This window comes from Pasteurella bettyae CCUG 2042 (genome assembly GCF_000262245.1).
Lineage (GTDB): Bacteria > Pseudomonadota > Gammaproteobacteria > Enterobacterales > Pasteurellaceae > Basfia > Basfia bettyae.
The window spans coordinates 1-57671 of sequence record NZ_AJSX01000030.1 but is presented as its reverse complement, the minus strand read 5'-3'; the positions used below and the strand labels follow the sequence as shown (position 1 = coordinate 57671).

Genomic DNA, 57671 nt, shown 5'->3' with positions numbered 1-57671 from the left:
TAATTAAAGCTAAAGCAGGGCCAGAATATTCAGTTAATGGACCTTCTTGTAACTCTTGTTCTGCTTCTGCTAAATCGAAAGGAATTTTACCCATTTCAATAAATACGGCAAAACCACAGGCAATTAATGCCACAATAGTTGCAACAGGAGCGACCCAAGATTTTGTAGCAAGTGCGGTACTAATTAGACCAAAATTTGTTGATCCAGCAATTAATGCAATAATTAATAAAGAAAGCATTAAGGTAGGTTCAACAAGTACACCTAATGTCACTTCGCGGCTTGCACCTAAACTTGAGAAAGTACTATTACTATCCAATCCAGCAATAGAAAAGAAGAAACGGAATAATGCAAAAAGATAAATCGCTGTAATTAAATCCCCTGCTGTACCAAATGGTGAGGCTAAAGTAAACATTGGTAAGCTCATTGCAATTACTAACACTGTGCTAATTAATACGTAGGGCATGGTTTTTGATACTGCCCCAGAATTATCTGGCAAAATGTTTTGGCGTTTCATTAATTTAAAAATATCACGGTAATCTTGTAATATTCCAGGTCCACGGCGAGATTGAACTCTCGCACGAATCATACGAGAAATACCTGAGAATAATGGCGCTAACAATAAGAGAATCAGCGCTTGAACAAGACCTAAAGCAAACATACCGACTGATGTTGCAATTTCTGAAGGTAAATTAATCATCTCACACCTCCTACATCGTTGCTGCAACAGCAAGTAACATAACTAAAGCCACGACGAAATATATGCAATACACACGGAAATCGCCAACTTGTAACCAACGGATTTTATTTGAAATCCATGGAATAAAATGAGCAATTGGCATCGTGACTTTTTCTTCCCAGAATGGTTCTACTTTCGTTGAACCTTTAATCACTTGATCAATAGCTTTATAGGTCATTGGTGAAGGATCGAAAGTTTTACGAATAGTATAAAGCGGTTTAAACATCGTACGTAATGGACGAGTAAAACCACCTGCTGAAGATGCCATATCAGGTTCATAAGCATAACCACAAGCCCAAGGATTACCTTTTGCACTGTCTGATAAACGACTAGATTTAGTCATTGCATAGTAAGCAAATGGTATAAAGAAGAAGGCGACCAACATAATTGCAACCATCGGCGTAGAAAGTGCCGTATTAGGTTCTGAATGTGCTACGACTGTACCATTCTCAGCAATAGGGAAAGTATTTTGTAGTTGTGCTAAAGAGTTGGCAACACGGGTAATTACTGGTGATACCTCTGAAGCCCCTATTCCTAATAAAATACAAAGAATCGCCAATATTGCCATAGCAACAATCATTGGCATTGGAACTTCACGTGCATTAGCTGCTTTTTCACTACGAGGAGCACCACCAAAACTGATACCATATACTTTAACGAAACAAAGTGCAGCTAATGCCCCTGTTAACGCCAACATAATAATCGCAACTGGACCTGCAATTTTTAAAACGATGTCTGAATTTTGACTTAACGTAAAGAGAGATTGGTAAGTAAACCATTCACTGACAAAACCATTAAATGGAGGCAATGCAGAAATTGCCATTGTACCAATTAAGAAGGTTAATGCAGTATATGGCATTAATTTACTTAAACCACCCATTAAATCCATATCTTTGGTATCTAAGCGATACATAATGGAACCTGCACCAAGGAATAATAATCCTTTAAAGACGGCATGGTTAAGTAAGTGATATAACCCACCAAGTAAACCTACTGTAGCAAGAATCGGTTGCTTAATTGCAATACCAATCATACCAACACCAACGCCCATCATAATAATACCAATGTTTTCTACGGTATGGTAAGCCAATAAGCGTTTAATATCATGCTCTGCTAATGCATAAAGTACTCCGAGTACAGAAGATACTGCACCGAAACCTAATACAATCACACCGAACCAAATATTAGTAGCACCAAGTAAATCAATACCAACTTTAATAATTCCGAAGATACCAATTTTAACCATCACGCCAGACATTAACGCAGAAGCATGAGAAGGTGCAGCTGGGTGAGCTTTAGGTAACCAACCATGTAATGGAATCATCCCTGCTTTTGCACCAAAACCTAAAAAGGCAAGCATAAATACAGTAAACGCCAATGGTGTGGATAATTGTGTTTGACGGAATGCTTCAAATTCAAAACTACCTGCATGGCAGTAGAAAATATAGAAAGCAATCATAATTAAAACTGAACCAGCATGAGCGATAAAGAAATAAAGCAAGCCAGCTTTAGTCGCATTCTCATCTTGTTCGGTTAGTACGAGGAAATAAGATGATAAAGACATCATCTCAAAGAAAACAAGAAAATAAAATGCATTATCTGAAGTGACCAATGCAATCATAGAAGCGATAAAGAGATTCATAAAAAATCCCATTGTGCCTGCCCCTTTCCCTTTATACTCCTGGACATAAGAGAAAGAATAAATTGCAGTAATCACAACTAATAAAGAAATAACACACACCATGAAAGCCGCTAATCCATCAATTCTGATAGAGAATTGAGCAAACTCAAAAGGTGTTTGGAAAAGGTCATAGACCGTCTCATTGCTGATAAGAACGGGGGCGCAGGAAATGATTCCTAATATTCCGCCAAGTACACTGGTCACGCCAGATATATTGATTGAAAGCTGTTCATTTTTGCTAACGCAAAGAGAAATGAACGCACCGACGACATAAATCAACAAGGCAGTGATGAGTAAGGTGATTGAACTCATAATTTCACTCCATTGATTATTTAAAATCTACTTTAAGTTAGCCGAATACCACAGGTGAATTCATCATTGCTTTTTCACGTTTTTCTCGGTTAGCTTGTTCAATACTTTCGTCACTAATCAAAAATAAGGTTTTCGTTGGACAAGTTTGTACACAAGCTGGACCTTCTGGTCGGAAATAGCAAAGATCGCATTTAATCGCAATCGCTTTTACACCTGGTTGCCAAGCCAACATATTATGTACATTGGTATTATTTGGTGCAGTACGAATATCACGGGCAACTGCATCTTGGAAAGTGAAATGTTCATAGTAAGTTGGAGCATCAATTGCGGTGCTACCATGTTGAGTGATTGTCCCAAATGGACAAGCAATACCACAAAGTTTGCAACCAATACAAAGACTCTCATTGAGTTGAATTGTGTCAGCCTGATGTGTAATAGCATGCACTGGACATACAGTTGCACAAGGCGAATCATCACAGTGACGGCACAGAATCGGTACAGTTACATCATCATTACGCATCACTTGAAGACGTGGAAAAGGTTGTAATCCGAAGGCTTTGTGGGTTTCACTACATGCAGCCATGCACGTATTGCAACCAATACAGTCTTTGGGATCACCAATAACAAAACGGTTCATAGTTTTTCCCCCCGATTAATAAAAAAGTTATTTCTTCATAACCACTCTGATTGTAAGGATACTCTTCTCAAAAAAATGAAAAAATAGTTCACTGAAAAATTTATTGATTCAGATCATGAAATTTTTAAATTTTTTATAAGAAAAATATACTTATATATCAACAAGTTAACAATTTGTTATCAATGTTTAATTTATGTTTAAGATAAAAATAGTTCTCATTTTTGCATATATTTTATACAGCAAAAAAGATAGCTTTTTAGTGCTTAACTGCTAAGATAAATACACATTAGTGCTATTTTTTAGTTATGTTGAAGGGAAAATATGAACGGAGTTGAGTTACGTATAAAAGGTAAAGTACAAGGCGTTGGTTTTCGTCCTTTTGTATGGTTATTAGCAAATCAATACCAATTAAAAGGAGATGTTAACAACGATGGACAAGGCGTGTTAATTCGTTTTATAGAGCCTGAAAATACCGCACTTTCACATTTTCTAACCGACTTACAAACTAAATTACCACCTCTAGCACTGATTACAGAGATTCAACAAACAGAAAAATTTTGGGAAAATCTACCGCACTTTGATGAATTTATAATTCGTGAAAGTGAAAATAATGCAATGGATACCCAAATTGTTCCAGATGCAGCGACTTGTCCCGCTTGTATTGAAGATCTCTTTAATCCAAACAATCGACGCTTTCACTACCCTTTTACTAACTGCACACATTGTGGTCCAAGATTCACCATTATTAAAGCAATTCCTTATGATCGCAAAAATACCTCAATGGTAAGCTTTCCATTCTGTGCTGATTGCGAACAAGAATATAAGAATCCCGCAGATCGCCGTTTCCATGCCCAGCCTAATGCTTGTGCAGATTGTGGCCCTCATATTTGGTTACAAACCGCCTTTGAAACGTTATCGACTCATGAAAATGCCCTAAACCAAACTGTCGATTTACTTATACTGGGAAAAATCGTTGCTATAAAAGGTGTTGGAGGCTTCCATTTAGCTTGCGATGCAACAAATTCGGCATCAGTACAATTATTACGTGAACGCAAACATCGTCCAACTAAGCCATTAGCCATTATGGTCCCAAGCCTTGAGCATTTAATTGATCTTAGCCAAGAAGAAATCAAAATTTTGAAAAGTACTGCTGCACCTATTGTGTTACTGAAAAAATATAAGGTGCCAGCTGTCGTAGATCTTATTGCACCTCATTTAAATGAAATTGGCGTAATGTTACCAAGCAATCCCTTGCAACATTTATTATTACGAGCCATCAATAAACCACTTGTGATGACCTCTGCCAATCCAAGCGGTCAACCGCCCGTTTTAGATAATCAAAGTGCGGTACAATTTTTAGGAAATTTAGCTGATTACTATCTCTATCATAATCGAGATATTTTGCAACGTGCTGATGATAGCCTAGTACGAGTCGCATTTGATGGTTTAGAAACCTTACGCCGAGCTCGTGGCTATGTGCCTGATGAAACCTTATTAGCAACAAAAAATAAGAAAAATATCTTAGCTATAGGCTCAGATTTAAAAAATACCTTTTGTTTATTAAAAGGAAATAAAGCCGTAGTGAGCCAGCATATTGGCGATACCTCCAATGAAAAAGTGCGGTCTCAATTAGAAAATAATCTTGAACTATTCCAACATATTTACCAATTTAAACCTGAACTTATTGCGGTGGATGCCCATCAAGGTTATTTCAGTTCCGCAACGGGTAAAAACCTAGCAAAACGACTCAACTTGCCTATTATAGAGGTCCTCCACCATCATGCTCATATTGCCTCCGTTATGGCTGAGCATCATCTTGATGAAAATGTTATTGGACTTGCTTTAGATGGTATTGGAATGGGAGAAAATAATCAGCTATGGGGCGGTGAATGCTTATTAGCCAATCGTCAAACTTATCAATACCTAGGTGGACTGCCTTCAGTGGCACTTCCTGGAGGGGATTTAGCTGCGACTCAACCTTGGCGAAACTGGCTGGCGCATTTACAACAATTTGTGCCGAACTGGCAAATGATTGCCACACAAACCTGTGCTAATTACGATTGGCAACTATTGGCAAAAGCGATTGAACGAGGTATTAATTCACCGACGATTTCTTCTGCTGGGCGTTTATTTGATGCCATCGCTTATGGACTAAATATTAGCCCTGAAAAACTCAGTTGGGAAGGTGAAGCAGCTTGTCAACTTGAAGTACTAGCAATGCAATCCAATTTATCCCATCAAAGTGCGGTAGAAATTTCAAAAATTTTACCTGTGATAATGCCAATCAAAGAAAATAAACTTGACCTATCGACTTTTTGGCAAACGTGGTTGGATTACCCTGCTTCAAAAGCAGACAAAGCCTTTGCCTTTCACTTTGCCCTTGCCTCTGGTTTTGCGCAAATGGCAAGACAACAAGCCTTACAACATCAATGTAAAATTATTGTACTTTCTGGGGGAGTAATGCATAACCAATTATTGCGTAAACTCATCAAAGAAAATTTAGCTGAATTTAATGTACTGAGTGCACATCAATTTCCAATGGGTGATGGTGGTTTGAGTTTAGGACAGGCAATAATTGCAGCAGAAAGATAAATGAAAAGAAGGGCTAACTTAGCCCTCTTGACAAAATTTAAATGGTGATCAACAAATTCTTGGCAAGGGTTCGTTGGTTGGTAAATCCAGTAATCTTGATTGACCAAAGATGCCCACTAAACGAACTTTTTTATCTTCAGTGACCTCACCAATAATAGCCGCATTTTTACCTAACTCGTGAGTATGTAAGGTATCTATTACTTGTTGAGCTTTATCCTCTTTAACAATAATCACTAATTTACCTTCATTAGCAAAATTTAATGCCTCTAACCCCAGTAATTCACAAATACCACGGACTTCTGTGCGAAGCGGTAAATCATCTTCGTTGATTTTCATACCGAGTTGCTGTGCTTGAGCATACTCATGTAATACGGCATTGACGCCACCTCGAGTAGCATCACGTACTGCCTTAACCCCTTCTATTGGACGTAATAATTCAATTAATGGAGTTAATACAGCACAGTCACTATGCAGATCAGTTTTAATACCTAAGTTTTCACGAAGATTCAAAATAGTCGCACCATGATCACCTAAGGTTCCACTTACAATAATTTTATCACCAGCTTCAATTTTATGTGCTCCCCAATCTAAGTCCGATGGAATGACTCCGATACCACTAGTATTAATAAAGACTTTATCCACAGCACCTTTTTGTACCACTTTAGTATCCCCTGTCACCACCTGAATACCTGCTTTTTTACAAGTATCTGCCATCGCTTGAATAATTTCTTTAAGTTCAGAAAGCGAAAGACCTTCTTCTAAAATAAAACCACAAGACAGATATTTTGGTATTGCTCCGCTTACTGCCACATCATTAGCTGTACCACAAACGGCTAATTTACCAATATTGCCACCAGGGAAAAAGATAGGATCAATGACAAAACTATCTGTAGAAAATGCTAATTTTTGACCGCACTTTGAAAGCTCATCTAAAGGAATACGAGCCTGATCCTCACCTTGTGCAAGAATAGGATTATTAAAGGCTTCGAAGAAATAATCTTGAATCAATTTTTGCATGGCTGCACCACCATTGCCGTGTGCCATTGTAATAAAATCTGTCATATGATTCCTTTTATTTTAGTCTCTACGATATTGATAATAAGCGGCACAGGCCCCTTCAGAAGAAACCATTAATGCACCATAAGCATTATCTGGATTGCACTGTTTAGCAAATAATGGACAATCTGATGGTTTACATTTACCTGTTAACACATCTCCACAACGTGAATTAGGATCATCAGCAACTTTCTGTTGTGTACTATTGAAATAAGTTTCTGCATCAAATTGATGATATTCAGGCGTTAACTCCACACCAGATTCCTCAATTTCACCTAAACCACGCCATTCACTAGAAGCTTTCAACTGGAATACTTCAGTCATTGCTTTTTGAGCTAATTGATTGCCATGATCATGCACAATACGCTTATATTGATTTTCAATTTTATAACGTCCATCCACAAACTGCTCTACTAACATAACTATTGATTGCAAAATATCAAGAGGTTCAAAACCTGTAATCACAAAAGGTTTATGATATTTCTCACAGAGCCCTTCATAAGGCTCGGAACCAATTACCATACTCACATGACCTGGTGCAATAAAACCATCAATCTTCACTTGATCTTGTGATAACAGGCTACGCAAAGTTGGAATAATCGTAATATTTTGGCACACAATCCAAAAGTTTTTCACATTTTGGCGTTTAGCTTGTTGTAAAGTTACCGCTGCACTCGGCATAGTCGTTTCAAACCCGAGGGAGAAAAACACAACTTTTTTATCAGGATTATGCTGTGCAATACTCAGTGCATCAATAGGAGAATAAACTATACGTACATCACAACCTTTTGCTTTGGCTTCTAATAAAGAACCACGACGACCTTTTACTCGCATTGCATCGCCAAAAGTACAGAAAATCACATCTGGTTTTTCAGCTATTTCAATACAAACGTCAATACGTCCCATAGGTAAAACACAAACTGGGCAACCTGGTCCATGGATAAATTCAATACTCTTTGGTAATAGACGATCTAAACCAAATTTATAAATAGTATGGGTATGCCCGCCACAAACTTCCATTAAATATAATGGATTCTTCTCATTATATTGTGGCAATTTATCCATCAAATGATTTAAGCGTTCAATTAAACTTTTCGCTAATTTGGGATCTCGAAACTCATCAACAAATTGCATCCTGTTTCCCCTGTAAAATTGAGCTCTCGCTCAACCTGATAATCACTTCAAAGAAAAAGTGGGATAAATCATCCCACTACAAAAAATTAAAAAACTTATTTTTGTAACCAAGCTAACCAATCTTGCAAACCTTCGCCAGTAGTGGCAGAAAGTTTAATGACTTCAATCTCTGGGTTAACTCGTTTTGCATTTTCAATACATTTTTCTACATCAAATTTTAAGTAAGGAAGTAAATCGACTTTATTTAAAATCATCAATTTTGATGCTGCAAACATATGCGGATATTTAAGTGGTTTATCTTCACCTTCCGTCACTGATAAAATAACTACTTTTGCTTTCTCACCTAAATCAAATTCAGATGGACAAACAAGGTTCCCAACGTTTTCAATAAATAAGAAACTGTTTTCTTGAGGACGTAATTTCATCATCGCATCAGCAATCATTTGTGCATCTAGATGACAGCCTTTACCCGTATTAACTTGAATAGCAGGCACCCCTGTTTCACGAATACGATCAGCATCATTTTCAGTTTGTTGATCACCTTCAATGACATAACAGCGATGAGCGGTTTTTAATGCATTTAATGTTGTTGTCAATAAAGTCGTTTTACCTGAGCCAGGACTGGAAACGAGGTTTAATGCTGTTAAGTTTAAGTATTTGAATAAGTTACGATTAGAGTCAGCAATCTGATTATTTTTCCCTAGTACATCTTGCTCAATCTTTAATAAGCGTTTTTGCATATTTCCTTCGCTCTGTTGCATCTGAGCAGAATGATGAGAATGTGCATGGCTATGGGCTGCCGTATGGAAAGTTGAATGAGAAAAATTAGGTAATTTAACCGCACTTTTTGACTCTTTATGTTCATGAGTATGTTGTAACTCGCCAATTCTTACTTGATCTGGATGACCACAGCCACAAGTTGTACACATATTTAATCCCCTTCAAATAGAAATTTTTAACAAGAATATCACAAATTAAAAATACTTTATTGATAGAGATCATAAACCGATGAAACAAGGAATCAAGATACTTATGAAAATAAATTAAAAAGAGATAAAAAAACTGCAGTATGTTACCGCAGTTTTGGTTAATTTATTTAATTACGCTTTACCCCTAAAATGACATGAGAGGCTTTTATTAAAGCTGTCACTTCAGTTCCTTTTGATAAGCCTAAATTTTTAACACTGGCTTCTGTAATAATAGCGGTCAAATCCATCCCACCAACTGTTTTAACCAGAATTTCTGCATTTACAGCACCGTCTATCACTTTTTCTACAGTACCTTTAAATTGATTACGTGAAGAAAAAATTAAATCATTATCAGTAGATAAAATCACTGAAGGCGCTTTAAAAATTGCAACGACCTCTTTTCCCGCTACCAAACCTAAGTTTTTTGTACTTTCACAAGTAATGGTTGCTACCAAAGTTTCGCCACCTTTAAGGGTTAATTCAATCGCATCGTTAGTTGCACCTGTTTTAATTGATTTTACTGTTGCTGCCAACTGATTTCTTGCACTAATAGCCATAATAATATTCCTTTTTAAGTTATTTTATTTTCAAATATAACATTAAAATTTTTGTTGATCATTATATATATAAGTATATAATGAATTCACATTCTAATAATTATACTAATCACTCAAAACTCGTGTAGTAAATTTTTGGCTAGTAAATCCCCCTGATCCCCACGATCAACTTTGCTAGCCATTTTTTTATTCTTAATCCTGAATAAATCCTTTATCATATCAACATAATTCACTCACATTTTTTCTATTATGAATAATCTCAAACTAGAACAAATTATTAATCAAAAACTCAATACACAAGCTATTTCAGACTACGCCCCAAACGGCTTACAAGTAGAAGGTAAATCTGAAATAAAAAAAATAATTACAGGCGTAACAGCTACACAAGCATTGATTGACTATGCTGTAGAACAAAAAGCTGATGCAATCTTGGTACACCATGGATATTTTTGGAAAAATGAAAATCCCTGCATTCGAGGAATGAAAGGTAAACGCATCAAGACCTTACTTGTGAATGATATCAATTTATACGGTTATCATCTGCCTTTAGATGTACATGCTGAATTAGGCAATAATGCTCTTCTTGCCAAACGACTTGGCATTGAAGAACGACAACCATTAGAACAAGGCGCAGTAAGTATTCCAATATGGGGAATGTTAAAAGAACCAACCACATTAGCCGAGTTTACGCAACGCATTATCCATGTATTAGATAAAACGCCAATCGTATGTAATTCGGAAGAATTTTTGCAAAATGAACCGCACTTGATTCAAAAAGTGGGTATATGTACTGGTGGTGGTCAGAGTTACATTGATCTTGCAGCAGCTCAAGGCTGTGATGCTTTTATTTCAGGTGAAATTTCAGAACAAACAACTCATTCTGCTAGGGAACAAGGTATTCACTACTTTGGTTGTGGACATCATGCAACAGAACGCTATGGAATTAAAGCCTTAGGAGAATGGTTAGCAGAAGAATATGGCTTTGAGGTAATATTTAAGGATATTAATAATCCTGCTTAAGTGAATCTCACTGGTCCAACAAAGGGAAGCTAGCTAATTGTTTAATTGCTCAATTTCCCTGAAAAAGGTATAATCGCCCCAATTTTCGAACACAAACAATCTTTTGTTTATACTAATATAATAAGGAAACACTATGGGTATCTTAACTGGCAAACGTATTTTAGTCACTGGTCTTGCAAGTAACCGTTCGATTGCATACGGTATTGCAAAATCAATGAAAGAACAAGGTGCAGAATTAGCATTCACTTATTTAAATGATAAATTACAACCACGAGTTGAAGAATTTGCTAAAGAATTCGGTTCTGATATTGTTCTTCCGTTAGATGTTGCAACAGATGAAAGCATTTCTAGTTGCTTCACAGAATTAAGCAAACGTTGGGATAAATTTGATGGTTTTGTGCACGCAATCGCATTTGCACCAGGCGATCAATTAGATGGTGATTATGTCAATGCAGCGACTCGTGAAGGTTACCGTATTGCTCATGATATCAGTGCTTACAGTTTTGTAGCAATGGCTCAAGCGGCACGTCCATACTTAAACCCAAATTCAGCTTTATTAACCTTAACTTATTTAGGTGCTGAACGAGCTATTCCTAACTACAACGTTATGTGTTTAGCAAAAGCTTCATTAGAAGCGGCAACTCGTGTCATGGCAGCTGACTTAGGTAAAGATGGCATTCGTGTTAATGCTATATCTGCTGGTCCAATTCGTACATTAGCCGCATCAGGCATTAAAAACTTCAAAAAAATGCTTGGTGCATTTGAAAAAACTGCCGCATTACGTCGTACAGTAACGATCGAAGATGTTGGTAATTCAGCCGCATACTTATGCTCAAACTTAGCTTCAGGTGTTACTGGTGAAGTATTACACGTTGATGCTGGTTTTAGCGTAATGGCAATGGGTGAATTAGGCGAAGAATAATCGCAACTTATCTCGTAAGGTGGGCTAATCATCCCTCCATTTTTATTGATACGGTGGGCTTTCTGTCCACCTTTACTTTTTATAATAAATCAACATGTTTCAAGATAATCCACTACTCTCACAACTAAAACAGCAACTCCACGATAATAAACCTCATGTAGAGGGCGTGGTCAAAGGAACTGATAAAGCTTACGGTTTTTTAGAGACTGAAAAAGAAACCTACTTTATCGCTCCACCAGCGATGAAAAAAGTTATGCATGGAGATAAAATTAAAGCGACAATTGAAACTCTCGGTGATAAACAACAAGCCGAACCAGAAGCATTAATAGAGCCTATGCTTACTCGCTTTATTGCCAAAGTGCGTTTCAATAAAGATAAAAAACTCCAAGTTTTAGTGGATCATCCAAACATTAACCAACCTATTGGTGCAAACCAGGCTAAATCAGTCAAAGAAGAATTAAAAGAAGGTGACTGGGTCGTGGCAACCTTGAAAACGCACCCATTACGTGATGATCGTTTTTTCTTTGCTCAAATTATTGAATTTATCTGTTCATCTGAAGATGAATATGCGCCTTGGTGGGTAACGCTTGCTCGTCATCAACAATCTCGCTATCCAGTAAAAGGTCAAGATAGTTATCAAATGCTTGATACCGCCTCACGTGAAGATCTCACGGCATTACATTTTGTCACTATTGATAGCGAAACGACTAAAGACATGGATGATGCACTCTACATCGAACCTGTGGAAAATAATGGCGAACAAACGGGTTGGAAATTAGTCGTTGCGATTGCCGATCCAACTGCTTATATTGCTAAAGATTCACAAATCGAAAAAGATGCTCGCCAACGCTGTTTCACTAACTATTTACCTGGTTTCAATATTCCAATGTTACCACGTGAACTCTCTGATGAGCTTTGTTCTTTAGTAGAAAATGAAACCCGTGCAGCATTAGTTTGTTACCTTGAAACCAATTTACAGGGTGAAATTATTGGTAGCCCATATTTCGTTCAAGCAAAAGTTCAATCTAAAGCAAAATTAGCTTATAACCATGTTTCAGATTACTTAGAACAACGGGAAAATGCATGGCAACCGCAAGATGAAGCCACTAAACAACAAATTCATTGGTTACACCAATTTGCTCTAACGAGAATTAATTGGCGTCAATCTCATGGTTTATTATTTAAAGAGAAACCTGATTATCACTTTGTTGTGGATGACAAAGGACATATTCTTGAGATCAAAGCAGAATATCGCCGTATAGCCAATCAAATCGTTGAAGAATCAATGATTATCGCCAATATTTGTTGTGCCCATTATTTAGCAGAACATGCCCACACGGGTATTTTCAATACTCATAAAGGATTTGATGCTAAATTCTTACCAAATGTGCATAACTTCTTAATGGCTAACTTAAGCAATGATGAAAACAAAGCTGAATTAGAACAACGCTATTCTGTAGAAAATTTAGCGACATTAGAAGGCTACTGCCGTATGCGTCATGATATCGAACCTATTGAAGGTGATTATATGGAATTTCGCTTACGTCGTTTTCTTACTTTCGCTGAATTTAAATCTGAATTAGCACCGCACTTTGGCTTAGGTTTAACAGGTTACGCTACCTGGACATCACCTATCCGTAAATATTCTGATATGGTGAATCATCATTTAATTAAAGCTTGCATTGCTAACCAAACTTGTGACAAGCCAACTGATGATATACTTACGCGTTTACAAGAAGCACGTCGTCAAAATCGGTTAGTAGAACGTGATATCGCAGATTGGTTATACTGTCGTTATCTTGCCGATAAAGTTGCGGATAAACCTGAATTTGAAGCAGAAGTTCAAGATTGTATGCGTGGTGGTTTACGAGTTCAATTATTAGAAAATGGGGCAAGTATTTTCATTCCAGCAGCCACTTTACACGATAAAAAAGAAGAAATCGAAGTGAATTCTGATGAGCTCGCATTTTATATTAAAGGAGAGCGTAAATATAAAATCGGAGATATTATCAAAATTCAATTAACTGAAGTGAAACTTGAAACCCGTAGTCTCATTGGTAGCGTTATTTAAGTTATTTAAGCTATTTAAAGTGCGGTAAATTTTTCAGAAAAATACCGCACTTTTACCTCTTAATAATTAGATAGTATTTGTATCAAACATGATAAAAAGCCGTTATAATCATTTCATTTTACGAGAGTGATTATTTTATGTTAACAGGTCTGCTTCATACTCATATTACTTTTGCTTTTTTGAGCCTCACTTTATTAGTGATCCGAGGCCTCATGCAATGGCAAGGTAAAGATTGGCGTACAATTAAACTTCTTAAAATCTTACCGCACTTAGCTGACACTATTTTAGTATTAAGTGGAATTGGATTAGTTTTTGCTTTTGGTTATTCATTACAATTATGGATCATTGCTAAAGTGATATTATTAATTGTCTATGCCATTTTTGCAGCAAAATATTTCCATAAAAATGCCACAGCACCAAATAGTTTATTCTTAATACTTGCTATCTGTGCATTCTTAGGAGCAATATTCATAGGCTATTCTCACTAAAATTTTATAAAAAAATACCGCACTTTAATGCGGTATTTTTATCTCTAGCCACCAGCTAATTTCACAGTAAAGCCTTTCTGCTCTAACAGTGATTTGAGTAATTCTCGTTTATCACCTTGAATTTCAATAGTTCCATCTTTTACGGAACCACCACATCCACAACGTTTCTTAAGCTCTGCCGCTAGCTTTTTCAATTCATCATCACTCAAATCTAAACCAGTAATTACATTAACACCATTACCTTTACGACCGCTTACTTGGCGTTGAATTCTTACTACACCATCACCTTTAGGTCTCTCAGCTTTGATTTTTTCTGGCTTAATACGCCCCACTTCCGTGGAATAAACTAAATTACTTTCGCTCATTACTCACCTAAATTAGCAATAGAAGCATTAATTGAACGTAATACTTCAGCTGGATTATCCGCTTGAGTAATTGGACGACCAATCACTAAATAATCTGAACCTGATTTGATTGCATCTGTAGGCGTCATCACTCGTCGTTGATCGCCAAAATCACTGCCTGAAGGACGAATACCTGGGGTCACTAATTTAAAGTCTTTGCCCAAATGACTACGCAAGATTTCAACTTCTTGTGGTGAGCATACCACGCCATCTAAACCAGCTCGTTGAGTCAAATGAGCTAAACGAATAACTTGTTCCATCGGTGATGCATTGATACCAATTTGCAGCAAATCTAAATCTTCCATGCTAGTTAATACCGTTACGCCAATTAATAAAGGAGCATCTTGACCATAAGGTTCCAAAATTTTCTTTGCTTCTTCCATCATACGTAATCCACCAATTGCATGGAGATCAACCATCCACACACCTAAATCAGCAGCGGAACGAACTGCTCGTGCAACGGTATTAGGAATATCATGAAATTTCAAATCAAGAAATACATCAAAACCTCGAGTTTGTAATTGTTTTACAAAGGTAGTTCCTAAGGTAGTAAACATTTCTTTACCGACCTTAACACGGCACAAACTTGGATCGATTTGATCTACTAAATATAAAGCTTCATGTTCTGTTTCGTAATCCAACGCTACGATAATTTTATTATTCATGTTTAACTTCCTTCTCTTAGCCTAAATTCTATTTAAATTTGGCTTTCTATTCCTCGAATAGGTTTAATAGTTTCCCACTGGCGACAAGATGGACAACACCATATTAATTTATGAGACTGATAACCACATTTCGAACAACGATAATCAAAATTCCGCTTAATTCGTTCGCCGACAAGATTCCGTAATAAAATTAAACTTTCTTTACCTCTTCCATCTTCGGCTTCCTCGACTTGATATTCTACAAATCGATAAAATAAGAATAAACTTGGATTATGTGTCAATTGTTGATATATCTTATTTTGCGCCGCTGCACGACCATGTTTTTCTTCAATTAAATCTGCCAATGCTAAAGCAACTGTACTGTTATATTGACATTCCTGATTTGCTCTAATCAAAAATATTTCAAAATTATCTAATTGATCAAGATGATGATAACAATCTTTTAATCTTGTTACTACTTCACCAAGATATGTTGCATCTTGTGCTAAAACATTTTCTAATACAACAATAGCCTCTTGATAATGTTGCTCTTTAATCAAAATATCACCTAAAAGAATTGAGGCTCTCACACATCTAGGTAAAACATGTAATGCTTGTTTTAAAAGTGCCTTTGGCTGTTGTTCTTTAGTATCTTTATTTTCTTTGTGTAAAGCTTTTGCATATTCACAATAATATTGTGCTAATTCAATATTATCTTCACGAGGAGCTATTTTTGCTAATTTCTCTGCAACATTAATTGCCTTCTTCCAATCTTTTGTTTTTTGATAAATAACCGCTAATTGCTGTAGAGCACTTTCTGCAAAATCAGGTTCATCCACTAACATAATATAAATTGATTCAGCCCGATCAAAAAAACCCATAACCATAAAATCTTTAGCTAATTGTTGCTTTGCTAAGAGCTTTTGCTCAAAACTATAATGTTGGCTACGATCAAGATTTTGGTGGATTCTCAAAGCACGATCTACTTCTCCACGAGAACGAAAAAGGTTACCGAGAGTTAATTCTGCTTCAAATTGGGAGTTACTTTCGATTTCATTCTCAGCTTCCTGCTTTTGTAGCATATCTAAAAATAAATCGACAGCTTTATCAGTTTGGTTGGATAAAAGAAAATTTACCCCCGTCACATAGTCACGGGATAATTTATTACTAACATCTTCTTGATCTTTCTTAGCGCTCCGATGCCCCATATACCACCCATAGGCAGCGGCAATAGGAAGGAGTAGAAAGAGTAATTCAAGCATTATTGGACAGCCTTATCTCGACTGGTGGTTAGTTCACTAATTTGTTGAGTTTGACGCTTAACTTGACGAAGCAATGCCATATTTTTTAATTTTAGTTTTAGATAAAAAATACCTGTAATTAACCAACCTAAAATTAAACCTAAACCAAATAAAATTGCAACTAAAGTTGAAAGCTGTAATTCACTTTGAGCAACAATATAATTAAATGTAATAACTTGGTCGTTATTTGCACCCACGGTAATTGCCACTAAGAGAATAGCAATAATAATAATGAAACCAAAAATATATTTAATCATAGGATTTTCCTTAATATAATTTTTTCCATTATGCCAAAAAACAATACAAAAAACGACACTTAACGTGTCGTTATTTTTAAATATTATTAATAAATTTATGCGCTAATATCAACACGCTCTCTTAATTCTTTTCCTGCTTTAAAATGAGGAACGCATTTAGATTCTAATTTAACTTGTTCACCCGTTTTAGGATTACGACCAATACGTGGTTGACGAAAATGTAAGGAGAAACTACCAAAACCACGAATCTCAATACGATTTCCCTCTTCTAACGACTTAGACATATGTTCAAGAATTTCTTTCACTGCATTTTCTACAGTTTTCACAGAAATAGAATGGTTTTTCTCCATTAAACTTTCGATAAGTTCTGATTTAGTCATAATGTTATCCTTTCGTTTTAGTAAAACAACATAATCATTCAATATGATAAATGATTATGTTGTTTTACTCAGTATAATGCTTGAGGAAGAAAACTGGTGTGCGGTTTGCACACCAGCTTAATACTTACTAATAAGTCAAAACTTATTATTCACCTTTAGCGGCTTTAAATGCTTCAGCAAATGCATTTGGCATAGCAACATCTTCTTGTTTGTTGTTCACGCTTGCAACCGCTGCTGCTTCTTCAGCTTGGTCTTTAGCACGTACTGATAAATGAATAATACGAGCTTTACGATCAACGCCTGTGAATTTAGCTTCAACAACATCACCCGCTTTAACTTCATCAACTAAGTCTGCCGCACGGATATAACCTTCAACACCGTTTACATCAACTTTAGCACCTTTAGCATCAGATTCAACGACAGTTGCTGAAACTACAGCACCTTTTTTGTTTACTGCTGAGAAGTTGTTGAATGGATCTTCTTCAAGTTGTTTAATACCTAAAGAAATGCGTTCTTTAACTGCATCTACTTGCAATACTACTGCAGCAACATCGTCACCTTTTTTGTAGTTACGAACAGCTTCTTCGCCAGCAACATTCCAAGAAATATCAGATAAATGAACTAAACCATCGATACCACCTTCAAGGCCAATGAAGATACCGAAATCAGTGATTGATTTGATTTTACCTTCAACTTTGTCGCCTTTATTGTGAGTTTCAGCGAATTGATTCCATGGGTTAGCTTTACATTGTTTTAAGCCTAAAGAAATACGACGACGTTCTTCATCAATTTCTAATACCATTACTTCAACAACATCACCTAAACTAACCACTTTAGATGGGTGGATGTTTTTGTTTGTCCAATCCATTTCAGATACGTGAACTAATCCTTCTACGCCATCTAAAATTTCAACGAAACAACCATAATCAGTTAAATTTGTTACTTTACCAGTTAATTTGCTACCAACTGGATGATTTTGAGCAATTGCAACCCATGGATCTTGACCTAATTGTTTTAAGCCTAAAGAAACACGTGTGCGATCTTTATCAAATTTTAATACTTTAACTGTAATTTCATCGCCAACATTGACAATTTCACTTGGGTGTTTAACACGTTTCCAAGCCATATCTGTGATATGTAATAAACCATCAACACCGCCTAAGTCCACAAATGCACCATAGTCAGTTAAATTCTTAACTGTACCTTTAACTTCTGTGCCTTCTGCTAAATTCGCTAATACTTCATCACGATCTTGGTTGCTTTCTGACTCAATAACCGCACGGCGAGAAACCACAACATTATTACGTTTTTGATCTAATTTGATAACTTTAAATTCTAATTCTTTACCTTCAAGGTGAAGTGTATCACGTACTGGACGAGTATCCACTAATGAACCAGGTAAGAATGCACGAACACCGTTTAACTCAACTGTGAAACCACCTTTAACTTTACCGTTGATTAAACCAATAACAGTAGCTTGTTCTTCGTATGCTTTTTCTAATTCAATCCAAGATTCGTGACGAACTGCTTTTTCACGTGAAAGTTTAGTTTCACCGTAACCATCTTCAACAGCGTCTAATGCAACGTTTACAACGTCGCCAACTTTAACGTCAACTTCACCTTGTGCATTAGTGAATTCTTCAGCAGGAATACGAGCTTCAGATTTTAAGCCAGCATCGACATATACAAAGCCTTTTTCAATAGCGACTACAGTACCGTTGATGATTGAACCTAAACGTTGAGTTTCAAGGTTTTTTAATGATTCTTCAAATAGTTGAGCAAAAGATTCTGACATAAATTAATCTTCTAAAATAGTTAATAACGTCCACTTAATAATCCATATAAAGTGGGGCTGATAATAAAAGTCCATTCATCCATGAATAAACAAACGAGATTCACCTAGATTTTTACCTTCTGCTCAATATAAGTAAGGGCTTGTTTAATCACCTCATCAATACTGAGTGATGTACTATCTAACAACAAAGCATCATCCGCAGGTTTTAAAGGAGCAACAGGACGATTTCGGTCTCTGAAGTCACGCTCTTTAATCTCGGCTAAAATCTGGTCAAAGTTACCATTAATTCCCTTATTTTGCAACTGTTTCAAACGTCTTTTTGCTCTTTCTTCCGCACTAGCATCTAAAAAAAGCTTAACTTGTGCATCAGGAAATACGACAGTTCCCATATCACGACCATCTGCAATTAAATTTTGATCAATGGCAAAGTCTCGTTGTCTTTGCAAAAGTGCGGTACGAACTTGCGAAAATATTGCAACTTTTGAAGCTGCTTCAGCCACTTCTTGGGTACGAACCAATTGGCTCACGTCCACATGATTAAGCATGACTTTCACTTCACCACAAGTAGGTAAAAACTGGATATCTAAATGACGTGCTAATTCAGCTAATTCCATTTCATTGGTTAAATCCACTTTATGTTGCAATGCTGCCAATGCTGTAACGCGGTAAATAGCACCACTATCCAATAAGTTAAAACCCAATTTTTCTGCTAATGCATAGCATAAAGTGCCTTTACCTGCCCCACTCGGTCCATCCACGGTAATAATAATATTTTCCATATTATTCTCTTTTTATCCACTACTAATAATTGTTGAATTATAAAAGCAATTGCTTCATATGTATAACAAAATATCCTAGATTTTCCTTTTTAATTATTTGTTTTGTGCCCATCTTAACATTTACATAAAAAATAAACTTAGCTATCATATAATGATAATAATTATCATAATAAATAACACCAATTTTACTTTATTTTGTAAGGAAACCTATGACTTCATTTAACTGTAAAAAATCCCTTCTTGGGGTACTTATTTGCGCTTCAATTCATGCACAAGCTGAATCACAACAGCCATCTAATAGTAATATGTTGCCTGAAATTGTAGTATATGGAAATAGCAATAAATCGCTTACATCAAGTCAAGATATTACACAACAGGATATGCATAAAACACCTGTATCAAATGGTAATATCACAGATTATCTCCGTTCAAATCCGCATGTACGCTATGAACATAGCGATCAAAATGGTTTACAACGAGGTGAAATCAAACCTGAAAATATTTCAATTAATGGGGCTGACAGTAATCAGACTGCTTATTTTGTTGATAACGTCAATGTAAATAATGATCTGAGTATTGATAGTGAAATTCTTGATGGTGCAATGCAAGTAGTTCCGGGTATTAGTAGTACTCAAGGCTATTTTTTTGATGCTAACATGCTTTCAAAAGTTGAAGTCCAAGATCATAATATTTCTGCCAGTTTAGGCGGTTTTATGGGGGGCGCTGTTGTAGCAAAAACCAAACAATATTCAGGTCAAGACCATGTTCATCTAAAATACCGTACAACAAATTCATCTTGGGCAAAAATGAATGAAGATGGAAATTCCAGTCAAATTCTAAATAAGGTTATGCCTGGTTTAGACGGTTCCGCAGATTTACAACCTAAATATAATAAACATAATTTTAGTATTATGGCAGAAAAAGGTTTGAGCGATAACCTCGGTATGGTAGTTGGTTTTAGTCGCCGTTATTCAACCATTGAGCAATACCGATTAATTGGTTTTTCAGATAAAGCTCAACTTGCAAAACAAAATCACAAACGTTTATCTGAAAATGCTTTATTAAATTTTAACTGGGCAATGAATGATAATAATCGTATTGAGTTAAGTACACGTTATTCTAATTATAAAGAACAAAAATATTTCCCAACTAATTACGATAATAATGTTAAAGATTACCATACTGCCTATGGTGCAACTATTGCTTGGATTCATGATTTTGATTCAAGTACATGGACAAATACGCTAGCTTATGATCATTTTGAAGATAAGCGAAAATCTGGCAGTGCTAACGTGAAAATCGTTAATGTGGTTGATGAAAATTATGATCCTCTTTATGACTATGAAGAAGGTGGATATGGAAATAGTAAAATGTCACAAGAGAATATTCATTATTCTACTGAATTGGCCATTAAACCATTTGATTTAGGCGTCACTAATCATTCTGTTTCCATTGGTGCAATTTATCAAGCCACCTATTATAAATTTGATCGTGAGCAAGATGTCCATTCAAGTCTTTGGTTTGGAGAAAAAGATAATCTTATGCCTTTAAATTCATCTTCAACGCCAAAAGGAAAGGTCAAAACAGATTATCAAAATATAGTTATTTATGGTGAAGATTTAATTAAATGGAATCATCTCGAATTCCGCCCAGGTATCAGAATCGAACGAGATGATTATCTTAAAAATAATAATATCGCACCTCGATTTGTGACAAAATACCAACCTTGGGATGAAACAGCCTTTTCGGTTGGGCTTAATCGTTATTATGGTCGCTCTTTTGCTTCATTAAAATTAACAAATGAAATTTTGAAATTAAATAGAGATACTACTAATATTCGTGATTTTCAAGATGCAAATAGATTAAAAACGCCACATGCTGATGAACTTAGCATAACCTTAGAACAAGGTTATAAAAATATGCAATTTAAAGTTGGCTATATTCATCGCGATAACCGAGATCGTATCATTTTAAAACGTAAGCAGATTGGATTACGTCCAAGTGGCGATCCTGAATATGCTAAATATTATGCCAATGGTAATGATTTTGGCGTTGATATTTACACCTTTGAAGTAAATAACAAACAGCCTTGGCAAATTGGGAAGACTTATTGGAATACCTCACTTGGCTTTGACTGGTTAAACACCCAACGTGCTGATCTAAATAACCAATTTGATCCTAATGAAAATGTTTATTTAGATGGTAAAAAAATGACACGAAAAGCCATGCAACAAAAAGTAAACAGCAGTAACGAAGATTGGATTGCTCGTTTAGGGATTGATATGGCAATCCCTGACTATAATATTACTTGGTCAAATAAAGTGTATATGAAAGCCCCAATTAAAGGCTATGAAGAAATTGATGGAAATAGCCTTGATGAAATTGCACGTTTCCGTAGTTATGATTATGGTTCACATACACAATGGGATACCAGTTTACGTTGGCAACCAACCATCTCTGGTGAACATTCTATCTATTTTCAGGTAGATGTTTTAAATGTATTAAATAAAACAAGAAAAATCAATAAATTAAAATCACTGTCAACAAATAGTGAATATAGCATCTACACACCAGGACGAGAATTCTGGCTTGAAGTAGGCTATCAATTCTAATTAATCTTGTATTTTAACCAATTAATCCATACTGTTTCTGCAGTATGGATTTTGTACTTTCGGAATCAATATGTTTACTCTACGCTTTAGAATTTTCTTAAATAGAACCGCACTTTTAATCTTACTTCCCTTCCTCATAAGTTGTCATACAACAAAACAGGAAAATAATCTATTGCCTTTTGATCCCATGATTCAACATGGGCAACTACATAATGGATTAAACTATTTTATTGTACCTAATAATGAACCTGCAAAACGAGCTTATATTCGCCTAGTGGTCAATGCTGGCTCAATGAATGAAGATGATGATCAAAAAGGGATTGCTCATTTAGTGGAACATATGGCATTCAATGGTTCCAAGAAATTTCCTGAAAATCAAATTATTAATGCACTTGAACAGTTAGGCATGAAATTTGCTCGAGATATTAATGCATTTACCGATTTTGAAAATACAGTCTATACACTCAATTTGGATAAAACAGATAATCAAAGTCTCAGTTTAGCTTTTGATGTGGTAAATGAATGGATGAATAATCTCACCATCTTACCCCAAGATGTAGATAATGAACGAGGTATTGTTGAAGAAGAATGGCGACGTCGTTTAAGCCCAATGCTACGTCTTGGTGATAAAAAAAGTGCAATAGAAATGGTTGGCTCTCGTTATGTATTACGAGATCCTATCGGCGATATGAATATTATTCGCAATATTTCTTCTCAGCGCGTGAAAGATTTTTATAGCAAATGGTATCGCCCTGACAATATGTCTTTAATTATTGTAGGAGATATTAATGCTTCACAAGTATTAAATTTAATCTCATCAAAACTTGATGAAAAACCAACAAAAGTGCGGTCTGCTTTAGAAAAAATTAATTACAATATTCCTTTGGTAAATCATTGGCGAGTCGCAACCGTATCTGAATCAGGCATTATGATTCCAAGTATTGAATTAAGTTTCTTTGAAGAAGCAAAAGAAAAAAATACACTCACAGAATACAAACAAGATCTCATGCACCAAATTATTGTCAAATTAATCAATTTACGTTTGCAAACATGGGAGGCAAATCATAGTGAAAATATTGATTCAGCAAATTTCTATCGGAGTCATTTAGGCAAAGAAACTATTCAAAATATTTTTCTTATCCAGCCACTTAAAACAGATTATTTAACAACAGTTAAATCATTATTTATGTTCATTGCACAAATACAGCAACAAGGTTTCAGCGAGACAGAAGTCAAAACAGAAATTGCTCGTTTATTACAATTGAATGAAAAACAAAAAAGCATCAAATCTGGGAGTTTGAAGATTGCAGATGATTTAATTCCTATTGCTGCAAATAAACAAATCCCAGTTGGCATGCAAGATCGCTACCGTTTAAATAAACAGTTTTTAAACCAATTCAGCTTGACAGAAATTAATCAAGAAGTACGTCGTATTATTCAGATTCCAGCAAAACTGTTAATGATAACTCAGCCATACCCAGATAAAAAATTACCTTTTAATGAAAAAAACATTGAACAATTATGGTCTGAAAATCTAAGCCAGCCACAATCGCTTTGGCAACAACAACAGCTTCATGTGGAAATGCCTGAACTCGCTGCACAAATAGGACAACTTTATAAAACAAAATATTGGCAGCAAGGGGATATTACAGAATACAAATTAGGAAACGGCAATAAATTAATTTATCACTATTCTGATAAAACCCCTAACCAAGTTTATCTTAAAACGGTTACTTCTGGTGGATTAAGATCTGTTCCAAGTTCTGATTATCATTTATTAAGAACCGCAGTCACGCTTGTAGACGATACGGGAGTTGGTAATCTTCCTCTAGCCAATGTTAATGAATTATTCAACCAAAACCCAATTGCATTTGCCACTATTATTGATGATAACAAACAAGGTTTTACTCTTGTTGGTAAATCCTATCAACTAGAAGATTTATTAAAATTATTCCAGTTAAAATTACAACAAAGCCCTGTTTCTCAGCAGGCTTTAAGTAAATATCGACATGAAACCCGTGATTATTTCAAAGAACTCGATCAAGAAACTAGATTCATGCAAGCCGTTTCTCGTTTACGCTATCCAACCACACCAACAGTATATGATAGCAATGAGCGCCAACTATTAAGCTTTAGCGAAGCACAACTTAGTGAAATATATCAATCACAAATTTTAGCAAAAACAGATTTTACTTATTTTATTATCGGAGATATAAAACAGGATAAAGTGGAAGAATTAGTCAAAAAATATCTTTCTAACTTGCCTGTAAAGCATAAAAGTGCGGTGAATTATCAAGTAAAATCTGAAATACCAAAGCATACCTTTGTAATGCATAATTTAAATGAACCTCGAGCAGATGTTGAAATTTATCTGACCACAGATCATCAATGGTCTCCAGAGCAACAATATCAACTTGATTTACTCGGCGATATTCTGCAAGAAAAATTGCGTTTGGTATTACGTGAAAAAGAATCAGGCATTTACTCTGTCAATAGTTGGTTTTCACAAGCTAAGGAAATGCCCCAGTTAGAAGGTAAAATCGAATTTAGTTGTGCTCCCGAACGTGCAGATTATCTTATTAAGCAAACACATCATGTGTTAGATGAGATAATGGCAAAAGGCATTGATCCAGATTTATTACAAAAGAAAATTGATGAAAAACGCACTCAAATTAAATATCAATTTGATTCGTTAGTCTCCATTGTTAGCATTATTGAGGAAAGTTACTGGAATACAGGCAGCCCAGAAGCTATTTATTTATATCAAGATTTATCCAATATTGCCTCAAAAGCAAATATGGATAAACTTGCTAAACAAGCTTTAGCACCAAAAGCTCGATTTGTTTCAATTTTAAAACCATAGATTAAAACAAGACCGCCTTTTCAAATAAAAGTGCGGTCTATTTTTAAAAAAATTTATGCCAAACTAGTTAAGCTATTTTTTACTTGCTGTTCAACATCTTCTAACATGGCATAACGCTTACGATATAAAGCTCGCTTTTTACTGGCAATTTGCTCCATAGATTTAATTTCAATAGATAAAGGTAAATGCCAATAATGGTTTATCAATCTGCCACCATTGGATTGCCAAAATACATCATAATTAAATAATAATCTTGAATGATCATTAAAACGATATTTTGCTTGCTGCTTATGTGAAATTGCCAATAACTCACATTGCCAATGTTGGCACATCAATTTAAAACAATTAACTAACATGTACATTGGACGAATACCATAAAGCGATTTAGTACTTTGTTTAATCAAATCCAATGCGTTTTCATGGTGAGAACCCTGCATGGAAGCCACCAAAAGCTGTTTTTCATTTAAAAAAGTAAAGGAAGCATCGTAAATACTGATATTACGTTGATTATCTTGTAAATTAATTGAGAAAAATCCTTCAAATGGATCAATCTGATTGATATTTAATCGTAAGGATAAATTATCTGGAAGTTCTGCTAATGATATAAAACCATGTTTGACTAACTTTTCACATAAATCATTACCCAAAATTGTATTCATCACTTCAAAATTTTTCTTAATATAATTCAGGCGCTGAAAAACTGAAAAACGACGATTACAATACTTAGTTAATAAGGCATCTACACGATAAGGATCTTGTTCAAAAATAGAACGCCATAATGGCTGTGTACTCAGATAGTTAGCCAACATTTTACATTGTTTTCGATAGACTAAAGTCTTTGCTTGATAACGTAAAAATTCACGAGTTTGTTTGAGATAAGAAGATTTTTTAATGTTAGGATACATTTCCTTAAATAAAGGAAATTGGAAATGATCTTTATAATCCATTATAAATGATTACCCTTTGATTAATTACATTGAAATTGACTATCTCAGTCAATAAATAAAAGCTAAAAATGATACTGGAATATTATTATCACAAAAAATGTTGATTCTAGCTACGCTATTTTATAAAGATATTGAGAGTAAATTAATAATTACTCTTAAATAATCATACTGATCCGATCTATTTTTCCTAATTACTCTCAAACATATTTTTTAATAAAAAGTTATGCGATATAGCTAATGAAATATCATTGCTTATCACCTATAATTTTTTGAATTTTATTCGAAATCTTTACATTGGGTTTATTAAAAAAGCAACCCTATTCACTTTAGAATCTTTTATTATTAATTCCGTCAATAGTGGACGTTGTTCTGAATTTTCCACTATATGTAACTCAAATATTATAGGAGAATTTATCATGGCATTTAACATTAAAAATAGACACTTACTTAGCTTAGTCAATCATAGCCAACGTGAAATCAACTATTTACTAGACCTTTCTCGAGATTTAAAACGAGCCAAATATGCAGGTACAGAACAACAAAAACTAAAAGGTAAAAATATTGCACTTATTTTCGAGAAAACCTCTACTCGTACTCGTTGTGCGTTTGAAGTCGCTGCTTATGATCAAGGGGCACAAGTGACTTATATTGATCCTACCTCCTCTCAAATTGGTCATAAAGAAAGTATGAAAGATACCGCCCGTGTACTTGGTCGCATGTATGATGCTATTGAATATCGCGGTTTTAAACAAAGCATTGTTGATGAATTAGCTGAATATGCAGGGGTGCCTGTATTTAATGGTTTAACCGATGAATTTCATCCAACACAAATGTTAGCTGATGTACTTACTATGATTGAAAACTGTGATAAGCCATTATCAGAAATCAGTTATATGTATATTGGTGATGCCCGCAATAACATGGGTAACTCATTATTATTAATTGGTGCAAAACTTGGTATGGATGTTCGTATTTGTGCACCAAAAGCATTACTTCCTGATGATGAATTAATCAAAATGTGCAAAAAATTTGCAGCACAAAGTGGAGCAAGAATTACAGTTACAGAAGATATTGATAAAGCTATCAAAGGTGTTGATTTTGTGCATACCGATGTTTGGGTTTCTATGGGTGAACCTTTAGAAACTTGGGGAAAACGTATCGAACTATTAATGCCTTATCAAGTAACTCCTGAATTAATGAAACGTTCTGGTAATCCAAAAGTTAAATTTATGCATTGTCTACCAGCATTCCATAATAGTGAAACCAAAGTGGGTAAACAAATTGCCGAAAAATATCCACAACTTGCCAATGGTATAGAAGTCACTGAAGATGTGTTTGAATCTCCAATGAATGTAGCATTTGAACAAGCTGAAAACCGTATGCACACTATTAAAGCTGTGATGGTTGCAAGCCTTGCCTAAGGAGTAAAATATGAGAATTGTTATTGCATTAGGCGGAAATGCCTTATTACGTCGTGGAGAACCGTTATCTGCGGAAAATCAACGCCAAAATGTTAGAATTGCTTGCGAACAAATAGCCAAAGTGTATCCACATAATGAATTAGTGGTGACTCATGGGAATGGTCCTCAAGTCGGTTTATTAGCATTACAAGGTGCCGCTTATAAAGATGTATCCACTTATCCATTAGATGTCTTAGGTGCAGAATCTGTGGGAATGATTGGTTATATGATTCAACAAGAATTAGGAAATTTAGTCCCATTTGAAGTGCCATTTGCGACATTACTTTCCCAAGTGGAAGTCGATCCAAATGATCCTGCTTTCCAAAATCCAACCAAACCTATTGGACCAGTTTATACCAAAGAAGAAGCAGAGAAACTTTCTGCTGAAAAAGGTTGGTCAATTGCTCAAGATGGCGATAAATATAGACGTGTTGTGCCAAGTCCATTACCAAAACGAATTTTTGAAATTCGTCCTGTAAAATGGTTACTTGAAAAAGGCAGTATCGTAATTTGTGCTGGCGGTGGCGGTATTCCAACTTATTACGATGAGCAAGGTAACTTACATGGTGTTGAAGCTGTGATTGATAAAGATCTCTGCTCTGCTCTACTTGCTGAAAATCTAAATGCTGATCTATTTATTATTGCAACTGATGTTTCCGCGACTTTTGTTGATTGGGGTAAACCAACCCAAAAAGCAATTGCAAAAGCTCATCCTGATGTCATTAGTAAAATGGGCTTTGCGGCAGGTTCAATGGGACCAAAAGTTCAAGCTGCCATTAATTTCGTTAAACAATCAGGAAAAGATGCAGTAATTGGCTCATTATCAGACATTATTGATATTGTTGAGGGCAAAGCAGGTACTCGTATTACAACAAAAGTATCTGATATTGAATATTACGCATAAATATAAATAATTAAGGATGTATCTTAACGAATAAAGATACATCCTTATTAATAACTCGTGCGATAAGGAGTTCTTTTATGAGCGAGAAAAAAAGCTTTAAGTTTCCAAGTGCATTTTCTATTCTCTTTATTATCCTAATTCTTGCAGTTGTACTCACTTGGATCATCCCTGCGGGATCTTATTCTAAATTAGTTTACAATTCAGCAGCCAATCAATTTGTCGTAAAAACATACCAGAAAGAAGATCAATATCTTCCAGCAACCAAAGAGTCACTTGAACAATTAAATATTAAAATTGACTTAAATAACTTCACCGAAGGAACTATTCGAAAACCTATTGCTATTCCAGGTTCCTATCAACGTGTCGAACAAAATCCTAAACAACCTCAAGATATTGCTATCAGCATGGTGAAAGGTACTATTGAAGCTGCCGATGTTATGGTCTTTATCTTTGTTCTTGGTGGGATGATTGGGGTTATCAACCGAACTGGAGCATTTAATGCTGGGCTATCAGCATTAGCAAAACGAACTAAAGGTAATGAATTCTTTGTCGTGTTCAGTGTATGTGTGTTAATGGCAATCGGCGGAACCACCTGTGGTATTGAAGAAGAGGCAGTTGCCTTTTATCCAATTCTTGTACCTGTTTTTCTCGCCTTGGGTTATGATGCTATAGTCTGCGTTGGTGCGATATTTCTTGCCTCATCAATGGGGACCGCCTTCTCTACTATCAATCCCTTCTCTGTAGTTATTGCCTCTAATGCGGCGGGTATTCAATTTACAGAAGGTATTGTATTTAGAACTATTGGGCTTGTACTCGGCTCTGCTTGTGTAATCGCTTATCTCTATTGGTATTGTAAAAAAATTAAAGCACAACCAAGTTTCTCCTATACTTATGACAGTAGAGAAGAATTCTTTAACCGCTATATGACTAATTACGATCCAACCACTGAATTAGCATTTAATACTCGCAGAAAGATTATTTTAAGCATTTTCTGTATTGCCTTCCCAATTATGATTTGGGGTGTCATGGCAGGTGGTTGGTGGTTCCCTCAAATGGCGGCATCCTTCCTCACTTTAACAATACTAATTATGTTTATTTCTCGTCTAGGAGAACAAGAAATTATTGATGCTTTCACTCATGGTGCATCAGAATTAGTGGGTGTTTCACTCATCATTGGTTTAGCACGTGGCGTTAACTTAGTGCTTGATGAAAGCATGATTTCAGATACGATTCTTGCTTATATGTCTGATCTTGTTTCTGGCATGCCAATTACTGCCTTTATTCTTGCACAATTAGGCGTTTTCATTATTCTAGGGCTCTTCGTTCCATCATCTTCTGGTCTTGCTGTGCTTTCTATGCCAATTATGGCGCCACTTGCAGATGCTGTAGGTATTCCTAGACATATGGTAGTATCTGCCTATAACTGGGGGCAATATGCGATGCTATTCCTTGCACCAACAGGACTCGTATTAGTAACACTACAAATGTTACATATCCCATTTGATCGCTGGGTGAAATTTGTTCTACCGATGATAGGTGTATTACTAACCATTGGCTCAATATTACTCATCGTTCAAGTCCAATTATATACCTAAGTGGAAAATCAAAGGTCAATGTTCTAGCATAAAAAGTGTGTTCATAAGGTACTGCCTTATGAACACCAATTTATAGAATATATTTTGTTTAAGAAATTAATCATTTCATAAAAGAAAAAGGTTGCTTAGATCACATTTTTATTGTTGATTCCTTGTAATTTTATACATTACTTTTAAAATGAAAACGATTACGTTGTCAAATCAAAAAAGGAATTCTATGACGCATAAAATATTAGATAATATTGATACGAGAATTTTAAGGGCACTTCAAAGAAATGGTAAATTACAAAATAATGAATTGGCCAATGAAATTGGATTATCTAATTCTGCATGTTTAAGAAGAGTAAATATTTTAGAAGAAAAAGGTATTATTCATAAATATACCGCGATTTTAGACCCACAAAAAATTAATTGTAACTTGACTGTTTATGCACTAGGTTGTTTCTTAGATGAAGATGTAGCTCAACGAGAACGCTTTATGTATGAAATGAAATTAATTCCTCAAGTGACAGAATGCCATCTCATGATGGGAGATTATGATTTTATTCTTAAACTACAAGTAGCTGATCTAGATGAATTTTATACTTGCCGTAAAAAATATTTAACAAAAGAACTTGGTATTAAAAACATAAAATCTGAAATTTGTCTTAAAACTGTCAAAAATACAACTGAATTGCCATTATAAATGGTAAATTTTAACAATAAAGTACCTCAATTAATGCTTTATCATTAATGAGGTTCCATAATTGTTTTATTTTCAATAGTGATTATTCGGTTAGTCAGTCTTTTTGCCTGTTCAAAATTATGTGTTGCAATTAATATCGTATATTTTTTAGCAAGTTGCTTAATTAAATCCTCGATTACTAACATATTATGTAAATCTAAGGAAGAACAAGGTTCATCCAAAATGAGTATTTCTGGTTCTGTTGTCAACATACGAGCAATACATAAACGTTGTTTTTGTCCACCAGATAACTGTTCAGGAGAAATACTCAAGTTTCCCCCAATCTCATCCCATAAATTCACACTTTTTAGTAATCCTTCAACTTTTGCTTTCTTATTGATGATGTTACGCTCGTAAAATTCCATTGCATAAGTAAGGTTTTTTTCTACACTAAAGGGAAAAGGCTTGGAATCTTGAAATAAAGTCGCCATTTTTCGCTTTAACCAAATTGGATCTTTCTTTTGAATATCTTCTCCTTTAAATAAAATTTTTCCTTCAAAATGACCGCACTTTTCATTTAAAAAGCCATTTAATGAAGATAAAAGGGTGGATTTACCACTACCTGATTTTCCCATAAAACAAATAATCTCATGAGGTTGAATAGCTAAATTCAAATTTTCTAAAATTTTCTTATCTTGATAATAAATATTAAGATTTTTGATGGTTAAAATAGCGGACAATTTTAACTCCTACATTATTTAAAATAAGGCTAGAAAGCAGATGTAATAAAATCAAAATAAGGATTAACACCAATGCCGTACCATATGCGTTGCCAATTCCTACAGACTGATTCAAAAGCATATGTAAATGAAAAGGTAATGCCATGACAGGTGATAATAAACTATCTGGACTTGCCATAAACACCACACCTGTCAGTAATAAAGGCGCTGTGGCACCAATCGCATAACTACCTGCTAAAATTAAAATAGACAAGATATTTTTACGAATAGTTGGTAAGACAAGATGCTGACACATATAATTTTTATCTACACCCAAAGCAAAGCTGTCTCGAAAAAGTGCGGTATCCAATTCACTAATAACTTTTTCTGTACTAATCTCCACAAAAGGAAATACCATTAAGGCTAAAGTAAAGCTGGCTGTGAGTAAACTACGTGGAATATCTAAATTAACAATAAAAAATCCGTAAACAAATAAACCTAACAAAATAGAGGGAATGGATGCCATACTACGTATTACAAATTTTAATGCCATTTGACACCACGGCATTTCACAATAAATTTTTAGATAAATTGCACAGCTGATACCTAATAGTCCTGAAAATAACATGGCAAAGCTCATTAATAAAAATGAACCAAGAATGGCATTTCTAATACCACCCTCTTCTCCAAGAATCATGCCACTAGGATTTTCTAAAAGAAAAGATAAATTAATATGGCTAATACCACGAGAAAAGACAAAATAAAAAAGAGCTGCAATTATTACAAGCACAAAGATAGCCGAAAATACAGCATAAGCTTTAATGAGAAAACTTCGACTATTTTCCATTTTTCCGCTCTAACTGAAATAAAATAATATTCAAAATAAAGACGATACAAAACAAGGTGCTACCACTGGCAATTAAGGCATAATAATGTTGACTTCCCACTTCACTCGTCCCCATTTCTAATGCAATTAATGAAGGTATCGTTTGAATTTTTGAGAGTAAATAAGGAAATAATGGAGTGTTACCAATCGCCATCATAGTTGCCATCGTCTCTCCTATTGCCCGTGAAAAAGCCAAAATAAATCCTGCCACACTCGCTTTAAGACAGGTGGGAAAAACAACTTTTTGAATAAAAAATTCTATGGATATTCCCAAGGCATCAGAATCTTGTTGATATTGTTTTTTTACCAACTCCATACTCTCAATCATATGAGAAGTAAAAAATGGCAAAATCATAATAGAAAGAATAAAACTACCTGCTAATAATGATTCACCAGAAGAAATAGATAATACGTTTTCCAGTAATTTTACAATCACAAATAATGCAAAAAATCCGTAAATAATAGAAGGAATCCCAGCTAAAATTTTAATCAGTTTAATCAGCAATTTTTGATATTTAGTTTTAGCATAGAAACAAATAAATAGCGTCACACCAAAAGCAATTACAGAAGAGATTATACAGGCAAGAAAAGCCACTAGAAAATTTGCTAGTAAGATATAGAAAATACCAAAACTAAAAGGTTCACTACTTACATCCCAGTCTGTATTCCATAAAAAATCGCTCAAGCGATTTTGGCTAAAGAATGTACTAGACTCAGTAAATAAAAAAGCCACAAGCGTAAACAGAATACAAACGCTTAGGAATGTAAAAAAGTGAACCCCAAATTTAAAATATTGACCTTTCATCTCAATCAACAAAAGTTAAATTGATTTATTTAGCCGTTGGAATAAAACCCATTTTTTCAATGGTGGCTTTACCCTTTTCAGAATAAAGATCATTAAGGAAAATTTGTTCAGTTTTACTTAACTTACCACTTTTCATAATAATTAATGGACGAGAAATATAGTATTTACCACTAATAATATTCTCAGCAGAAGGCTCAATATTATCTACTTTAAGTGCGGTTAATTTTCCTTTATTTTGGTTTGACACGCCAAAAGAGGCATAACCAATAGCATTTTTATTTTCAATAATTTTTGCGACTAAAGCCCCCATTGATGGTGCTTGAATGACATCTTTAGTCACTTTTACATCTTTCATTACTTTAGTTTGGAAAACCTCATGTGCACCACCGCCAAAATCACGTGTCACAACCACAATATCTTCACTTGGCAAACTCTTATCTAAATCGCTCCATTTTTTATATTCACCAGAAAAAATTTTAATAATTTCATCTTTGGTTAAATTGCTATTTTTGGCTTTTACCACTTGATTTTCTGGATTAACAGCAATAGTTAAAGCATCAATACCTAGAGTATAAGCCTCTAGATCTTTTACTTTTTGTTTTTCACTTTCTTTGATCTCACGAGCCAACATACCAAAGTTTGCGACTTTGTCGAGTACAGCTTTTACACCTGCTCCTGAGCCACCAGCTGAAACAAAAATAGTAATGTTTTTATTTGGTAATGTGGGATCAACTTTATCCCAAGTGACATGTTTTTCAATGAAGTCCGTTGAGATTTTAGCAATCACAGGTGCTAAGGTAGATGAACCACTAAAACTGATTTGTGTATTGATGGATTGATCTTCAGCTTGAACGGCAAAGGAAGTTGAGAGCGCTAATAAAAGTGCGGTTGATTTAAAGAAATTTTTCATAAACATCCTCCAGATGATTTATAAGGGATTCCAGTATAATACCTCTTATTTTACTTCTCAATAAAAATGTTAATTTTATAAAAAAATAGCTACAATCATTTCCTGTAGCTATTTTCCGAAGTATAAATATTTGAATTATTTTTTGCCTAATTGTGGCACAACAGAATCCTTAGCTGAAGTTAATAACCCTGTTTTAGCATAAATGCTCAATTTATGACGAGTATCTGACACATCTAAATTACGCATAGTGAGTTGCCCAATACGATCTACTGGGTCAAATGGCGCATTTTCTACTTTTTCCATACTTAAACGTTCAGCTTCGTAAGTTAAATTTGGCGATAATGTATCCAAAATAGAGTAATCATTACCACGGCGTAATTCTAATTTCACCTCACCAGTAATCGCTGTAGCAACCCAACGCTGTGAACTTTCACGCAACATTAAAGCTTGAGGATCAAACCAACGACCTTGATAAAGCAAACGTCCTAAACGTAAACCATTAATACGATATTGTTCAATAGTATCTTCATTATGAATACCCGTCACTAAACGTTCATAAGCAATGTGGAACAATGCCATTCCTGGTGCTTCATAAATACCACGAGATTTTGCTTCAATGATACGGTTTTCAATTTGGTCTGACATACCTAATCCATGACGGCCACCAATGCGATTAGCCTCCATAAATAATTCAACAATATCATCAAAATGCTTACCATTTAATGCAACAGGCACACCTTCTTTAAAACTCACACTCACCACTTCAGGTTTAATTTCAACCTTTTCATCCCAAAATGCGACGCCCATAATAGGTTTTACAATTTTGATTCCCGTGCTTAAACTTTCTAAGTCTTTTGCTTCATGAGTTGCACCTAACATATTTGAGTCAGTTGAATAAGCTTTTTCTACCGACATTTTATAGTCAAAACCGTTAGCAATTAAGAATTGAGACATTTCAAAACGCCCGCCCAACTCTTTGATAAATTGATCATCTAACCAAGGTTTATAAATTTTAAGTGCAGAATTTGTTAATAAACCATAACGATAAAAACGCTCAATATCGTTACCTTTGAAGGTAGAACCATCACCCCAAATATTCACATCATCTTCTTTCATCGCAGCAACAAGCATAGTTCCCGTTACCGCTCGACCCAATGGTGTGGTATTAAAATAGGTTACTCCACCTGTTGAAATATGAAATGCACCACATTGAATAGCGGCAATACCTTCTTGCGCTAACTGTTTACGGCAGTCAATCAAACGAGCATTTTCTGCCCCATAAGCCATAGCCTTTTTAGGGATAGCATTATAATCGTCCTCATCAGGTTGCCCTAAATTTGCTGTATATGCATAAGGTATCGCACCTTTTTGACGCATCCATAATAATGCAGCAGAAGTATCCAAACCACCAGAGAAAGCGATTCCAACCCGTTGTCCTTTAGGAATATTTTGTAGAATTGTGTTTGACATATGTTTTCCTATTTATTTAATTTATTAGATCATTGTTTATTGTGATTGTAAAAATTTATTATTATCAACAAAAATTTTATGGTTTTCAACCGCACTTTTAATTAGTTAAAGAAAATTTACTAATGAATCGGTATTAAATTCCTCGGGATCAAGGTACTGATAAACAAAGTCCAATTCATCACAAATTTTATTGGCTAAAATAATTCGTTGAGGATCTTGTTCTGAACAAATAAAGTGCGGTGCTTTTACCCCAAATTTTTCTGCCATTTTAGGATAATATTCTGCTTTTTTCGGATGTAATGGTGTTGCAAGATGATATAACCTTTTATTACTTGGTGTTTCTAGTAATAACTGAATAGCCCGTACGCAATCATCAAAATGAACTAAATTAACTGGCATATTACCTCCGCTGAGATTTTCCCGTCCAGCCAAAGAATACACTGGATGACGTTCATATCCTACTAATCCAGCAAAACGAATAATATCTACATCAATATCTTTAAGATTGAAAAGACCTTGTTCTACTTCTAATAATGCTTTTCCCATTTGTGATGTTGGCTGAGGAAGAGAATTTTCAGAAAAATTTCCCGATATATCGGGGAAAACTGAAGTTGAGCTAATAAAGATAATATGGGTTATGCCATAAAGAAGAGCTTCGTTTACTAAATTTTGTACAGATTGTACATAAGTCTCTATATTGAAAAAATAATCACTAGGAGGAATATTGATAATTAAAGCATCGACAGAAAGTAAGGCGGTGAGATCATCAGGATCCACATTCAACTCGGGAGTTAATTCTAGAGCATAACTTTCAATACGATTTAAACGCATTTGTTCTGCCCCTTCATGGGTTCTTTTGCTCCCTTTGACTTCCCACCCTAACCGTTGTAAATATTTTGCGAGTGGATAGCCTAACCACCCTAAACCAACAATTGAAACTGAGTTCATAACCTTCCTGTTATTTAAAGATATAAAAAGTGCGGTGAAAATTTTCTAAATTATACCGCACTTTGTGTTCATATTACTTTGTTAATAAATCCAGTACTTCCTGATACTTAGCTGCTGTTTTTTGTATCACATCAGCAGGAACTTTAGGTGCTGGAGGCTGCTTATTCCAGCCACTGTTTTCAAGCCAATCACGCACAAACTGCTTATCAAATGATGGTGGATTTATACCTTCTTGATAAGTATCAACAGACCAAAAACGACTTGAGTCAGGAGTCAATACTTCATCCATTAATGTTAATGTGCCATTTTCATCCAGACCAAATTCAAATTTAGTATCACAAATAATAATACCTTTCGTCAATGCATAAGCAGCAGCTTCTTTATAAAGAGCAATCGCCGCATCACGAACTTGTGCCGCTAATTGTTTACCAATTTTATGTTCACATTCTGCATAACTAATATTGATATCGTGATCGCCTACGGCTTCTTTACTTGAAGGAGTAAAAATTGGTTCAGGTAATTTACTTGCTTCGACTAAACCTTTTGGTAATTCTAAACCGCAAATTGTACCTGTTTGTTTATAGTCTTTTAAGCCACTGCCTGTCAAATAACCACGAACAATAGATTCAATTTTAATTGGTTGTAAACGCTTACAAACCACTGCGCGATCTTTAATTAAGTCTGCTTCTGCTTTTGGTAATACGTCATATACACTGTCGCCAGTAAAATGATTAGGCATAATATGAGCCAATTTTTTGAACCAGAAATTTGAAATTTGAGTCAAAATTTCGCCCTTACTAGGAATAGGATCATCTAAAATAACATCAAATGCAGATAAGCGGTCACTTGCGACCATTAACATACGTTTATCATCAATTTCATAAAGATCTCGTACCTTACCTGAATAGATTTTTTTAAGACTAAGTTCTGCCATCGCATTTACCTTTTATGATAAGTAGAAATTTGTGGGGCATAATTATAACCCAATAGCAAACGTTTGCATATAGTATTCTCGTTTTTCTTTTTCTGAAAAAGACAGTAAAAAATAACTAAATAAGTGGTCTACTCTTAATAAATTTTAGTAAAAATGTATAATTTATTTGAGAATCTAGATGATATAAGCGAAAATAACCCACATTTTTTATCCATTTTAAAACAATAGAAGAAAGAGTAATGACATATCCATTAGCCGAAGTGAATAAACGTCGCACCTTTGCGATTATTTCTCACCCCGATGCGGGTAAAACCACAATTACCGAAAAAGTACTTTTATACGGAAATGCCATTCAAACTGCAGGCTCAGTGAAAGGCAAAGGTTCTCAAGCCCATGCAAAATCAGACTGGATGGAAATGGAAAAACAACGTGGTATCTCTATTACCACCTCAGTCATGCAGTTTCCTTATAATGATTGCTTAGTAAATTTATTAGATACACCAGGGCACGAAGATTTCTCTGAAGATACTTACCGTACTTTAACTGCGGTGGATAGCTGTTTGATGGTAATCGACAGTGCAAAAGGGGTTGAGGAACGTACCATTAAATTAATGGAAGTAACTCGCCTACGTGATACACCAATCATCACTTTTATGAATAAATTAGACCGTGATATTCGTGATCCAATGGAATTGTTAGATGAGGTTGAAAGCGTCTTAAAAATTCACTGTGCCCCGATTACTTGGCCAATTGGTTGCGGTAAATTATTCAAAGGTGTATATCATTTATATAAAGATGAAACCTATTTATATCAAACAGGGAAAGGTTCAACTATTCAAGAAGTTCGTATTGTTAAAGGTTTAGATAATCCGCAATTAGATACTGCTGTGGGTGAAGATTTAGCACAACAATTACGTGATGAACTGGAATTAGTGAAAGGTGCATCAAATGAATTTGACCATGATATGTTTATTGCAGGTGAATTAACGCCAGTCTTTTTTGGTACCGCTTTAGGTAACTTCGGTGTAGATCATTTCCTTGATGGTTTAACAGAATGGGCACCAGCACCACAGGCTCGCCAAGCAGATACTCGTTTAGTAGAAAGCTCAGAAGACAAACTAACTGGCTTTGTATTCAAAATCCAAGCGAATATGGATCCTAAACACCGTGACCGTGTCGCCTTTATGCGGGTTGTTTCTGGCAAATATGAAAAAGGCATGAAATTCCACCATGTGCGTATTGGCAAAGATGTCGTCATCTCAGATGCATTGACCTTTATGGCTGGAGATCGTTCCCATGCAGAAGAAGCCTATGCGGGGGATATTATTGGTTTACATAACCATGGTACTATTCAAATTGGTGATACTTTTACCCAAGGAGAAGCCCTCAAATTCACAGGTATTCCAAACTTTGCACCTGAATTATTTCGTCGCATTCGTTTAAAAGATCCACTAAAACAAAAACAATTATTAAAAGGCCTTGTTCAACTTTCTGAAGAAGGTGCTGTTCAAGTATTTCGCCCACTCATGAACAATGATCTGATTGTTGGCGCTGTAGGGGTTCTTCAATTTGATGTGGTAGTCTCTCGTTTAAAATCCGAATATAACGTAGAAGCTATTTATGAAAATATCAATGTGGCAACCGCACGTTGGGTTGAATGTACTGATAGTAAAAAATTTGAAGAGTTTAAACGTAAAAATGAACAGAATTTAGCCCTAGATGGCGGAGATAATCTCACTTATATTGCGCCTACAATGGTAAACTTAAATCTTGCTCAAGAACGTTATCCTGATGTAACATTCTTTAAAACAAGAGAACATTAATTTTTATAAATTAATACTGCATCCCAAAAGTTTGAGGCTAAAACAAACTGATTAAGGTGCAGTTTTTATAGTTAATCATGATTCACCGACATTCAAATAATAACACCGCATCTTATTATTCCTAATCCGTCTTCCATTGTAAATTATAGAGTTTTATTCGATAATAATCCATGTGAACCAACAATAATTAATATCCAAATGGTTAAACTCAGAATATCAAAAACATAGTAAAAAGGCCCTTTTAAATAAAAAAGATGAAGTTACAATAACATTAACGATATAAAAGGTAATCCACAGTTTGTAGTATTACCTATTGAAGAATTTAATCCATTAGTCACCCTTGATAATACAGTTCAATACAAAAATATGCTCTATTTATCCGATTTCACAGACAATGGAACCATACAAATTTTACTATCTTTAAATTTTTATAAATTATTGAACAATTTTATTATTTAATAATTCATAAAAATTTTCTATCAGTCTTTTTTGCAAATTTACAATATATTTTTCAGTTTTTCCCTGATAGTGTTCGTCTATAACGAACCTCTTTTTATATCTATTTTCAACACTCACTAATAACGAGTGCTATCTGAAGAAAACATTATGTATCAATGCACGGTATTGCAAATTCGCCATAATCTGTTACTAACTTTTACCTATACTGCAAATAGCCCCTTTACTAAAAAGCAACGGCAAGCTATGCTAGAAGTCCTTTATAGTTTTAACGCCACTAGAGATAAAACCAACGCATAACCATTTTACAAGTATTTTTCTTACCCAAAGAGAGAACTTTATTTATGGCTGAATCATTTGACATCGTTCAACGCATCACCCAACGCATTAACGCCTTTCCTCGTTCCACTGTGCAACTCAGCACGCCCCTTAACGTTGTTACTCCAGCTGCACGTGTCGGGGATATTATCAATCATACTAGCTTTTGGTCAGCATTAGCTGGTGCTGTGGTTGGGGCCTGTGTTACAGCTGGAATTTTTGCACTGGCAGGAGTAGCGTTTGCGGCAACCGGTGGCTTAGCTTCAATGGCAATTGGTGCTATTGCAACTTATGCTCTCTCCGGAGGAATAGAAAAAATCACTAATGCAGTAACAAGTTTTGTCGATGAAGCCATTGGAGGAGAACCAAGTGGTCCAATTATTCTAGGCTCTCCGAATGTATTGGTAAATAACAAACCGTTAGCAATAGCTGATTTGCCATTAAGTGTTGGTTGTACTCGTCATTCTCCACCCCCTAAAATTGCTCAAGGTAGCGAAACTGTCTTTGCAAATAACAAAGCCGTCGCACGTAAAGGCGATAAAACTGAGTGTAGTGCAATCATTGCCGAAGGTTCCCAAAATGTTTTTATCGGCTCAGGACAAGGCAATTATGTTGAAATGCAACCTGAATTTAACGGTTTTCAACGGGCATTGTTAATTGGTGTTGAATTTATTGTGCCTCCAACAGCGTTATTTAGTAAAGGGATTGGAAAAGCTGTTGCTCAAGCGGGGAAATGCGTGGCGACTCACGGTGCTTATATTGGGGCAATGCTAACTAATCGCTTTAAACGCTCAAGGCTTGCTCCACTATTTAGAAATGTTGCTAAAATAGCCAGAGGTTCAGCTCAAGAATCATATAAAGGGAGTACTAAAATTGGACATGCATTAAGTCAACATGCAGGAAGAAAACCTGAAATATGGGGTGGAAAGATTAAAGGTAATATGACGACTTGGAATGAGCAGGGAATAAAACATTTTGATGACATATTAAATGCCCCAGGAAAATTTGAGCAAACAATTTCTAAAAAAGAAATTGAGTTTATTGAAAAAAGATTACCTGATGGAAGAGGAATGAGATTAAATCAGGATTGGACATTTAAAGGATTTATTGACTAACAGGATAAAAGAAAATGAATATTTTAGAAATAACATTTGATGAAATAGAAAGAGTAAACTTAAAAAACATTATCAATATGATAAACAATTTAAATGCAGAAAGCATAGAATTATCATCTAGCAACGATAACATTCAATCCATTTTAAGTGAATCATCTATTGAAGATGGAGCTATTTATTTTAAATTAAGTAATGTAAATATTTTTGGTATAAACTTAAAAGAGATTTTTATCAATTTAATAATCTATAAAAAAGAACTAGAACTAAATATGAATTTTGATAGCAATGAATTATTCAAAATAGATTTAGACATAATAAAAAGGGCTATTTTTGAATGGAATAAAACAATATTAGCAAAGAATTACTATTGTGGCTATGAACCTGCTACTGATAAATATACTCAGTTTTTCTCTAATATTCATAAAGGTCCATTAAAGTGGTAGTAAATGATCCTTTTTAAATGTGCATTTACCGATAATACTGGCTTCAAACGCTTTACCGAAGCGACAAAAAAGTTTATTAAAGGCGACCCTATTGATGTACTAACCGGTCAACTCGTTGAACAACGGGTTGATTTCACTCTTGGGCAAACTATCCCTTTATCATTCATTCGCACTTGCTCTCGCCATAAGGACCAACAACAAGCCGACGGGGTATGCGTACGTTTCTGGACGGATAACTTCTCCGAATATGCTGAAGTATCCGACAACGGACAACACATTAAAATTGCGACTTTCGAAGGCACTTATTTACGCTTATCGCTGAAATGCCAGCAATCAACTGACCAGCATTACCAACAACAAAGGCGATGTGTGGTATTATCAATATGACGCTCTTGGACGGTGGATATCAAAAGCCTGTCCGCAACAATGCCTAAAATTCCAATACCTATGGGACGGCGACCAATTAGCTTACACGGAGACGTTTAAAAACCGCAAATAAAAAAGCCGCTTTAAAAGCGGCTTATCATTTTTATAAATTTTACTAGTGGTGCCTAGGGTCGGCAATACATTTTATTTAAAATCAATTAGTTGATTTATCTATAGAACAAATAAAACGCACTAATTTAAATAAAATAAAAAATGGATTTAAATACAATTTTAATGATCTAAATCAATTATAAATTTGCGTAATCTTGCGTAAATTTGCATAAAAAGATCACGTTTGAAAGATCCGTTTAGTGTTAGATCTTGCTTGGTTGGATCGGCTTTCGAAGTTTGCGTAAAAACACACCTATTTACTGTGCGGGCGAGGCGAGGCTTTGTCCGCGATTTTTCATGCGTGAATTTTTCAGGAAAATAGTGAAAAAATAAAGTTTTCAACTTTGCACTATTTTAGTCAGTGATATAATAAACTTAGGTAATTATTATTAATTTAGGCACAAATATCCTTGATTTTTTTATAAAATTTTGATTAACGAACAACAAAAAAGCACGCTGTTATAGCGTGCTTAGTCATTCAAAGGGCGGTCAATTGTCTAAGAGTTTGTACGGCTCAAATTTTATCACTTCTTGCCCTAACCATTCATTCAATTCTTTCAATCGGTTTTGCAATGGCATAATTTCGTTGATAAAAAATACGCGTGCTGCTTTATCCACATCACCAAAACCGCCCGTATTGGTTGGGATTATCCCCATTAATTGCGGTGGTACACGGTGAGCGGCTAGCACGTCATCACGGCTCGCATTTTTAATATTTAAAAATTCGTCCTTGGCTTTGGCTGTGACATCAGACAAAGGAATAACTTGTAAACCATCTTTTTTTCCATCGGGAGCATACAAGAATAAATTCTTAAAGTTGCCACGCCCTTTGGCTTGTTTTAACTGCTCCTTAATTGCTTCGGCATTCCTTTCTCCAACCATTGGGTCTGTCATATAAATAATACTACCTGCATGCGCTCCATTGAGATAATATTTTCGACGGAACAACGTTGCACTTTCATTAAGTAAAGCCGACTGCAATGCGCCAAGATAATCAGGCATGCCATACACTTCTTGATTGATATCCGAATTCATCAGGTGGAAAATCATGCCTTTTGCAAATTTATGATCCTCATACACACCATTTACAAGCTGATAATAAACGCCATCTTCCACGCCAACACGCATATATTTTGACAGTGGTGTTTCAAGGCGAATTGGGATGCCGAACGCATTACGGATAACATAAAAATAAGCATTGCCAAAAATCAGATAATTTTTAATAAATTTCTCTAATTCAGAATTTGGCAAAAGTGCAGTTGTTTTACAGGTTGAAAGCAGAATATTTGCCTTAACCGTTATTGCACTTTGATGATGCGCAGATGACTGCAATGCTCGAGCTAATCCTGCAAAATCAATCGGTGGATAATAATATTTTTCATACATTACTACCGTTTCAAAATAATTTAAAATATCCGCACGATCTAGCACGGGTTCGGGGTCACCAAAACTAAAGGCTTGTATATTTTGATTGTTTTCTTTGCTCATTGTTTACTCACTAAAAAGATATTAAAACAGTACTATTTTGTCCACTGGCTCCGCCAAACGGCTCATTGATAATTGTTGACATAATCGCCCAAGCAATATCACCATGGCTGGCTTCTTCTGATCTATCTGACACATAGGTCATCTGTCTGCCAGAGCGTGTAGCTTGACGCTTGATTGTCATAAAACTTGCCGTCACGTCCTTATCGCCGAGGTCGTATTTAAAACGGCGTTTTTGCACAAGATTGAGCATTTTTAACACCATTTCATTTTTTAAATTTACGTCATAATCCAAACCAACTACGGACGGAAAAAACCGTTTAACCAACTGATATACGCCAGTCCCCATCCCTGTTTTATCAATCGCCATGCGCGTAATATGATAACTTTGAGTATATTGGCGAATTTTCTCCGCTTGTGTGGCGAAATCTAAACCGTGAAAAGTTTCGTGGTGTAACAGACGGAAATCGCCACCGTCCACACGAGGCGGTGCAATCAATACAAGTGCGGCTCGGTCTCCAGTATAAGCAGGGTCATAACCAAGCCATACTTCACGATTGCCAAACGGACGCAATAAGTGCGGTTTAAAATCGTGCCATTCTTCGTAGCTGTCGAGTTGGCACAACTGCAAATCGGCGAACTTAAATACACTAGTTTTATCGTCGGCAAATTGGCACAAATACAACTGCTCAAATTCTTCCACGCTGTTTTCAAAGCGCAATTCGTCGATATCGAACAAATCGCAACCACCAATTTCCGCATCATAAATATTAACAATCTGCTTCCAATGTCGGTCTGCCATAAATTTGCCATCTTTTAAATTTTCGTGGCTAATATCAAATTCTGCCTTTTCTTCTGCGGAGCGACGGCGATTAAATGACTTACCCGACCAAAACTGATACGCATCAGAACTAGTGGTTGTTGGTGTGGAAAAATAAGTTTGGCGATATTGTTTTTGTGATGCCATTGCTGCCGCCACTTTACGCATTTCGGAAAATTTTGGCACCCAAAAATATTCATCAAAGTAAAGATTGCCATGATAACTCTGTGCAGTTGCTGCATTCGTACCTAAAAAAATTAATTCCGCATCATTTGGCAATAAAATAGTGTCGCCCTTTAAATCCACTTCGGCGGTCTGTTTGGCGTAAGCCTTAATATAAGATTTAAACTGCAACGCCTGTTTTTTGCTTGCCGAAAGAAAAATCTGATTATTTCCCGTTTTTAAGGCATCAATTAAGGCTTCGCGCGAAAAATACCACGTCGCCCCAATCTGACGGCTTTTCAAAATTTCACGAATGCGGTATTTTTGTCCTGCGTCGTACCATTTGCGCTGATATTTAAAAATATCGTCAAAAAAGCTATTAATAAGCAATTCTTCCTGTTCCGCAGAAATCGGGTTTTGCTCTTTCGGTTTACGTTCGCCTTTATGACGGTTTCCTAATTTAGGATTCAACGTGCTTTCTTTTTTATCGTCTTGATATTTCTGAATGCGTGCAGCATCTTTCATTTGGCGCATTAAAAAATCCAACTCTTTCAAGTCGGAACCTGTTTTCACATCTTTCTGAATTAACTGACAATAGCGCATTTCAAGGGAGCCACTCACTCGCTCAAACACGTCTGCATCGTCCCATTTTTCGCGCTTTTTCCAGCTTGCGACTGTAGATACAGGTACATTAAGCAAGCGTGCAATTTCCGAAATCGAATAGCCAGCAAAATATTTAAGTTTTGCGTCACGTTGCGTATTAATCGTTAAAAGTGCGGTCGCATTTTCAATAATTTTTTCTGTTTGCGTCTCTGTCATCGGTTATCCCTATTTGAATAACCGCATTGTCTGATGATTATTGCTCTCATTCATCACGCCTAAATTGTCAACACTAAAACCACAAAACCAACCCTTTGAATGCACTTGTTTTTACGTCCAACATAAAGGCAATTTTAAAACTGACCTTAAAACAAGGAATACCCATGGCAAAAACATCAAAATGGTTTGTTGTTGCGACGGAAGGTGCAACCACTGACGGACGTACAATCAATCGCGCTTGGATTGAACAAATGGCGGCGAATTACGACTTAAAAAAATATGGCGCCCGTGTAAATATTGAACACATCAAATTTCGATATTTTTGGAGTGATGAAGCACATTCAAAATGTTATGGTGATGTCACTGCATTAAAAGCTGAAGAAAATGCAGAAGGTAAATTGCAGTTATTGGCGCAAATTGACCCAACTGATGAACTAATTGCCTTAAATAAAAACCGTCAAAAAATCTACACATCTATCGAATGCGACCCGAATTTTGCTGACACAGGCGAAGCTTATTTAGTTGGATTAGCCGTAACAGATAGCCCCGCAAGCTTAGGCACTGATATCTTGGCTTTTTCTGCAGGTGCAAAAGTTAACCCATTTGCCGACCGCAAAGAAAAACCTGAAAACTTATTTACAGCATCAATCGAAACAACTTTAGAATTTGATGAAATTGAAGATGAAAAACCGTCTTTATTTGTTCGCATTAAAGAGATGTTTAACAAAAAAGAACGCTCAAATGAAGAACGTTTTGCTGATGTTGATAATGCAGTGTTATTGCTTTCGGACCATCTCAAAGAAATAACTGAAAATTTGACCTCACTGCAAACGGCACATACTGCATTGCAAGAACAATTTACAGAAATTACCAAAGAAAATGCGGTCATTACCGAAAAATTATCAACTATTGAAAATCAACCAAGCCAAAATTTCACCCCTCGCCCAAAAACGACTGGCGGCGAATTAGAAAATATTGAAACTGATTGCTAATTAAGGAATGCATCAATGAAAAACAAAACTAAACAACTCTTTAATGCTTATGTTGCTCGCATTGCTCAATTAAATAATGTCACTGTGGAAGACGTCAAAGAAGGATTTTCTGTTGAGCCAAGTGTTGAACAAAAATTGAAAGAGAAAGTATTACTAAATTCTGATTTTTTACAATGGATTAATGTCATCAATACAGACAGACTAGAAGGCGAAATGGTTGGTTTATCCGTTGCGTCTGCTATCGCAAGCACAACAAACACAGAAAAAGCAGACCGTCAAACTAAAGACATTACAAAATTAGCTGGTCGTAAATATCGTTGTGAACAAGTTGACTTTGATACGCATGTTCCTTGGGCTCGTTTAGATGCGTGGAGTCAATTCCCTGATTTCCAACAAAAAATTGCAAATCAAACACAAAAAACCATTGCACTGAACTTAATTATGATGGCATTTAACGGCATTAAACGCGTTGAAACATCAAATTTAAGCCAAAACCCACTATTGCAAGATGTTAAAAAAGGTTGGTTACAACAATTACGTGATGATGTCCCAACCCAAGTGATGAATGGCAAAGATACTGACAATAAAATTAAAGTAGGTAAAGGTCAAGAATATAAAAATCTTGATGCTTTAGTGATGGATGCCGTTGATAACTTAATTGATGAAGTCTATGCAGACGATACCGAATTAGTTGTAATTTGTGGCCGTGGCTTATTAAACGATAAATACTTTAACATCGTTAATAAAGACATGTCTGCTCAAGATGAATTAGCAAGCCAAGTATTAATTTCGCAAAAACAACTTGGCGGTTTACGCGCAATTCGTGTGCCATACATGCCGAAAAATGCCATGTTAATTACTCGTCTTGATAACCTGTCTATTTATATGCAGGAAGGTACAACACGTCGTTTTATTATTAACAATCCAAAACGCAACCGTATTGAAGATTTTTTATCTGAAAATATTGACTATAAAGTCGAAGAGTATGGCTGTGCAGCATTAATCGAAAATATTGTACTCGAAGATGCCGAAAAAGTGGCTAGCCAGCCAGGAGCATAATGGAACGCTTAACGCCTGCTCAACGCCATATGCGTAAAGTATCTGCACAACTAGCTCATAGTAAAGAATGTGAATTACTGGCAAATAGTACAGAATACGAAAAAATGCTCTACCTTTTAACTCGGCATAAAAAGGACTTGAAAAAAATCCAGTCCATGGAGCTAAAAGCAGCATATAAAAAACGCATTATCGTAGACTATCTACCATGGATTGAAGGGGCGTTATCAAGCGGAAATGGCTCACAAGATAATGTATTGATGACTTGGCAAGTTTGGGCAATCGACTGCGAGGAATATCATCTTGCATTACAAATTGCGGAATATGCCTTACATCAACAATTAAAGCTCCCTGAGCCATTTACCCGCACGTTAGGCACTATGCTGGCAGAAGAATTTGCAGACCATGCTAAAGTTGCTCAACTGGCAAATAAAAATTTTGAAATCAGCTACCTTGAACGAGTCGCTTATTTAGTTAAAGACGAAGACATGCCAGATGAAAGCCGTGCACGTCTTTACAGAGAATTAGGCTTATTAAAAATGGATACTGATCCTAAAAATGCCCTTGCCACACTTGAGCGAGCATTAGCATTAGATAAAAACATTGGTGTTAAAGGCGAAGTAAGAAAACTGCGCAAACAGCTCAACAAGCCTGATTAAAATAAAACCAATGAATAAATTATGACGGTGGGCCCTGTCTCCTGATACCCTGCCGTTATCACCGAGCCAAAGCGCACCACGCCAGCGGGGCGGACAAAAAATAGCACAAGCTTATTTAAATTGTCCTCACCCCGCTTTTTAAAGGAAAGAAAATGAAAGATGGCTCAATATCCGTCAAGCTCGCACCAAACTTAGAAATGGACTACTTGCAATCCAAAGTGGACGAGCAAGAAACGAGTGATGACATCATCTCAAATGATGGATTTTATCCTGACATCTCTATTGCAGAGTTTCGCAACAGCTCACGTATTGACGGCACAGTCACCACTGCTAGAGCTAAAGATGCCCTCATTGAAGCCATAGCAACAGTCAATGACGAACTCACTACTTTTAAAATAAACGCAAATTCGCCCGCACTTTCAGCCATGGCAAGCTCTAAAATCAATGGCGAAAGCGTCTTGGCGTATCGCTATAAACGTGCAGTACATTGTCTAGCTACGGCAAATCTCTATGAGCGCTACGCCAGCTATGACACCACAGCCGACGGTGAAAAGAAAATGGATATGTTACAAGAAAGCATTAATCAACTGCGTCGTGACGCACGTTTTGCCATCACTGATCTTATTAGTAAAAATCGTATCAACGTGGAACTATTATGAGCATAAAAGTCTATGCCCAACAAGATGATAACTTAGATGCCATCATTTACCGCTATTTTGGCAGAAGCAACGGACTCCTAGAGGAAACCATGTCATTAAATCCTCATTTAAGTGTCTCCGCAATACTTGATATCGGCACTGAAGTGCTCTTGCCAGAAGAGATAAATACCAATGCTATCAAAGCAGATACTCTACAACTTTGGACATAATAAAAATGAATAAAAACTCAGAACAACTCTCTTATTTTGGTGCATTTATCACTTTTTTGTCTGGTTTATCATGGTCAGATTTAGCCTCAATTTTTGGCATCTTATTTGGGCTAGCCACCTTGTTAATTGGCTGGTATTACAAACAAAAAGAGTATGAATTGAAAAAATTAGCCATTGAAAAAGAGTTAGTGCATGAAAAAGACAGCAACTAAATATATCTGTGCCGTCACCGTTATTATTGCATTAGTGCTTGCTAAACATGGCAATCAAATCCGCACCACAGAACGCGGCTTGAAAATCATTGGCAATGCAGAAAGTTGTATTCGCACGCCATATAAATGCCCTGCGGGTTATCTCACCTACGGTATCGGCACGGCAGAAACTAGCGGTGAAAAAATCATAAAAGGCAAAATTTACACAGACACAGAAATTGCTGAAAGCCTGAAACGAAATATCAAGCATGCAGAAGACTGCGTTAATCAATATGCCAACGGTAAACAACTGCCACAAGGCGCATTTGAAGCAGCAGTATCCATTACATTTAATGTAGGTTGTACCACAATGCGCAAATCAACCCTATTTAAATATGCACAACAAGGCAATATCAAAGCTATGTGCAGTCAGTTTAACCGTTGGATTTATGCTAACGGTAAAGTACTGCAAGGATTAGTCAAACGCAGACAGCAGGAGACAGATTTATGTTTGGATTTTTAACGCTAAAAGAAAAAAGTATTTTGCTGATTGGTCCTATTGTGTTGGTCTGCATCATTTTATTTCAGGGCTGGCAAGCGAGCCACTGGCGAGCAGAAGCAATAAAAGAAGAACAATTAAAACGGCAGTGGGAAAGCCAATATGCCCAACTGGCGGATTCGGTAAACGAATTTAACAAACGCACCGAAGCGCTTACCCAAAGCATTAATCAACTGCAAGCTAACCAAGAAAAACGAACATCGGAGCTAAAAAATGCATTACAAAAAAATGAAAATTGGAGCAATAACAATGTGCCTGATGACATTAGTCGCCTGTTCAACCAGCGAAAAAACGCCCATTAAGCCACCAATTTTATGCCCAACTGCAAGCACCACTTGTAAGCAGATCAACATCAATATAAAAACTAATGCAGACTTAGCCAATGCACTAGATGCATCACTCAATATGACAGAATTATGTATCACCGAAAACACCGCATTAAAAACCTGCATTAGAGACTTTAATAAAAACACAGGAACAACTAATAAATGACTGATATATTTGACCGCGCTCAAGCGATTGAAGAAAAACAACGAGAGCTCTCTCTACAAAACCGCTTTAAAGCGGTACACAGAATAAGTTTACAAGAATGTCAAGACTGTGGCGAACCCATCCCCGAACAACGCAGAAAGATGGTACAAGGTTGTACACGTTGCGTAGATTGCCAACAAGTCTATGAACAACGCTTAAAAGGGTTTCGCCGATGAAATCAATATTATTTTTATTAATGCTGATCTCAACAAGTGCGATTGCTAACGAATACGTAATAAAAATGAGCAATGGCTCATTTGGTACTCTCAGCAATTACCCCCCTGTTGTAATCAAAGAAATCTGCATCCGTGGCACGATCTATTTAGTCAGTGACAACGGATACATTACTCCAGAGTTAAACCAATATGGCAAGACTATTGGGTGCACAACAACGGACAACGATAAATGAAAAAACTCAACCAAATCAGAAATGTTTTTGAAAAAAGCAACCCATTTTTTGTGAAAAACCCTGACAAATTGCAACTATGGATTGATGACGGCAAAGTCATTCGCACAGGCACAGAAAATTTGAGCTTTTATTTTGAGTACAAACTCAATATTGTAGTGACTGATTATCCCGAAGACATCGCCACGCTCACCGTGCCGATTTTGTCCTATCTACAAATCAACCAACCTGAGCTGTTTCAAAACACCAACTTGCGCGAAAGTGCGGTCAAATTTACGCCTGATTTTAACAATAACAACACCGCCGATATTCACTTTGAAATCAGCCACATGACTGAACGCGTTTTGGTGACGGATAAAAAAGACGACAGCGTGATCATTGACTACAAACCTGAACCAGTCTGGGATAACGAACGAGTCCGTGTCTATTTTGAAAGTTGGGATGAAGAAAATTTAGTGTTTGATAGTGAAAAAACAAAATGAGCGACAATATTTTACAAGTCAAAACTGCCTTTTCACAGTTATTAGCAAATATCAGCAAACCACGCCGACGCTTGTTATACCAACAAATCGGGCGCGAACTCGCACGCAGTCAACGGCGACGCATTAAAGCGCAACAAAACCCAGACGGCACCGCCTACGAACCACGTAAACAAAACAAAGTGCGGTCGAAAAAGCCGAAAAATCGGGTGAAAAATAAGATGTTTAAGAAAATCACAAGCCCATCACATTTAAAACTCAAACGCAATGATGACGGCTTAACACTTGGTTTTTCTGGCGGTGATGCTGCAATCGCAAACGTACACCAACATGGCTTAAAAAGTCGCATAAGTGATCGGCTAGCATTTAAGGTTAAATACGCCCAGCGCGAATTGCTGGGCTTTACAGATGAAGATGTTGAAATGATTGAGAATTATGTGATTAAGGCGTTGAGTGATAGCGTGTGATTAACTTATATAAATCAACAATAGGGGTAAAGAGAATTTCTAATATAAACCCTACCCCCATAATTATATAACCTGCGCACATAAGGGCATAAGCAATTCCAGAGAGAAAAAATGCACCAAACATAAGAGCTAGTAACCCTAGAACTATCCAAGCAATAATTTCCATAATTCACTCCCTTGTCTTTTTATACAATTTGAACTTTTTTAAATACCCTGTCAATAATTTTCTAACATTAAGGACTAAAAATGAGTAAAAATCTATTTCTCCAAGTCAAACTGGCGGCAGTGGATAAGTTATCAAATACATTCTTGAGTGCATCATCAAAAGTACAAAAGCTTTCGACTTCAATTAAAAATAACCAAAGAACACTGAATCAATTAAAAAAAGCTCAAGAGCGAGTAAAAAACAGTGGTTTTGCTAATGCAGAAATGAGATTAAAACAACGGATTGAGCAAACCACTAAATCAATTAATTCTCAAAAAATGGCTCTTGATAAATTAAATCAATCCCAAAAGCGCAATCAACGCTATCAAAACAGAGTGAATAAGGTAAAAAGTTTGTCCGATAGCGCACAAAATATCGGTCAAAAATCACTTGGTGCAGGCGTTGCTACTTTCGGTTTAGGTGGTTTAATGCTGAAGCCTGCCGTGGACTTTGAACAAAGTTTTTCAAAAGTTCAAGCATTAACACGCCTAGATAAAGTTAAAGACGCAGAAACAATTAAAGCATTGAGAGATCAGGCAATTAATCTTGGTGCAACAACGGCATTTACATCTTCGGAAGTTGCTGATGCACAAGGCTATTTGGCAATGGCTGGTTTTAATGCAAAACAAATTCAAGCATCAATGCAATCAGTCCTGAACATGTCTCTTGCATCAGGGACAGATCTCGCAAGAGTGTCTGATGTTGCATCAGATATTTCATCAGGTTTTAAAATTCCAGCCGACCAAATGGGACGAGTTGCCGATGTTTTAACATTAACTTTCACGACATCAAATACCAGCTTAGAAACACTATATGAAACAATGAAAGAAGGTGCTCCAATTATGACCAGCCTTGGTCAATCAATGGAAAGCACTGCTGCAATGAGTGGATTATTAGGTAATGTAGGTATTAAAGGCACAAATGCTGGTACTGCATTAAAAAATATCGGTTTGAATATGATTGGCAATAAACACTTAAAGAAACTTGGTATTAAAGTTCAAGATGCCAAAGGGAATATGCGTCAAATTCCTGAAATTCTCGCCGACATTAAAAAGAAAACTGATAAAATGGGATCTGCTAAACGGTCAGATACTATTAAAAATATTTTTGGAAAAATTCCTGTTGCAGGTGCTATGGAATTAATTAGCCAAGCCGACGGTGCTTTGCAAAACTATGAAAATATGATTAAAGACGCTGCAGGCACCGTGAATAAAGTTAGTCAAACAATGACTGATAATTTAGCAGGTGATATTAAAGGTTTGCAGTCCGCTCAAGAAGCCTTAGGAATTTCTGTTTATGATACCGTTTCTGGGCAACTAAGAGAGTTAGCGCAAAGTTTCACAGGGGTTTTGCGTAAAGCAAATGATTGGGTAAAAACTAATCCACAATTAGCGGCGACTATTGCCAAAGTCGTTGCTATTGGCGCAGGACTATTAACCTTATTTGGTGGCTTAAGCCTAACATTGAGTTTCTTACTTTATCCAATTCTTAGGGTTATTCTATTTTTAGGTCACTTCGGAAAAGCTTTCGCCGTCATAAAAACAGTGCTTATGGCTTTGCCTACTGTATTTTCCCTTGCTGCCAAAGCGGTGATGTTTTTAGGAACCGCCTTTGTCAAGGCAGGCATTATGATGTTAACCACCCCACTTGGTTGGATTGTCATGGGTATTGCTGCCGTCATTGCCATTGGGGTGTTGCTATATAAAAATTGGGACAAAATCAAAGCCAAATGCGCCGAAGTTTGGGGTGCGATCATGGCAAAAATGCAAGAATGGGGCGCGGTCGTTGACCAAATCACGGGCGCAGTGAAAAATAAATTTAACGAAACTGTAAATAGCATTATAGGGCTTTGGGATAGTGTCACCAGCTCAGTGACAGGTGCTTATAACAAAGTGCTTGATTTCTTAGGACTTGGCGATGATGTGGATAAAACCAATAACAAAATCGTCAATGCAGGCAACCAAACTCAAAAAATGAATACTACAACCCAATTTACTAATGCTACAAATGAGATTGCTAAAGTCGCTATCACTAGTAATGGGCAATTAACTAATTCGCCTTTACCTGAACATTGGATTGGGGGACTCGTCAAAGGCTACGCCAGTGGCGGCTACACAGGCGACGGTGATAAATACGAACCAAAAGGCATTGTACACGGTGGCGAATATGTGATGACCAAAGCGGCAACATCACGCCTTGGCACACCATTGCTTAACGCCCTGAATTACGGTAAAACTGCCATGCTTGCTACAGGTTTAGGTATGAGTGTTGCTATAGCACAGCCTATCAAAGTGGACGACCGTGCACCACTGCGCTCAATACAGACGCAACCTGTGCAAGTCAGTCAGCCGATGAATATCACCATCCATGTCAACGCCACACCAGGACAAGATGCCAATGCCATAGCAAAAGAAGTCGCACGACAAATTGCACAGCTGCAACAACAATCACAAATCAAAGCACGCAACAGTTTGCGAGATAGAGATTAAACACAAAGGGCGAAAGCCCTTTTTTGTTATCTCCAATACCACACGCCCAACCACTCGCACAGAATAGCTAACCTTGCCAAAATGCCAAAAAACTTAACCGCACTTTTGGCTTATGAACGCAGATTTAAACCGCAGAATTGAAAATATTGTCCGCTTTGGCACTATTGCCGAAGTGGATTTTGTTAATACTAAAGCCAAAGTGAAATCAGGCGGAATTATCACTGATTGGTTGCCATTCCACACGTTCCGCACGGGTAATGTGAAAACATGGTGTCCACCAAGCGTAGGCGAACAATGCACAATTTTAGCCGCCAGTGGAGAACTTACCACTGCTGCAGTATTCGTTGGGCTTTACACTCAAAACGCACCGAGTCAATCCTCTGATGAAACCGTGATTGAATTCCCAGATGGTGCACGCATGGTATACAACCACACTACAGGCACATTAAGGGTCACAGGTATTAAAACCACACATATCCAAGCTAGCACATCTATCACCTTGGAAACACCACAAGTCAATATAACTGGCAATCTACAAGTAAATGGAAAAATTAATTCAGGTGGCGACCAAATAGCAGGCGGAATTTCAACCATGAACCACACGCACACAGGCGACAGTGGCGGAAAAACAGGAAAACCGAGCTAATGAATAGATATACAGGCGAAACATTATCAGATGAAAATGAACATATTAAGCAATCAATTACAGACATTCTCACAACGCAAATTGGCACACGCCTACAACGCAGAGATTATGGGTCGAATATCCCAAAATTAATTGACCACCCGATTAATAGAATACTCATGCTACAACTGGCAAGTTGTGCCGTTACCGCCTTAAGAAAATGGGAGAAAAGAATAAAAATACGCCAATTCAAGCCAATCTTTGCTAATGGAAAAATAACCGCCAATATACTAGCAACAAGAGGTAATCAAATAAAAACAATTGATTTCAACGATATTTTTATAGGACATAAACATGAGTGAAATTGTCGATTTATCAAAACTAGATGCTCCTAACGTGCTAGAAGATTTAGATTTTGAGCAATTACTCGAAGAGCGTAAGGCAAGATTTATATCACTTTATCCTGATAATGAAAAGGCATTTTGGACTAAACGGTTATCGCTTGAAAGCGAACCGATTGTTAAGCTATTAGAAGAAAATTGCTACATGCAGTTACAAGAAAGACAACGAATTAATGAAGCTGCTAAAGCTACAATGCTTGCCTATGCCACTGGCTCAGACTTGGATGTCATTGCCGCTAATTTTAATGTTAAACGTTTAGTTATTCAGCCAGCGGATAATGCCGTTACACCTGCGATATCAGAAATTTTAGAAAGCGATGAAGAGCTTCGCCTACGCTGTCAACTGGCTTTTGAGGGATTATCTACTGCTGGTCCACGAGCATCTTATATTTTTCATGCGCTGTCTGCACATGCTGATGTTGCTGATGTCTCAGTGATATCGCCAAGCCCTGCTAATGTCACAGTAACAGTGCTGTCACGTAATGATGATGGTGTTGCCAGTAAAGAATTATTAAATACTGTCGCAAAAGCATTGAATGATGATTCTGTGCGTCCTATTGCCGATCGTGTGTTAGTGCAAAGTGCCTCAATAACAGAATATCAAATTAATGCCAAAGTTTACTTATATAAAGGACCCGAAGCAGAACCAATTAAAAATCAAATATTATCTCGTCTTAATAAGTATGTGAAAGAACGTCGAAGATTAGGACGAGATATTACGCTATCAAGTATTTATGCGGTGATACATACCGAAGGTGTACAACGAGTTGAATTATTAAATCCAACCAAAGATATTCTATTAGATGATACCAAAGCGACGAAATGTACCGCACTAAATATTGAGGTAAAAATATCTGATGATCAATAAAACTTTATTACCAATAGGCTCAAGCAAATTAGAAATACGTGCTGCAGAATGTTTAAAAATAGCCACAGACAACCCTATTATAATTAAAGATTTAATCAACCCTAATAGTTGCCCAGAGAAATTACTACCCTATTTAGCTTGGGCATTCTCTGTTGATAAATGGGATGAAAACTGGGCAGAACAAGCAAAACGTAATGCAATTAAACAAGCCTATCTAATCCATAGGCATAAAGGGACCATCAGTGCAATAAAAAGAGTCATCGAACCTATTGGTTATCTCATTGAATTAAAAGAGTGGTTTAATGCTACCCCACCTGCAACACCTGGCACGTTTGAAATTACCGTTGAAGTGCCAGAATCAGGACTAAACGAACAAACCTATAAAGAACTTACTCGATTAATAGATGATGTAAAACCCGTATCTAGACATCTCACTCAACTAGCCATCGCCATCTCACCTGTAGGCATGGCAAATCTTTTTATCGGTCAAAATACAGGTGAAATTATTAACATTTACGGATAATTAACATGACAAAAAACTATTATGCCGTCATTACCGAATATGGACAAAATGCCATAGCACAAGCGACAGCCAATAAACAACCGTTACAAATCACACATATGGCTGTAGGTGATGGCAACGGTAAAGCCATTACACCTACTGATACTGCAACAAAATTAACGCATGAAGTTTATCGTAATACTATCAGTGCCATTCAGCAAGATCCAAAAAATCCAAAACAAATCATATTTGAACTAACAATCCCTGAGTCATCAGGAGGTTATTACGTTAGAGAAATGGGGATTTTTGACAATAAAAATAAGTTAGTAGCAATAGCAAACTGCCCTGAAAGCTACAAACCACAATTGGACAATGGTAGTGGCAAAATCCAAATATTACGCATGATATTGCTATTCAGCTCATCTGATAATGTAACTTTGACTGTGGATGATAGTGTTATTTTTATCACTCGCCAGCAATTTACTCCTAAAACTATTAATGATAATAGTCAAAATGGTTACGACGAAACAGGACATTCACATTTTATTGAAAAAGCCACAACGTCACTAAAAGGGATAACTAAACTCAATAGCTCCACGGATAGCAACAGCGAATCAGAGGCGGCAACACCTAAAGCGGTTAAAACAGCCTTTGACGCTGCCAAAACAGCTAAAACTGCAGCTGATAATGCACAACAGACTGCCAATGGTAAATGGACGGCAACAGATGCCACAACATCACAAAAAGGAATAACTAAACTCAACAGTTCCACTAATAGCAATAGTGAATCAGAGGCGGCAACACCTAAAGCGATTAAAATTATTAAAGATTTAATTGATGCTTTAACTCGTAATTTAAATAATTACATCCCAAACAGTAAAAAATCCAATGCTATAAATAGTAACAGCGCTGATACTGTCGCTACAAGTGTTGCAGTTAAAACC

Annotated in this window: 59 protein-coding genes (1 of these 59 running past the window's edge); 34 read left to right on the top strand and 25 right to left on the bottom strand. The window is 36.1% G+C overall.

All coding sequences use genetic code 11. From position 1 onward, the window contains the following. The 3 genes in view from HMPREF1052_RS05480 to HMPREF1052_RS05470 are tightly spaced (at most 37 nt apart) and all read right to left on the bottom strand, a layout consistent with a single transcriptional unit that may run on beyond the window. Positions 1-697: the 5' portion of a respiratory chain complex I subunit 1 family protein gene (locus HMPREF1052_RS05480; protein ID WP_005760676.1), read on the bottom strand. 266 nt of this gene lie to the left of the window's left edge; only the first 697 of its 963 coding nucleotides appear in the window; the start codon lies at positions 695-697; the stop codon falls past the left edge of the window. Positions 698-707: 10 nt separating this feature from the next. Continuing rightward, on the bottom strand, positions 708-2729 hold the full coding sequence (hyfB, locus tag HMPREF1052_RS05475; protein WP_005760561.1) for a hydrogenase 4 subunit B: 2022 nt from the start codon (positions 2727-2729) through the stop codon (positions 708-710). Between the two features lie 37 nt (positions 2730-2766). After that, on the bottom strand, positions 2767-3366 hold the full coding sequence (locus HMPREF1052_RS05470; RefSeq protein WP_005760672.1) for a 4Fe-4S dicluster domain-containing protein: 600 nt from the start codon (positions 3364-3366) through the stop codon (positions 2767-2769). 321 nt (positions 3367-3687) lie between these two features. Here HMPREF1052_RS05470 and hypF point away from each other — a divergent pair, with 321 nt between their 5' ends. Continuing rightward, the gene (hypF, locus tag HMPREF1052_RS05465) at positions 3688-5958 is read left to right on the top strand and encodes a carbamoyltransferase HypF (protein ID WP_005760505.1); all 2271 of its coding nucleotides are present in this window, start codon (positions 3688-3690) and stop codon (positions 5956-5958) included. Between the two features lie 48 nt (positions 5959-6006). Here the strand turns inward: hypF and hypE are convergent, their stop codons facing one another. From hypE to HMPREF1052_RS05445, 4 genes are all read right to left on the bottom strand, one after another. After that, positions 6007-7020 (bottom strand): hydrogenase expression/formation protein HypE, encoded by a 1014-nt coding sequence (gene hypE / locus HMPREF1052_RS05460; RefSeq protein WP_005760631.1) that lies wholly within the window; start codon positions 7018-7020, stop codon positions 6007-6009. 15 nt (positions 7021-7035) lie between these two features. After that, positions 7036-8148 (bottom strand): hydrogenase formation protein HypD, encoded by a 1113-nt coding sequence (gene hypD, locus HMPREF1052_RS05455; protein ID WP_005760617.1) that lies wholly within the window; start codon positions 8146-8148, stop codon positions 7036-7038. Between the two features lie 95 nt (positions 8149-8243). After that, positions 8244-9077, bottom strand: coding sequence for a hydrogenase nickel incorporation protein HypB (gene hypB / locus HMPREF1052_RS05450; RefSeq protein WP_005760531.1), 834 nt, complete (start codon positions 9075-9077; stop codon positions 8244-8246). A 167-nt stretch (positions 9078-9244) separates the two neighbouring features. After that, positions 9245-9673 (bottom strand): TOBE domain-containing protein, encoded by a 429-nt coding sequence (locus HMPREF1052_RS05445; RefSeq protein WP_005760608.1) that lies wholly within the window; start codon positions 9671-9673, stop codon positions 9245-9247. A gap of 249 nt (positions 9674-9922) precedes the next feature. Here HMPREF1052_RS05445 and HMPREF1052_RS05440 point away from each other — a divergent pair, with 249 nt between their 5' ends. The 4 genes from HMPREF1052_RS05440 (at position 9923) to HMPREF1052_RS05425 (ending at position 14174) form a co-directional block, all read left to right on the top strand. Next, complete coding sequence (locus tag HMPREF1052_RS05440; protein ID WP_005760431.1) at positions 9923-10693, top strand: Nif3-like dinuclear metal center hexameric protein; 771 nt, start codon at positions 9923-9925, stop codon at positions 10691-10693. Positions 10694-10826: 133 nt separating this feature from the next. After that, positions 10827-11615, top strand: a complete 789-nt coding sequence (locus tag HMPREF1052_RS05435) for an enoyl-ACP reductase FabI (RefSeq protein WP_005760607.1) — start codon at positions 10827-10829, stop codon at positions 11613-11615. Positions 11616-11709: 94 nt separating this feature from the next. Continuing rightward, positions 11710-13686: an exoribonuclease II gene (gene rnb / locus HMPREF1052_RS05430; RefSeq protein ID WP_005760428.1), complete on the top strand. Its 1977-nt coding sequence runs from the start codon at positions 11710-11712 to the stop codon at positions 13684-13686. A gap of 137 nt (positions 13687-13823) precedes the next feature. Further along, on the top strand, positions 13824-14174 hold the full coding sequence (locus HMPREF1052_RS05425) for a SirB2 family protein (RefSeq protein WP_005760510.1): 351 nt from the start codon (positions 13824-13826) through the stop codon (positions 14172-14174). A gap of 44 nt (positions 14175-14218) precedes the next feature. Here the strand turns inward: HMPREF1052_RS05425 and yciH are convergent, their stop codons facing one another. The 7 genes from yciH to cmk all read right to left on the bottom strand — a co-directional run bounded on the left by yciH (position 14219) and on the right by cmk (position 19734). Beyond that, the gene (gene yciH, locus HMPREF1052_RS05420) at positions 14219-14539 is read right to left on the bottom strand and encodes a stress response translation initiation inhibitor YciH (RefSeq protein WP_005760509.1); all 321 of its coding nucleotides are present in this window, start codon (positions 14537-14539) and stop codon (positions 14219-14221) included. Next, positions 14539-15243, bottom strand: coding sequence for an orotidine-5'-phosphate decarboxylase (gene pyrF / locus HMPREF1052_RS05415; RefSeq protein ID WP_005760692.1), 705 nt, complete (start codon positions 15241-15243; stop codon positions 14539-14541). The genes yciH and pyrF overlap by 1 nt, the downstream gene beginning before the upstream one ends. Positions 15244-15275: 32 nt before the next feature. Continuing rightward, positions 15276-16484 (bottom strand): lipopolysaccharide assembly protein LapB, encoded by a 1209-nt coding sequence (lapB, locus tag HMPREF1052_RS05410; protein ID WP_005760578.1) that lies wholly within the window; start codon positions 16482-16484, stop codon positions 15276-15278. Further along, positions 16484-16780, bottom strand: coding sequence for a LapA family protein (locus HMPREF1052_RS05405; protein WP_005760516.1), 297 nt, complete (start codon positions 16778-16780; stop codon positions 16484-16486). The genes lapB and HMPREF1052_RS05405 overlap by 1 nt, the downstream gene beginning before the upstream one ends. A 95-nt stretch (positions 16781-16875) precedes the next feature. Further along, entirely contained in the window at positions 16876-17160 is a 285-nt protein-coding gene (locus HMPREF1052_RS05400; RefSeq protein ID WP_005760644.1) for an integration host factor subunit beta, read from the bottom strand. Between the two features lie 145 nt (positions 17161-17305). Then, positions 17306-18955: a 30S ribosomal protein S1 gene (gene rpsA / locus HMPREF1052_RS05395; RefSeq protein ID WP_005760625.1), complete on the bottom strand. Its 1650-nt coding sequence runs from the start codon at positions 18953-18955 to the stop codon at positions 17306-17308. 104 nt (positions 18956-19059) lie between these two features. After that, positions 19060-19734: a (d)CMP kinase gene (gene cmk, locus HMPREF1052_RS05390; protein WP_005760479.1), complete on the bottom strand. Its 675-nt coding sequence runs from the start codon at positions 19732-19734 to the stop codon at positions 19060-19062. 209 nt (positions 19735-19943) lie between these two features. Here cmk and HMPREF1052_RS05385 point away from each other — a divergent pair, with 209 nt between their 5' ends. Together HMPREF1052_RS05385 and HMPREF1052_RS05380 are read left to right on the top strand one after the other, a co-directional pair. After that, positions 19944-22346: a TonB-dependent receptor plug domain-containing protein gene (locus HMPREF1052_RS05385; RefSeq protein ID WP_005760648.1), complete on the top strand. Its 2403-nt coding sequence runs from the start codon at positions 19944-19946 to the stop codon at positions 22344-22346. Positions 22347-22416: 70 nt separating this feature from the next. Beyond that, positions 22417-25209, top strand: a complete 2793-nt coding sequence (locus HMPREF1052_RS05380) for an insulinase family protein (protein ID WP_005760537.1) — start codon at positions 22417-22419, stop codon at positions 25207-25209. A 53-nt stretch (positions 25210-25262) separates the two neighbouring features. On the opposite strand, the gene HMPREF1052_RS05375 is transcribed toward HMPREF1052_RS05380, so the two are convergent. Further along, positions 25263-26156, bottom strand: coding sequence for a VirK/YbjX family protein (locus HMPREF1052_RS05375; RefSeq protein ID WP_005760635.1), 894 nt, complete (start codon positions 26154-26156; stop codon positions 25263-25265). Between the two features lie 416 nt (positions 26157-26572). On the opposite strand from HMPREF1052_RS05375, the gene HMPREF1052_RS05370 reads away from it, so the two are divergent. The 4 genes from HMPREF1052_RS05370 (at position 26573) to HMPREF1052_RS05355 (ending at position 30800) form a co-directional block, all read left to right on the top strand. Continuing rightward, positions 26573-27577: an ornithine carbamoyltransferase gene (locus tag HMPREF1052_RS05370; protein ID WP_005760487.1), complete on the top strand. Its 1005-nt coding sequence runs from the start codon at positions 26573-26575 to the stop codon at positions 27575-27577. Positions 27578-27587: 10 nt separating this feature from the next. Beyond that, complete coding sequence (gene arcC / locus HMPREF1052_RS05365; RefSeq protein WP_005760657.1) at positions 27588-28520, top strand: carbamate kinase; 933 nt, start codon at positions 27588-27590, stop codon at positions 28518-28520. 77 nt (positions 28521-28597) lie between these two features. Further along, complete coding sequence (locus HMPREF1052_RS05360; protein WP_005760502.1) at positions 28598-30115, top strand: YfcC family protein; 1518 nt, start codon at positions 28598-28600, stop codon at positions 30113-30115. A 217-nt stretch (positions 30116-30332) separates the two neighbouring features. Continuing rightward, positions 30333-30800, top strand: a complete 468-nt coding sequence (locus tag HMPREF1052_RS05355) for an Lrp/AsnC family transcriptional regulator (protein ID WP_005760663.1) — start codon at positions 30333-30335, stop codon at positions 30798-30800. Between the two features lie 44 nt (positions 30801-30844). Here HMPREF1052_RS05355 and HMPREF1052_RS05350 read toward each other — a convergent pair whose 3' ends face one another. From HMPREF1052_RS05350 to HMPREF1052_RS05320, 7 genes are all read right to left on the bottom strand, one after another. Next, positions 30845-31519, bottom strand: a complete 675-nt coding sequence (locus HMPREF1052_RS05350; protein ID WP_005760520.1) for a phosphate ABC transporter ATP-binding protein — start codon at positions 31517-31519, stop codon at positions 30845-30847. Further along, the gene (locus HMPREF1052_RS05345; protein WP_005760673.1) at positions 31488-32345 is read right to left on the bottom strand and encodes a PstA family ABC transporter permease; all 858 of its coding nucleotides are present in this window, start codon (positions 32343-32345) and stop codon (positions 31488-31490) included. Before HMPREF1052_RS05345 ends, HMPREF1052_RS05350 begins: the two co-directional genes overlap by 32 nt. After that, positions 32335-33189: a phosphate ABC transporter permease subunit PstC gene (pstC, locus tag HMPREF1052_RS05340; protein WP_040596339.1), complete on the bottom strand. Its 855-nt coding sequence runs from the start codon at positions 33187-33189 to the stop codon at positions 32335-32337. The genes HMPREF1052_RS05345 and pstC overlap by 11 nt, the downstream gene beginning before the upstream one ends. A 25-nt stretch (positions 33190-33214) precedes the next feature. Continuing rightward, positions 33215-34099: a phosphate ABC transporter substrate-binding protein gene (locus HMPREF1052_RS05335; protein ID WP_005760590.1), complete on the bottom strand. Its 885-nt coding sequence runs from the start codon at positions 34097-34099 to the stop codon at positions 33215-33217. Between the two features lie 135 nt (positions 34100-34234). Next, positions 34235-35569, bottom strand: coding sequence for an argininosuccinate synthase (argG, locus tag HMPREF1052_RS05330; RefSeq protein WP_005760671.1), 1335 nt, complete (start codon positions 35567-35569; stop codon positions 34235-34237). A 105-nt stretch (positions 35570-35674) separates the two neighbouring features. Continuing rightward, a complete protein-coding gene (locus tag HMPREF1052_RS05325; RefSeq protein ID WP_005760686.1) occupies positions 35675-36517 on the bottom strand; it encodes a Rossmann-fold NAD(P)-binding domain-containing protein in 843 nt (280 codons plus the stop codon). A 73-nt stretch (positions 36518-36590) separates the two neighbouring features. After that, entirely contained in the window at positions 36591-37451 is an 861-nt protein-coding gene (locus HMPREF1052_RS05320; protein ID WP_005760528.1) for a phosphoribosylaminoimidazolesuccinocarboxamide synthase, read from the bottom strand. Positions 37452-37690: 239 nt separating this feature from the next. Between HMPREF1052_RS05320 and prfC the strand changes: the two genes are divergently transcribed. From prfC to HMPREF1052_RS05300, 5 genes are all read left to right on the top strand, one after another. After that, the gene (gene prfC, locus HMPREF1052_RS05315; protein ID WP_005760462.1) at positions 37691-39274 is read left to right on the top strand and encodes a peptide chain release factor 3; all 1584 of its coding nucleotides are present in this window, start codon (positions 37691-37693) and stop codon (positions 39272-39274) included. 585 nt (positions 39275-39859) lie between these two features. Next, positions 39860-40030: a DcrB-related protein gene (locus HMPREF1052_RS11225; protein WP_331271008.1), complete on the top strand. Its 171-nt coding sequence runs from the start codon at positions 39860-39862 to the stop codon at positions 40028-40030. Between the two features lie 44 nt (positions 40031-40074). Further along, positions 40075-41163: a PAAR domain-containing protein gene (locus tag HMPREF1052_RS10935; protein WP_005760427.1), complete on the top strand. Its 1089-nt coding sequence runs from the start codon at positions 40075-40077 to the stop codon at positions 41161-41163. A gap of 14 nt (positions 41164-41177) precedes the next feature. Further along, positions 41178-41606 (top strand): hypothetical protein, encoded by a 429-nt coding sequence (locus tag HMPREF1052_RS05305; protein WP_005760584.1) that lies wholly within the window; start codon positions 41178-41180, stop codon positions 41604-41606. 3 nt (positions 41607-41609) lie between these two features. Next, on the top strand, positions 41610-41993 hold the full coding sequence (locus HMPREF1052_RS05300) for a DUF6531 domain-containing protein (protein WP_040596337.1): 384 nt from the start codon (positions 41610-41612) through the stop codon (positions 41991-41993). Positions 41994-42632: 639 nt separating this feature from the next. Here the strand turns inward: HMPREF1052_RS05300 and HMPREF1052_RS05295 are convergent. Further along, a complete protein-coding gene (locus HMPREF1052_RS05295) occupies positions 42633-43631 on the bottom strand; it encodes a phage portal protein (protein WP_005760694.1) in 999 nt (332 codons plus the stop codon). A gap of 10 nt (positions 43632-43641) precedes the next feature. Further along, complete coding sequence (locus tag HMPREF1052_RS05290; protein WP_005760599.1) at positions 43642-45429, bottom strand: terminase large subunit domain-containing protein; 1788 nt, start codon at positions 45427-45429, stop codon at positions 43642-43644. Between the two features lie 164 nt (positions 45430-45593). Between HMPREF1052_RS05290 and HMPREF1052_RS05285 the strand changes: the two genes are divergently transcribed. The 12 genes from HMPREF1052_RS05285 (at position 45594) to HMPREF1052_RS05230 (ending at position 51637) form a co-directional block, all read left to right on the top strand. Next, entirely contained in the window at positions 45594-46421 is an 828-nt protein-coding gene (locus HMPREF1052_RS05285) for a GPO family capsid scaffolding protein (protein WP_005760677.1), read from the top strand. Between the two features lie 15 nt (positions 46422-46436). Next, the gene (locus tag HMPREF1052_RS05280) at positions 46437-47480 is read left to right on the top strand and encodes a phage major capsid protein, P2 family (RefSeq protein WP_005760689.1); all 1044 of its coding nucleotides are present in this window, start codon (positions 46437-46439) and stop codon (positions 47478-47480) included. Beyond that, positions 47480-48136 carry a phage terminase small subunit gene (locus HMPREF1052_RS05275; RefSeq protein WP_005760666.1) on the top strand — a complete coding sequence of 219 codons (657 nt, stop codon included), beginning with the start codon at positions 47480-47482 and terminating at the stop codon, positions 48134-48136. Before HMPREF1052_RS05280 ends, HMPREF1052_RS05275 begins: the two co-directional genes overlap by 1 nt. Positions 48137-48288: 152 nt before the next feature. Continuing rightward, positions 48289-48795, top strand: coding sequence for a head completion/stabilization protein (locus tag HMPREF1052_RS05270; RefSeq protein ID WP_005760485.1), 507 nt, complete (start codon positions 48289-48291; stop codon positions 48793-48795). 2 nt (positions 48796-48797) lie between these two features. Continuing rightward, complete coding sequence (locus HMPREF1052_RS05265; RefSeq protein WP_050954451.1) at positions 48798-49004, top strand: tail protein X; 207 nt, start codon at positions 48798-48800, stop codon at positions 49002-49004. Positions 49005-49009: 5 nt separating this feature from the next. After that, positions 49010-49216 carry an HP1 family phage holin gene (locus HMPREF1052_RS05260; protein WP_005760498.1) on the top strand — a complete coding sequence of 69 codons (207 nt, stop codon included), beginning with the start codon at positions 49010-49012 and terminating at the stop codon, positions 49214-49216. Further along, the gene (locus HMPREF1052_RS05255) at positions 49197-49718 is read left to right on the top strand and encodes a lysozyme (protein ID WP_005760646.1); all 522 of its coding nucleotides are present in this window, start codon (positions 49197-49199) and stop codon (positions 49716-49718) included. Before HMPREF1052_RS05260 ends, HMPREF1052_RS05255 begins: the two co-directional genes overlap by 20 nt. Next, complete coding sequence (locus HMPREF1052_RS05250; RefSeq protein WP_005760575.1) at positions 49703-50056, top strand: hypothetical protein; 354 nt, start codon at positions 49703-49705, stop codon at positions 50054-50056. The genes HMPREF1052_RS05255 and HMPREF1052_RS05250 overlap by 16 nt, the downstream gene beginning before the upstream one ends. After that, positions 49968-50246 carry an Rz1-like lysis system protein LysC gene (gene lysC, locus HMPREF1052_RS11655; protein ID WP_370446568.1) on the top strand — a complete coding sequence of 93 codons (279 nt, stop codon included), beginning with the start codon at positions 49968-49970 and terminating at the stop codon, positions 50244-50246. The genes HMPREF1052_RS05250 and lysC overlap by 89 nt, the downstream gene beginning before the upstream one ends. Beyond that, a complete protein-coding gene (locus tag HMPREF1052_RS05245) occupies positions 50243-50461 on the top strand; it encodes a TraR/DksA family transcriptional regulator (protein WP_005760656.1) in 219 nt (72 codons plus the stop codon). Before lysC ends, HMPREF1052_RS05245 begins: the two co-directional genes overlap by 4 nt. A gap of 229 nt (positions 50462-50690) precedes the next feature. Continuing rightward, positions 50691-51173 carry a phage tail protein gene (locus HMPREF1052_RS05235; RefSeq protein ID WP_005760547.1) on the top strand — a complete coding sequence of 161 codons (483 nt, stop codon included), beginning with the start codon at positions 50691-50693 and terminating at the stop codon, positions 51171-51173. Continuing rightward, entirely contained in the window at positions 51170-51637 is a 468-nt protein-coding gene (locus tag HMPREF1052_RS05230) for a phage virion morphogenesis protein (protein ID WP_005760581.1), read from the top strand. The genes HMPREF1052_RS05235 and HMPREF1052_RS05230 overlap by 4 nt, the downstream gene beginning before the upstream one ends. Here HMPREF1052_RS05230 and HMPREF1052_RS05225 read toward each other — a convergent pair. After that, on the bottom strand, positions 51612-51803 hold the full coding sequence (locus HMPREF1052_RS05225) for a hypothetical protein (RefSeq protein WP_005760460.1): 192 nt from the start codon (positions 51801-51803) through the stop codon (positions 51612-51614). The genes HMPREF1052_RS05230 and HMPREF1052_RS05225 overlap by 26 nt on opposite strands. Positions 51804-51883: 80 nt before the next feature. On the opposite strand from HMPREF1052_RS05225, the gene HMPREF1052_RS05220 reads away from it, so the two are divergent. The 6 genes from HMPREF1052_RS05220 to HMPREF1052_RS05195 all read left to right on the top strand — a co-directional run. Continuing rightward, complete coding sequence (locus HMPREF1052_RS05220; protein ID WP_005760660.1) at positions 51884-54331, top strand: phage tail tape measure protein; 2448 nt, start codon at positions 51884-51886, stop codon at positions 54329-54331. 112 nt (positions 54332-54443) lie between these two features. Next, entirely contained in the window at positions 54444-54977 is a 534-nt protein-coding gene (locus tag HMPREF1052_RS05215; RefSeq protein ID WP_005760668.1) for a phage baseplate assembly protein V, read from the top strand. Continuing rightward, a complete protein-coding gene (locus HMPREF1052_RS05210) occupies positions 54977-55318 on the top strand; it encodes a GPW/gp25 family protein (protein ID WP_005760591.1) in 342 nt (113 codons plus the stop codon). The genes HMPREF1052_RS05215 and HMPREF1052_RS05210 overlap by 1 nt, the downstream gene beginning before the upstream one ends. Further along, complete coding sequence (locus HMPREF1052_RS05205) at positions 55311-56225, top strand: baseplate assembly protein (protein ID WP_005760443.1); 915 nt, start codon at positions 55311-55313, stop codon at positions 56223-56225. The genes HMPREF1052_RS05210 and HMPREF1052_RS05205 overlap by 8 nt, the downstream gene beginning before the upstream one ends. Continuing rightward, positions 56215-56748, top strand: coding sequence for a phage tail protein I (locus tag HMPREF1052_RS05200; protein ID WP_005760542.1), 534 nt, complete (start codon positions 56215-56217; stop codon positions 56746-56748). Before HMPREF1052_RS05205 ends, HMPREF1052_RS05200 begins: the two co-directional genes overlap by 11 nt. Positions 56749-56753: 5 nt before the next feature. Continuing rightward, positions 56754-57671 (top strand): phage tail protein (locus HMPREF1052_RS05195; protein ID WP_005760436.1); only part of this gene is annotated, 918 nt, incomplete at its 3' end.

Excerpts from the sequence above, each read along its gene's own strand:
- hyfB (WP_005760561.1), bottom strand. The coding sequence starts at position 2,729 with ATGAGTTCAATCACCTTACTCATCACTGCCTTGTTGATTTATGTCGTC.
- HMPREF1052_RS05470 (WP_005760672.1), bottom strand. The coding sequence starts at position 3,366 with ATGAACCGTTTTGTTATTGGTGATCCCAAAGACTGTATTGGTTGCAAT.
- hypF (WP_005760505.1), top strand. The coding sequence starts at position 3,688 with ATGAACGGAGTTGAGTTACGTATAAAAGGTAAAGTACAAGGCGTTGGT.
- hypE (WP_005760631.1), bottom strand. The coding sequence starts at position 7,020 with ATGACAGATTTTATTACAATGGCACACGGCAATGGTGGTGCAGCCATG.
- hypD (WP_005760617.1), bottom strand. The coding sequence starts at position 8,148 with ATGCAATTTGTTGATGAGTTTCGAGATCCCAAATTAGCGAAAAGTTTA.
- hypB (WP_005760531.1), bottom strand. The coding sequence starts at position 9,077 with ATGTGTACAACTTGTGGCTGTGGTCATCCAGATCAAGTAAGAATTGGC.
- HMPREF1052_RS05445 (WP_005760608.1), bottom strand. The coding sequence starts at position 9,673 with ATGGCTATTAGTGCAAGAAATCAGTTGGCAGCAACAGTAAAATCAATT.
- HMPREF1052_RS05440 (WP_005760431.1), top strand. The coding sequence starts at position 9,923 with ATGAATAATCTCAAACTAGAACAAATTATTAATCAAAAACTCAATACA.
- HMPREF1052_RS05435 (WP_005760607.1), top strand. The coding sequence starts at position 10,827 with ATGGGTATCTTAACTGGCAAACGTATTTTAGTCACTGGTCTTGCAAGT.
- rnb (WP_005760428.1), top strand. The coding sequence starts at position 11,710 with ATGTTTCAAGATAATCCACTACTCTCACAACTAAAACAGCAACTCCAC.
- HMPREF1052_RS05425 (WP_005760510.1), top strand. The coding sequence starts at position 13,824 with ATGTTAACAGGTCTGCTTCATACTCATATTACTTTTGCTTTTTTGAGC.
- yciH (WP_005760509.1), bottom strand. The coding sequence starts at position 14,539 with ATGAGCGAAAGTAATTTAGTTTATTCCACGGAAGTGGGGCGTATTAAG.
- pyrF (WP_005760692.1), bottom strand. The coding sequence starts at position 15,243 with ATGAATAATAAAATTATCGTAGCGTTGGATTACGAAACAGAACATGAA.
- lapB (WP_005760578.1), bottom strand. The coding sequence starts at position 16,484 with ATGCTTGAATTACTCTTTCTACTCCTTCCTATTGCCGCTGCCTATGGG.
- HMPREF1052_RS05405 (WP_005760516.1), bottom strand. The coding sequence starts at position 16,780 with ATGATTAAATATATTTTTGGTTTCATTATTATTATTGCTATTCTCTTA.
- HMPREF1052_RS05400 (WP_005760644.1), bottom strand. The coding sequence starts at position 17,160 with ATGACTAAATCAGAACTTATCGAAAGTTTAATGGAGAAAAACCATTCT.
- rpsA (WP_005760625.1), bottom strand. The coding sequence starts at position 18,955 with ATGTCAGAATCTTTTGCTCAACTATTTGAAGAATCATTAAAAAACCTT.
- cmk (WP_005760479.1), bottom strand. The coding sequence starts at position 19,734 with ATGGAAAATATTATTATTACCGTGGATGGACCGAGTGGGGCAGGTAAA.
- HMPREF1052_RS05385 (WP_005760648.1), top strand. The coding sequence starts at position 19,944 with ATGACTTCATTTAACTGTAAAAAATCCCTTCTTGGGGTACTTATTTGC.
- HMPREF1052_RS05380 (WP_005760537.1), top strand. The coding sequence starts at position 22,417 with ATGTTTACTCTACGCTTTAGAATTTTCTTAAATAGAACCGCACTTTTA.
- HMPREF1052_RS05375 (WP_005760635.1), bottom strand. The coding sequence starts at position 26,156 with ATGGATTATAAAGATCATTTCCAATTTCCTTTATTTAAGGAAATGTAT.
- HMPREF1052_RS05370 (WP_005760487.1), top strand. The coding sequence starts at position 26,573 with ATGGCATTTAACATTAAAAATAGACACTTACTTAGCTTAGTCAATCAT.
- arcC (WP_005760657.1), top strand. The coding sequence starts at position 27,588 with ATGAGAATTGTTATTGCATTAGGCGGAAATGCCTTATTACGTCGTGGA.
- HMPREF1052_RS05360 (WP_005760502.1), top strand. The coding sequence starts at position 28,598 with ATGAGCGAGAAAAAAAGCTTTAAGTTTCCAAGTGCATTTTCTATTCTC.
- HMPREF1052_RS05355 (WP_005760663.1), top strand. The coding sequence starts at position 30,333 with ATGACGCATAAAATATTAGATAATATTGATACGAGAATTTTAAGGGCA.
- HMPREF1052_RS05345 (WP_005760673.1), bottom strand. The coding sequence starts at position 32,345 with ATGGAAAATAGTCGAAGTTTTCTCATTAAAGCTTATGCTGTATTTTCG.
- pstC (WP_040596339.1), bottom strand. The coding sequence starts at position 33,189 with ATGAAAGGTCAATATTTTAAATTTGGGGTTCACTTTTTTACATTCCTA.
- HMPREF1052_RS05335 (WP_005760590.1), bottom strand. The coding sequence starts at position 34,099 with ATGAAAAATTTCTTTAAATCAACCGCACTTTTATTAGCGCTCTCAACT.
- argG (WP_005760671.1), bottom strand. The coding sequence starts at position 35,569 with ATGTCAAACACAATTCTACAAAATATTCCTAAAGGACAACGGGTTGGA.
- HMPREF1052_RS05325 (WP_005760686.1), bottom strand. The coding sequence starts at position 36,517 with ATGAACTCAGTTTCAATTGTTGGTTTAGGGTGGTTAGGCTATCCACTC.
- HMPREF1052_RS05320 (WP_005760528.1), bottom strand. The coding sequence starts at position 37,451 with ATGGCAGAACTTAGTCTTAAAAAAATCTATTCAGGTAAGGTACGAGAT.
- prfC (WP_005760462.1), top strand. The coding sequence starts at position 37,691 with ATGACATATCCATTAGCCGAAGTGAATAAACGTCGCACCTTTGCGATT.
- HMPREF1052_RS10935 (WP_005760427.1), top strand. The coding sequence starts at position 40,075 with ATGGCTGAATCATTTGACATCGTTCAACGCATCACCCAACGCATTAAC.
- HMPREF1052_RS05305 (WP_005760584.1), top strand. The coding sequence starts at position 41,178 with ATGAATATTTTAGAAATAACATTTGATGAAATAGAAAGAGTAAACTTA.
- HMPREF1052_RS05300 (WP_040596337.1), top strand. The coding sequence starts at position 41,610 with ATGATCCTTTTTAAATGTGCATTTACCGATAATACTGGCTTCAAACGC.
- HMPREF1052_RS05295 (WP_005760694.1), bottom strand. The coding sequence starts at position 43,631 with ATGAGCAAAGAAAACAATCAAAATATACAAGCCTTTAGTTTTGGTGAC.
- HMPREF1052_RS05290 (WP_005760599.1), bottom strand. The coding sequence starts at position 45,429 with ATGACAGAGACGCAAACAGAAAAAATTATTGAAAATGCGACCGCACTT.
- HMPREF1052_RS05285 (WP_005760677.1), top strand. The coding sequence starts at position 45,594 with ATGGCAAAAACATCAAAATGGTTTGTTGTTGCGACGGAAGGTGCAACC.
- HMPREF1052_RS05280 (WP_005760689.1), top strand. The coding sequence starts at position 46,437 with ATGAAAAACAAAACTAAACAACTCTTTAATGCTTATGTTGCTCGCATT.
- HMPREF1052_RS05275 (WP_005760666.1), top strand. The coding sequence starts at position 47,480 with ATGGAACGCTTAACGCCTGCTCAACGCCATATGCGTAAAGTATCTGCA.
- HMPREF1052_RS05270 (WP_005760485.1), top strand. The coding sequence starts at position 48,289 with ATGAAAGATGGCTCAATATCCGTCAAGCTCGCACCAAACTTAGAAATG.
- HMPREF1052_RS05260 (WP_005760498.1), top strand. The coding sequence starts at position 49,010 with ATGAATAAAAACTCAGAACAACTCTCTTATTTTGGTGCATTTATCACT.
- HMPREF1052_RS05255 (WP_005760646.1), top strand. The coding sequence starts at position 49,197 with ATGAAAAAGACAGCAACTAAATATATCTGTGCCGTCACCGTTATTATT.
- HMPREF1052_RS05250 (WP_005760575.1), top strand. The coding sequence starts at position 49,703 with ATGTTTGGATTTTTAACGCTAAAAGAAAAAAGTATTTTGCTGATTGGT.
- lysC (WP_370446568.1), top strand. The coding sequence starts at position 49,968 with ATGCATTACAAAAAAATGAAAATTGGAGCAATAACAATGTGCCTGATG.
- HMPREF1052_RS05245 (WP_005760656.1), top strand. The coding sequence starts at position 50,243 with ATGACTGATATATTTGACCGCGCTCAAGCGATTGAAGAAAAACAACGA.
- HMPREF1052_RS05235 (WP_005760547.1), top strand. The coding sequence starts at position 50,691 with ATGAAAAAACTCAACCAAATCAGAAATGTTTTTGAAAAAAGCAACCCA.
- HMPREF1052_RS05230 (WP_005760581.1), top strand. The coding sequence starts at position 51,170 with ATGAGCGACAATATTTTACAAGTCAAAACTGCCTTTTCACAGTTATTA.
- HMPREF1052_RS05225 (WP_005760460.1), bottom strand. The coding sequence starts at position 51,803 with ATGGAAATTATTGCTTGGATAGTTCTAGGGTTACTAGCTCTTATGTTT.
- HMPREF1052_RS05220 (WP_005760660.1), top strand. The coding sequence starts at position 51,884 with ATGAGTAAAAATCTATTTCTCCAAGTCAAACTGGCGGCAGTGGATAAG.
- HMPREF1052_RS05215 (WP_005760668.1), top strand. The coding sequence starts at position 54,444 with ATGAACGCAGATTTAAACCGCAGAATTGAAAATATTGTCCGCTTTGGC.
- HMPREF1052_RS05210 (WP_005760591.1), top strand. The coding sequence starts at position 54,977 with ATGAATAGATATACAGGCGAAACATTATCAGATGAAAATGAACATATT.
- HMPREF1052_RS05205 (WP_005760443.1), top strand. The coding sequence starts at position 55,311 with ATGAGTGAAATTGTCGATTTATCAAAACTAGATGCTCCTAACGTGCTA.
- HMPREF1052_RS05200 (WP_005760542.1), top strand. The coding sequence starts at position 56,215 with ATGATCAATAAAACTTTATTACCAATAGGCTCAAGCAAATTAGAAATA.